We start from the raw sequence: 57671 nt of genomic DNA, 5'->3' as shown, positions 1-57671 counted from the left end.
TCTTGTAAATTTTGTATGTATGCGTAAAATTTATCTTTCAAAACCGTTAACTTTTAACTATTTCTTATACTCTTTTACAGCCTCAACAAAAGCCTTTGCATGATCAACAGGAATGTTTGGTAAAATTCCGTGACCTAGGTTTACTATGTAATTGTCTTTTCCAAATTCGTCAATCATTTCATGAACCATTTTCTTGATAACAGGAATTGGAGATAATAATCTTGAGGGATCAAAATTACCTTGTAATGTTTTCTTTCCACCAGTTAAATATCTTGCGTTTCTTGCTGTAATAGTCCAATCTACACCAATTGCTGATGCTTTTGATTTTGCCATTTCGTCTAAAGCAAACCAACATCCTTTTCCAAAAACGATAACTTTTGTTTCTGGTGCTAAAGCTTCTACAATTTGGTTCATGTAATTCCATGAAAATTCTTGATAATCTGCTGGAGAAAGCATTCCACCCCAAGAATCAAATATTTGAACAGCATTTACACCATGTTTTACTTTTTCTTTTAAATATAAAATGGTTGTATCTGTAATTTTTTGTAATAATAAATGAGCTGCAACTGGATTTGAAAAACAAAAGCCTTTGGCTTTATCAAAACTTTTTGAACCTTTTCCTTCAACTGCATAACAAAAGATTGTCCAAGGTGAACCAGCGAAACCAATTAATGGCACTTCATCATTTAATTTTTCACGAGTCATGTCAATAGCATCCATTACATAACCTAAAGTCTCATTGATATCTGGAATAAAAACGTTGTCTACATCAGAAGCTTTACGAATTGGATTTGGTAAAACTGGTCCGATTCCGTCTTCTAATTCGACATCAATTCCCATCGCTTGAGGAATTACTAAAATGTCTGAAAATAAAATAGCTGCATCAGGTTTGATAATTCTTATGGGTTGAACTGTAATTTCAGAAGCTAATTCTGGTGTTTTGCATCTAGTGAAAAAATCATATTTTTCTTTGATGGCCATAAATTCAGGTAAATATCTTCCAGCTTGACGCATCATCCAAACAGGAGGTCGTTCAACAGTTTCGTTATTTAAGGCTCTTAAAAAAAGGTCGTTTTTAATCATTTTTTTGTGCTTTTGGCTATAAGCGTTTATAATATTTTGTTACTTCTTTTATTACACTCTCAATTGTTTGTTCAGGTGCAATTTTGATATTATTTGTTTTATTTTCTAATGCTTTCGCAGTTGTTGTTCCAATACAAAAGCATATTTGATTTTCAATTGCGTTTTTCTGTGTAAAACTCTCAACTCCTGATGGACTAAAAAATAATATTCCATCGAAAAAATGAATTGTTTTTTTAGGAGATAGGACTGTTTCATAAGTTCTAATCTCATTGTATTTTATGTTGTTTTCTTTAAAAAAATCGGGTAAAGTATTTTTTCTTAAACTTCCAGAGAAAAAGGTAAAACTATTTGTTAAGTAGTTTGTTTTAATTTTTTCAGCAAGTTCATCAGCATAGTTTGTATATTCTATAACTTTAAATCCTTTTTTTTCTAATTTTTGTTTTGTTTTAATTCCAACACAAATACATTCTTTTGTTTTTATTAATTGAACGGAATTGTTTTTTAAGACACTTTTTACAGCATTTTTACTAGTAAAAATACATATATCGTTTAATGGGTCTAATTGAAATGCTATTTTTTTTATTTTAATAAAGTTTTTATCTACAAGATTCAACTCAGAATTTTCAAATTTTTTCTTTTGAGTTAATGTTAATTTTTTAGTAGATAAAATGGAAATCATTTTAAATGTTTTTATTTCTTAAATCATACTCTTCTTGACCCATACAGTACATTTCAATATCTTTATTATTACCATAAACAACTAAGATATCATCTTCTTGTACAATAGTTTCAGGAGTAGTACGACCTATAGTTTCTCTAATAATTGTTTTTTTACCTATTAGGTTTCGTTTTTCTTTTTTACGAATAATTGTAATTAATGTTAAACTATACTTATCAATAGAGTCTAGTTCTTCAAGTGTTTTACCAAAAAATTCTTTCTTAGCTTTTACTTCAGAAATGGTATAGTTATTATCTAATTGATAGTTTTCTAAAGTTGATTTAAAGTTAATTTGCTTTGTTAAACGATCAGCAGAATCTTGTTCAGGATGAATAATGCTATGAATTCCCATAGCTTCAAGAACAGTGTCATGAATAGGAGATAGAGCTCTACTGATTATTTTTACATCGCTTAATTTTTTAATGATAGCTGTGGTTATAATAGCAGCACCTTCATTTTCTCCAATAGCCACAACAACTTTGTCTGCATCTTTCAAAGGAACAGCATCGTAAGCTAATTCATTTGTTGAGTCCATACAAATAGCATGTGAAATTTTATCTTTTACAAGATTAATTTTATCCATTTGTTTGTCTATTCCTATTACTTCATTACCAGTTTCGGTAAGACTTAATGATAAAGACATTCCAAAATTTCCAAGCCCAAAAACAATTACTTTCATTTGAAACTTTTTTAGTTAATCAAAATATTTTCTTTCGGATATTCATAAAATTGATGATTCATTTGGCGTAATAAACCAATCATTAAATTGAGCATACCTATTCTTCCTATAAACATTACAGCAATAATTACATATTTGCTAGGTTCTGATAAAGTAGGTGTAAAGTTTAAACTTAACCCAACTGTACTATATGCTGAAAAACACTCAAAAACCACAGTTAGTAATGGTGTGTTTTTTGGTTCTAAAATTAATAATGCCATTATGGCAATTCCAATTATAATTAGAGAAATACATAGAATAGCAAATGCTCTAGAAGTTGATTCACTTGATATTCTTCTGCCAAATACTTGTATTCTATTTTTCCCTTTTGCAACTGAAAAAATATTTAATGTTGCTAATGCAAAAGTACTTGTTTTTACTCCACCACCAGTAGAAGCAGGAGAAGCACCTATCCACATTAAAAAGATAATAAATAATAAAGAAGGAATTTTCATATCTGAATAATCCACAACATTAAAACCTGCTGTTCTTGGTGTTACGGAGTTGAAAGCTGCAGTGGTAATCTTACCAAAAAAAGTTTGATGAGCTTGCAATGTATTGTTGTATTCAGAGATAAATAAAAACACCCATCCACCAAGAAGTAAAATAATCGTGGTATAAATTACAATTTTTGTATTAACTGTGATTATTGGAATTTGTTTGTGAATTAATTTTTTATCAAATAACTCTAAAACATACGTTTTTATATATTGATAGAAATTAAATATAATATTGTGTCCAAGTCCTCCAAAAACAATAAGAACCATGATTATCCATTGGAAAAAATAATGAAAACGGATGCTTTCATCGTATAATCCAGATGAGAATATGGAAAAGCCTGCATTACAGAATGCTGAAATAGAATGAAATACCGAAAAGAAAAATTTATTTTCTATAGAATAATTATTAGCTATAGATGTATAAATGAAAAAAGCACCTACTATTTCAACACCAACAGTAAATATAACTACATTTAATGCGGCTCTAAAGACATCCTTTAGTCCTTCAGTTGCAATAAAATCTTTAGTGTTTAAGCCTTCTTTAAAAGATGAACTTCCTCTAAAGAAAAAAGCAAAAAAGGAAGTAAATGTTAAGATACCAATTCCTCCTAATTGTATTAAAACAAGAATAATAGATTGCCCAATAATTGTAAAATCTTTGCCTGTATCAACAACAGCTAGTCCTGTAACACAAACAGCACTTGTTGCCGTAAATAAAGCATTAGTAAAACTAATCCCATTAGTTGTTGCACTTGGTAGCATCAATAGAAATGCTCCGGATAGTGCAAGAATTAAAAAACTTCCTACAAAGACAATAGCTGGATTAAAATAGATGTCATAAATATGTCTAACAAGAACTAATAATCTTAAAAGAAAATATACAATTAAGCCTCCTTCCAAAAAGGGTTTTATTTTTTGAAGGATATAATGATGACTGAAATCTGTATTAGACAGTGCAATTATACTAGAAACCATCAGTATAACAGATATGATAATCATGTTTACTAATGCTACTTTTTTATTGCTTTTATATTTATAGATAAAAAATTTAAAAGTATTAAAAAACAATAATAAAAAAGTAAGTATTATCAAGCCAATTACATGAGGAGTATTGAAGTTTTCTGTGAAATCATAACCAAAGTCAAAAACAATAAAAAGAAGGACAATGATATCAAAAAAACGATAAATATAATTGAGTAAAGATTCTCTTTCCATTATTAGAGTGATTTATTTCACTTTGAGTGCTGTGCGAAGTTTTTCCATAAGAAAATGCCCTCCATTATTTAAAATTTCTTGTGCACAGTCTTTTCCAAAAGATTTATAATCTTCAAAATTACAACTTTTTTTGATTGTATAATTTTCTTTTCCATCTAAAGAGTGTAAAACACCTTCAAAATGAATTGTTTCATCGTAAACTTTAGCTAAAGCACCAATAGGAGCAGTACAACCACCTTCTAAAGTTTTTAGAAATTGTCTTTCAATGTGAGTACAAATTTCTGTTTCTGTATGATTTAAATGTGAAAGTGCTTCTTGTGAGAAAATGTCACTTTCCATTGCCACAACAAGCATTGCTCCTTGTGCAGGTGCTGGAATCATCCAGTCTAAATTTATATATGTATCTGGTTTTAGATTGATACGTTCTAATCCTGCCGCAGCAAAAATAGCTCCATTCCAAGTATTATCTTTTAATTTTTGTAAGCGTGTGTTTACATTTCCTCTTAAATCTTCTACAGTATGTGTAGGGTATTTATGTAGCCATTGCGCTTTTCTACGTAAACTTCCTGAAGCAATTGTTCCTTTTGATTCTAAAAAATCAAGGTTGCCTTTGTGAACTAAAATGTCATATACATTTGCTCTTTCTAGAACAGCAGCTTGTATAATTCCATTAGGTAAAGTAGTTGGAACATCTTTCATAGAATGTACTGCAATATCAACTTGACCTTTTAGCATGGCTACATCTAAAGTCTTTGTAAAAATTCCAGTAATTCCAAGTTCGTAAAGAGGTTTGTCTAGTATTAAATCTCCAGTAGATTTTACTGCAATTATTTCGGTTTCATATCCTAGATCAGTTAGTTTTTTCTGAACAGTATGTGCTTGCCAAAGTGCTAATTCACTATCTCTTGTTCCTATACGTATTGTTTTTTTCAAAAGGAAAATTTTAATTATTTAAACGAAACACTTTCTCAATCCATTCAATACTTTCATCCACCATAGTGCCTTCATCTTTTAAGTGATTAGCAAAATGAGTAGTTATTTTTTGAATAATTCGGTTACTTATTATTTCTGCTTGTTCTTCATTAAAATTATCTAATTTTTTACGCTGATAATTTAATTCAGATTGTTTAATTAAAGCTAATTTCTCTTTTAAAGAATGAATTGTTGGTGCAAATTTTCTAGCTTTTGTCCAACTCATAAACTCTGTAATAATTTCATTAATTATAGCTTCAGCAGCAGGAATATGTAGCTTTCTTTTTTCAATAGTTTCATCAGTAACTTGAGATAAATAATCTAAATGAACTAATGAAACTCCATCAATAGAAGAAACATTTTCATTAACATTTTTAGGAATAGATAGATCTAAAATAAGTAAAGGTTTTTTTAGATTTAAAACACCAGCATCTATTGTAGGATTTTGTGCACCAGTTGCGACAATTAAAACATCTGCTTTTTGAATTTCTAATTGTAAATCGGCATACTCTTTTACAATTAGATTGAATTTACCAGCAATTTTTTCTGCTTTTTCTTTGGTTCTATTTATCAATACTATATGGTCATTCTTAGTATGTTTTACTAAATTTTCACAAGTATTTCGTCCTATTTTTCCAGTTCCAAATAATAAGATATTTTTAGATCCAATTTCTTCTACATTGTTCATAATATATTGAACCGAGGCAAAAGAAACTGATGTTGCTCCTGAACTAATTTCAGTTTCATTTTTAACTCTTTTACTAGCTTGAATTACAGCATTTACTAAACGCTCAATATAAGCATTTGCAAGCCCTAATTTTTTACTAGCAACAAAACTGTTTTTTATTTGTGAGATAATTTCAAAATCACCTAAAATTTGACTATCTAAACCAGTTCCTACTCTAAAGAGATGATTAATAGCTTCTTTGTTTTTATATACATGAGCTACTTTTTGAAAATCTTCAACGGTTCCTTGGCTGTTTTCACAAAGTAATTTTATGAGTTGAAAAGGGTGTTGCGCAAATCCATATATTTCAGTTCTATTACATGTCGATGTTAAGATTAGCGCTTCTATACCTTCGTTTTTTGCTTGAAAAAGTAAGTTTTCCTTACTCTTTTCGTCTAAACTAAATTTCCCCCTCATTTCAGCATCAGCCTTCTTATAACTTAGCCCTATGGCATAAAAAGTAGTGTGCTTCAATCCTGTATTATTATCCATAAATTTTACTTTCCTTAAAGTGAAACAAAATTACTATAGAGGATAGATTAAAAATAACGCTCAAAGTACTTTTTTTGTCGATTGCAGAATTTTTGTAAAAATTATGACTAGTTTCTATAATTTGCTCTATTTTTGCAGTAAAATTGCTTGTTTAGAATTTATTTATTTATAACCAATCTAAATAAATTCAAAAAAATATTCTGTAAACCTTTCTTAAAAAATAACGCTATGAGTTCATTTGAAGAGATAAAAATAGAACAAGACTTTACTTTACTTCGTTTTCAAAATGATACAAAAACGATGGAACGATTTGAAAAACAAGTAAAAACAGGTTTGATTCAATTTCATTTTAATGTAAAAGGGAAAGCAAAATTTATTTTTAATCAGGGTACTTATGCTTTGGATTTAAATGAAGAAAAATCATTATTATTATATAATCCACAAAAAGAATTGCCTTTGCATTTAGAAGTAAGTCCTAAAACTTGGATTATTTCAGTTTTAATTTCTATAAAAAAATTCCATGCATTGTTTTCAAATGAAGCAGAATTAATTCCTTTTTTAAGTCAAGAGAATTTAGATAAAAAATATTATGGAGAAGAAGATATAAGCCCTTCTATGGCAATTGTATTAAATCAGATATTTCATTATAATCAAAATTCGTCTATTAAAAATTTATATTTAAAAGGAAAAGGATATGAATTAATGAGTTTGTATTTTAATCAAAATGAAGATCCAAATGCAGAACATTGTCCGTTTTTGATTGATGAGGAAAACGTTTTAAAAATAAAAAAGGCGAAGGAAGTTATTATTGAAAATATGGCAGAACCACCTAGTTTACAAGAATTGGCAGACAAAGTTGGATTAACTTTAAAGAAATTGAAAGTAGGTTTTAAACAAATTTATGGAGATAGTGTATATAGTTTCTTGTTTGATTATAAAATGGAATATGCAAGAAAAATGCTTGATTCAGGTTCTTACAATGTAAATGAAGTAGGATTAAAAGTAGGCTATAGTACTTCAAGTCATTTTATAGCTGCTTTTAAAAAGAAATTTGGAACAACGCCAAAAAAATATTTAATGAACTTAAATTTGAATGTTTGATAATTATGAAAATGTTTAGTATCAATTTATCGAATATAAGAATAAATAAAAAAGTTGTTTTTCAAATCTATTAAAAATTAAGTTTAATTACTTTTATTGAAAATTTATAAATAAAATTATTAAAGAATAAAATATAATGAAGGGAGTATTATTAGTAAATTTAGGTTCACCGGAAAGTCCAACTCCAAAAGATGTAAAACCCTATTTGGATGAATTTTTAATGGATAAATATGTCATAGATGTTCCGTTTTTATTACGTGCTTTATTAGTAAGAGGTATTATTTTAAGAAAACGACCAGAAAAGTCAGCAGAAGCTTATAAAAAAATATGGTGGGAAGAAGGTTCTCCACTTATTGTTCTTTCAAAAAGGATGAAAGCTAAGGTAGAACAAGATGTGAGCGTTCCAGTATCTTTAGCCATGCGATATGGGAACCCAAGCATTGAGTCTGGGCTACAAGAGTTAAGTGATAAAGGGGTAACAGAAGTTTTATTGTTTCCGTTATATCCACAGCATGCAATGGCTTCAACAGTAACTATTTTGGTATTAGCAGAAGAATTGCGTAAGAAGAAATTTCCTCACATGAACTTCACTATAGTTCCAGCGTTTTATAATCAAAAAGATTATATTAGAGACTTATCAAATTCTATTAAAAAACATTTAGAAGGGTTTGAGTATGATCATTTATTATTTTCTTATCATGGAATTCCTGAACGTCATGTTCGTAAAACAGATGTTACAAAGAGTCATTGTAAAATAGACGGAAGTTGTTGTAATACACCTTCTCCAGCTCATGAGTTTTGCTATCGTCATCAATGTTTTGAAACCACAAAACAAGTTGTTGCGTTTTTAGGAATAGAAGAAGGTAAATATAGTCAAACATTTCAATCTCGTTTAGCAGGTGATAAATGGTTAGAACCTTATACAGATGTAGAGATTAATAAAATGCCAGAAAAAGGTATTAAAAAATTAGCAGTTGTAACTCCAGCCTTTGTATCAGATTGTTTGGAAACATTAGAAGAAATAGCAATGGAAGCAAATCATCAGTTTAAAGAACACGGTGGTGAAGAATTTAAAGCTGTTCCTTGTTTAAATGATGATGATGATTGGTGTAAAACATTAAGCCGTTGGATAGATCAATGGGCTTTTCAAACAGAAGAACAAATAGTATAATGGCAGTTTCTTCAACAGAATTAGGAACATTAGACATAAAAAAATTATTGATAAAACAATCTGTTCCAGCATCTATTGGAATTTTGTTTATGTCAATAAATATTTTAATAGATACAATCTTCGTAGGACAGTGGATAGGAGCATTGGCAATAGCAGCAGTTTCTGTTGTATTGCCAATTACTTTTTTAATTTCTTCTTTAGGAATGGCACTTGGAATAGGAGGGAGTTCAATAATTTCAAGAGCACTAGGAGCAAATAATAAAGAAAAAGCATTACATACATTTGGAAATCAAATTATGTTAACACTTTCGCTTGCCCTAGTATCCGTCATAGTCGGACTGTTTTTTTCAGATGAAGTATTATTGCTTTTTGGGGCTAATGGCGCGATAATGTTGCCAGCAAGAGAGTTTTTTATTCCTGTTTTATATGGAGTTCCTTTTTTAGCGCTTAGTATGATGGGAAATACTGTAATTAGAGCAGAAGGTAAACCTAAATTTGCTATGATTGCTATGATTATTCCTGCTTTCAGTAACATTATTTTAGATGTTATTTTTATTAAATTTTTCAATTTAGGAATGTTTGGAGCAGCATTAGCAACGTCTATTTCATATTTTATGTGTTTTGTTTTTATACTATGGTTTTTTATTTATAAAAGTGAGTTACGATTTCAATTGAAGCATCTTATATTAAATAATAAAATTGTTTCTGAAATAGCATCTTTAGGTTTTGTAACCTTTTCTAGGCAAGGTGTTGTTGCTATTTTATCTATTATATTAAATCATACTCTTTTTGTTCATGGTGGTGAAGATTCTGTAGCTATTTATGGAATTATAAGTAGAATGTTAATGTTTGCATTGTTTCCAATATTAGGAGTTACACAAGGGTTTCTTCCTATTGCTGGATATAACTATGGAGCAAAACAATACTCAAGAGTAAATAAAACTATTACAACATCAATAAAATGGGCTGCATTCTTAGCAACAGTAATTTTTATAGTAATTTTAATTTTTTCAGAACCTATTGTTGCCGTTTTTACAAAAGACGCCAAAATAATCTCTGAAACACCAAATGCACTACGAATTGTATTTGCAGCATCGCCAATTATTGCCATACAACTAATTGGAGCCGCTTATTTTCAAGCAGCAGGAAAAGCAATTCCAGCATTATTATTAACGCTTACTAAACAAGGGTTTTTCTTAATCCCACTAGTACTTGTTTTACCAAATTATTATGGTATTTTTGGAGTATGGATTTCTTTTCCTATTGCTGATATTTTATCTACATTAGTAACTGCTTTTTTTTTAAGAAAGGAAATGAAACAGAAATTAACCTTAGCACAAGATGGAATATAATTATATCAAAGCCCTACATCTTATATTTGTTATAACTTGGTTTGCAGGATTATTTTATATTGTTCGTTTATTTGTATATCATGCAGAAGCAAAGCAAAAACCACAACCAGAACAAGATATTTTAATTAAACAATATCAATTAATGCAATATCGATTATGGTATATTATTACATGGCCGAGTGCTGTTTTGGCTAGTTTTTTTGCTTTTTATTTATTGTACTTAAATCCAGCTTGGTTAACACAATCTTGGATGCATGTAAAACTGGCATTTGTTTTGTTACTTTATATGTATCACGCTAAATGTCATCAAATATTTAATCAATTACAAAAAGGAGAAGTAAAACATACATCAAGTTTTTTTAGGATTTGGAATGAAGGAGCTACTATAATCTTGTTTGCAGTAGTTTTTTTAGTAATCTTGAAAAACGCAATTAATTGGATTTATGGTGTAATAGGTATTATTAGTTTCTCTATTTTAATAATGATTGGTTTTAAGTTTTATAAAAGAATAAGAGAGAAAAATAAAAAATAATATATAAGTGTTTGCTATTTTTAATATAAAACAAATTTCATTACAATTAAGAATATTTTTATCCATGATATTCTTAACACTTATAGCATCTATACTTATAGCATTAGTTTCATATTATCAATTTAAAAAAGAAGCGCGAGAATATCATCAAGATAGATTGGAACGGAAAGAAAATGCAATTGTAGAACACATTAATTATATATTAGAAAACACCACCTATCAGCTTACAACAGAAAATATTCAGTATATATTTAAAGAAAAAATACATGAATTGTCTGACATTCATAGCCTTGAAATCAATTTTTTCGATTTAGATGGTAATTTATTAATTTCATCAAAAGCCGTTTTTAAGTTAGATAGTATTAAACCCAAAATTAATCCATCTACATTAAAAATATTAAGAGGTACAATTGAAAAAAGATATGTTGAATTTACAACAATTGATAGTTTATCGTATAGATCTTCATATAGTTATATAAAAGATAATAAATTTAAGCCACTTGCTATATTAAATCTTCCTTACGAAGAAGATACTACTTTTTATGATAATGAAATTCGAAATTTTTTAATTCGATTTAGTCAGATTTATTTTTTAATGTTTCTAATTGCAATTTTTTTATCTTATTTTTTATCAAGTTATATCACCAAATCATTAAAATTAATTTCGGATAAAATTCAAGAGACAAATTTTAATCAGCAAAATCAAAAGATAGAATTAGAAGAAGGAAGTAAAGAAATAAATTTATTAATTCATTCTTATAATAGTATGGTTGATAAGCTTGAAGATAGTGCTATGAAATTAGCTCAGAGTGAAAGAGAACAAGCTTGGCGAGAAATGGCGAAACAAGTGGCGCATGAAATTAAAAATCCATTGACACCTATGCGACTTACTGTGCAAAGTTATCAAAGAAGGTTTGATATAAATGACCCTAAAGCGAAAGAAAAGTTAGATGATTTTGCTAAAACTTTGATTCAACAAATTGACACAATGAGTTCGGTAGCAGGTGCTTTTTCTAATTTTGCATCAATGCCTGCTCAACAAAACGAAACCTTAAATGTTGTTAAGATTGTACAATTAGCATTAGATATTTTTAACGAAAACTATATTCAATATTCTTATTTAGACAAAGAAATAATTGCTAATCTAGATAGAACACAATTAATTAGAGTTATAACTAATTTGGTTAAAAATGCTATTCAATCTATTCCAGAAGAACAAGAGGAAAAGTCAATTCTAGTTCGTGTTTATAAAGAAGATACTAATGTTAAAATTAAAGTTAAAGATAATGGTAAAGGAATTTCAGACAGCAATAAAGCAAGAATCTTTGAGCCAAAATTTACTACAAAATCTAGCGGAATGGGATTAGGGTTAGCTATTATTAAAAATATTATTGAGAATTATAACGGAACAATTACTTTTGAAAGTGAAGAGGGGAAAGGAACAGAATTCATCGTTTCTTTTCCAATTAAATCATAATAAAATAAATAAAAATGGAGAATATTTTAATTGAAAAACAAGAAAATATTGCAATTATCACAATTAATAGACCAGAAAAGTTAAACGCATTAAATAAAGTAACCATTCAAGAATTACATGAAGGTTTTAAATCGTTAAGCACGGATTCATCTGTAAAAGCAATTATCATAACAGGTAGTGGAGAAAAGGCTTTTGTAGCAGGAGCTGATATATCAGAATTTGCACATTTTTCTGAAGAAGAAGGTGGGAAGCTGGCAGCAAAAGGACAAGAATTATTGTTTGATTTTGTGGAAAATTTAAGTACACCTGTTATAGCGGCTGTAAATGGTTTCGCATTAGGAGGTGGTTTGGAATTGGCTATGGCTTGTCATTTTAGAGTAGCATCAGACAATGCTAAAATGGGATTACCAGAAGTAACACTTGGAGTAATTCCTGGTTATGGCGGAACACAACGTTTAGGCCAATTAGTTGGAAAAGGAAGAGCAATGGAAATGATTATGACTGCTGGAATGATAGATGCTGAAATGGCTAAAAATTATGGTCTTGTAAACCATGTTGTACCGCAAGGAGAATTACTAGATTTAGCGAAAGGAATTGCGTCTAAAATTGCTAGAAATTCAAGTACCGCTATTTCAAAAGCAATTCAAGCTGTGAATGCTAATTTTAAAGATGGTGTAAATGGTTATGCTGTAGAAATTGAGAATTTTGGAGCTTGTTTTGGAACTGAAGATTTTAAAGAAGGAACAACTGCTTTTTTAGAGAAAAGGAAAGCGAATTTTAAGTAAAATAATTTATGAAAAAAATTATATTTTTTTGTGCATTTTTAATAAGTGTTTCCGTTGTATCACAGAGTAAAATTAAAGTTTCAAAAAGTGAAATTTTCAAGGATAAAAACACATTGTCTGAATTAGTATATTCATCAAGTGATAACAAAGGAGGTATTATCCTACTGAGGCAGCTTTTTAGTATGATGGGGAAAAATTCTAAAGGATATGTTTTAGAATATTATGATGAAAATTTAAAGTTAAAAGAAATGAAAGATTTTGAAGATAAAGAACTTGTCTTCAAAGGAATGTATATTAAAGATAACAGTGTAAATCTAATTGAATTTAGAAAGAACAGTAAAAATGAATCACTAGATTATAATCTTTTGACCGCGAATCTTGACAATCTAAATTTTTCTTCAAAAAGTATTTTTTCAATTAATAAAGATGATGTAAATAATCCTTTTTTAGCAGGAATAGGCATCTTTTTTGTTTCTAATTTTTCTAAAATTGATCATGACCCAACAGGAGAAGTTCAAATTTCTAAAAACGAAAAGTACATCGCTTTTAATTTTGATATTAAGGATAAAAAGAGCGAAACACATCGGGTTTTAGTTTATGACACAAATCTTAATAAAGTCTATGAAAAGGAATTCAGTCAAAATATTAAAGACAAGTATTTTAGATACAATTCGTTTACAGTAAGTGATTTAGATGGTTCAGTATATTTTCTTGGTAAAGCGTATAAAAACGATAGTTTTAGAGATAGAAAAGATGGCGTTATAAATTATAATTTTAAACTTTATAAGTTAACTACTGATGATATCAAATCGGAATCATTTGACACAAATGATAGTTATATAAATTCATTAGCGCTTTTATCAAATGACAAAGGACTTTTTTGTATTGGGTCTTATTCGGATAACAATTCTAGTAGAGATAGAGGAATTGCATTCTTTAAAATAGATAGAGATAATTTAAAAGTTCAAAAATCAAGATTAAATCCTTTTACAGAACAATTTATGATTGATAAATATGGCGAGAAAAAAGGAAAGAAAAAATCTGATAAGGATGAAGAAATTTCTAATCTAGTATACAAAGAGTTTTTTATAACAGATGAAAATGAAATATACTTCAATGCTGAAGAACAATATGTAACGACATATACTTACACAACTACTAATGGAAATATGTCAACCAGAACAATATATCATTTTAATGATATTTATTCTTGTAAACTTAATTTTGAAGGTGACTTACAATGGATGCGAACTATAAATAAAGGACAAGGTTCATCGGGACTTATAGATTACTTATCTTTTTCATCAATTGTTAAAGAGGGTAAAATGTATATTTTTTTAAATGGAGATGAAGATGTAAAAAAATTAAAAGATAATAGAATAGCTTTTTCACAAACTAAAATTAAAAAAATGAATTTGTATGTTTTAGAAATAGATCAAACAGGAAATTTTACATATGACATTTTAATTGAAGATAAAGATTCTAAGGTTACCTATAAAACGCAATATGGTATTTTATCAAATGAATCTGGCGTTATTTTATTTGAAGGAAATAAAGCAAGAGATAAGCAAATTGTTAAAATTGAATTATAAAACAAGTTGGTCTAAAAACATTAGAATAATAAAAAAAGACTGTTTGAAATTTCAAACAGTCTTTTTTAGTATAAGATAAATTAAATAGAGTAAGATTCAACCCTTTCAGTATTTTCAGAGAAGTTCTCGTTAAAAACAGTATTTACAAAATTCCATTTAGATTCAACGGTATTTGATGTAAAGGAAACGGAAAGGTAGCCTCTATCTGAAGCATTTAGATAATTAAGGTCATCGATTAGAATTTGCATAGCATTTTCAAAACCAGTAATGCTTGCTTCATTAATACCTAAATATTCTTCCAATCCAGGAGAAGTTACAGATGAAGTAGCAAACTCTTTTCCTTTATCATTAGAGTTGCTATCTGTTAAGTTACTATACCATGCATTATGAGTGTCTCCTGCTAAACAAACTATTTTTTTACCAGCAAAGTTGCTATAGAGAATTTCTCTTTCTACAGGATAACCATCCCAAGCATCTAAATTATAAGGTAAAACAGTATTTATTCTGGCAATCTCAGAATTAGTAAGGGTTGGATCTCCATTTACATAGCGTAATTTTATTGTTACTAATTCTGTAATTTGTTGTTGAAAGAGCTGTAAAGTATTAGTAGAAGCCGAACCAGTTAGTTCTACTTCATATTGAATGGCTGCTAATGTTGATAATAATTCTGCTGGAATCATCATTTTACCCATTAATACTTGTTGCCCTAAAACCTGCCATTGTGCATTGCTTCCTGTAACTTGAGAAATTAACCAATTTCGTTGCGTAGTTCCAAGTAGTGTTCTATTAGGGTTTAACCAATCTGTTTGGAAATTGGCAACATTGAAATTTCCAGAAGTATCATAATAATCAGAATAATTTAATTGTTTATCTCTTCCAATAACTCTAGTATCTAACATTATTAAGTTTACCAAATTTCCAATATTGAAATTTCTATAAATTAAATTAATGTCATTTGTTTTCATAGGTAAAAACTCGCTATACGCTTTTATAGCATCAGCTTTTCTTGTCTCAAAGCTACCTTCATTTGCTTGATGATTTTCTGCTCCATTTTTATAAGTATCATTTGCAATTTCATGATCATCCCAAACACAAATAAAAGGTTTCTTTTGATGTGCTAATTGTAAATTTTTGTCTGAACGATATTGTTTGTAACGAGATCTATAGTCTTGTAAAGTTAGAATTTCATTTGCAGGAATATGTTTACGATCTAAAACACCAGTATATTCATTAGTTCCATATTGGTCTTCAGCATATTCATAAATATAGTCGCCTAGATGTATAATAATATCTGCATCAGAATTTGCCATTGCTTTATATACATTAAATAATCCAGCTGGATAATTAGCACAAGAGCAAACAGCTAATTTAATAGTATTTGTTGAAACAGGTAGTGTGATGGTTTCTCCAACAACAGAAACACTTCTATCTTCTTGATTAAAGAAACGATAATACAATTTTTTATTAGCGTCTAAATTTTGGAGTTCAATAGCTACAGTATAATCTCTAGTGTTATCAGTAATTACTTCTCCATTTCTAAAAACAGTTTCAAAATTACTATCATAAGCTACTTGCCAATATATTTTAACTTCCGGTTTACCAGTATTGTATCTTGTCCAAATTATTACCTGATTATGTGTTGGATCAAAACTAGCAACTCCATGAGAAAAAAGGTCAGATGAATAATCTTCAGGTATACCAAAAATAGTATCATCATCTGTGCAACTTATAAAATTTGGAGCTAAAAGGATTCCTCCAGTTGTTAAAATTGAATTGATTAAAAAGCGTCTTCTTGATAAATCCTTTTGACTCATTATTTCTATATTTAAATTTTAGCAAAAATCAAATATTAGATTTAAGAAGGTATTATTTAGACATTAATTTAATATTAAAAAATTATGTTAATCTTAAATAAATATTTTTTATATTTGAAATAAGCAAAATTTTATTAAATAAAGATGGCTGAAGATAAGCAAGTTAAAAATGTATATGATGAACTTGATTCATTTAATGATAATGATGCTAGTATAGGGATAAAACAAGATCAGACGTTAGATTTAAAAGCTGAATTAAATAAATTTAATCTTTGGTTAATAGATTATAAGGTTATTATAGATGTATTTGATATTGAAAACGTAAAAATAGAACCGTTTTCATCTGAAGATTGGATAATGAGGGTTAATAAATATGAAGGCGGAAAAAAAATCGTTTCATTTAATCCTAATATTATTAAGAAATGTAATTTTGAGTATTTAAAAATAGTTTTATTACACGAATATTTTCATTTAATTGTTCAGAAAGTTCCTAATAAAATAGATGCAGTTAAGATAAAAGATACTTTTGGCGGGGATTTTATGAATTTAATCGACATTGAAGCTGATTTTTATGTAGCTTTGTACTTAAGAAAGTCTAAAAATTATACTCTTGAAAAGTATTGGGAACTTTACTTTAATGGATCAAAAATATTTTCAGATGAGTGGATTAGAACAAAAAAATTTGAAAGATATATTGGGTCTTTATTATCAGTTAATAAAATGTTCTCTGAAGATTTAGAGAATATTTCTTTTGATTTGTTTTTACCTACAATTGCATCAATATACACTGAAGAAAGTATTATGATTCTTGTAGTCAAGCAAAAACATATTAGCTTTGAAGAAGTTGATGCAAATTATGAAGATTTCAAAAAAATAAAGGATATTTATAAAAATAATACTGATTTAGATTTCAAAAATTATTTTAAAGAAATAAAAGCTTTTACTACAAAAGCATTAAAATTAAATCATTATGGAAAGTTTAATTAAATCAAAAAGTTCTATTGTTGAAAAATGGTTAGATGAAAATGGTTTCTATAATATAAAAACTACAGACAATAACTATTTTGTTAAAGCAGATGGTAAAGACTCAAAAATGTTTATAGCAATTGCAGATAATTTTGAATTAGATACAGAAAGAATTAAACAATTTGCTTTAAATAATCTAAGGGAAGCATGGGTTGCAAGAATTAATGATGATGTTGAAAAAAAAGAGAACAACATTGAATGGGAAATGATTTAATTATTTTTTTCCTTCCCATTCTGCATAAAATTGCGACAAGAATTTTTCCATGAAAACATGTCTTTCTTTTGCGATTTTTTTCCCAGTTTCTGTATTCATTTTGTCTTTTAGAAGTAGTAATTTTTCATAGAAATGATTCAAACTTGGAGCATTATTGTTTTTATATTGCTCTTTATTCATGTCTAATTTTGGGGAAATATTAGGGTCATAAATAGTGTTATTTTTAAAACCACCATAGTTGAAAGTCCTAGCAATTCCTATTGCACCAAGGGCATCTAAGCGATCAGCATCTTGAACAATATCAAGTTCTTTGGATGTAAATTTTTTGTCAAAATTTCCACCTTTAAAGGAAATGTTTTCAATAATCGCAATAACATGGTTTATGGTATTTTTGTCTACATTTTGACTTTCTAAAAAAGTAGTTGCTATTTTAGGACCAATAGTTTCGTCTCCATCATGAAATTTACTATCGGCAATGTCATGTAACAGAGCGCCTAGTTTTACAATTTCAAGATTACATTCTTCATCTTTAGCAATTAAAAGAGCATTTTTATAAACACGTTCAATGTGAAACCAATCATGTCCTCCTTCTGCATTTTGAAGTTTCTCTTTTACGAAATGTATTGTAGTATCAATTAATTGCATTTTTTACAGTTATAAAAATCTCTACTAAAGTCTTTATGTTTTAAACTTTAGTAGAGATATGTTTTGTTTTTTTTATAATTATTTAATTAAAGCAGGTTGTACCCATTTAAAAATATGTCCTTCTTCTGGTATTACAAGTCTTTCGGAAATTCGTGCCATACGTGCTGGTAACTTCATTAGGAAATCTCTCGCTTTTTCAGCTTCATCTGTTAGATTCACAATTTTATCAATTTCCCATTTATCAATCAATTTTTGCATAATATCTACATAATCATTTGCAGTGTAGACACCAATTCTTTGTGCAGAATCAGAAAATTGTTCAAAAGCAGTACTAATTTTTTGACCTGATTCTCTTAGGAAATGAGCAGGCATTGTAATTTTATGTTTCATCATGTGTTGAAAAGCAAGCATCATTTCACTTGGATCAACTTCAAAAATTTTACTTACAAATGTACTATATGCTTGATGATGACGCATTTCATCTCCAGCAATTAATCGGCACATTTTTGATAATTTATTGTCTCCGAATTTTTTTGCCATTTGCGCTACTCTGTTATGAGAAATATAGGTTGCTAATTCTTGGAAACTAGTGTATACAAAGTTTTTATAAGGATCTCTACCTGTTCCAATATCAAAACCATCATTGATTAAATGTTGAGTTGTTTGCTCAATTTCCTTCATATTAACTCGTCCAGATAAATACAGGTATTTGTTTAATACATCACCATGACGGTTTTCTTCTCCGGTCCAGTTACGAACCCATTTACTCCAGCCATTTCTTCCTTCATTATCTACTCCTTCAACTTCCATTAACCAAGATTCATAAGTAGGTAAAGCTTCCTCAGTAATTGTATCACCGACTAAAACTACCCAAAAATCATAAGGTAAATCTTTTGCAATTTCTCTTAATTCTGTTACTTCATCAAAGAATTTTTCACTTTCAGAATTTGGTAACAAATCGGTTGGTTGCCAAATTTTTTCAACTGGAATTAAAAACTCTTCAACAAAGGAATCAATTTTTTTTTCCAAAAACTGCATTACTTCTAAGCGTACATTTTTTATTGACATTTTATTTCGTTTTTATATTTTGTGTAATTATATTTTCTGTTTTCTCAAAAATCTCATCAAAGGTATAATCTGAAATTTTTAAAGGCTCATGAACTTCAAATGTTATTTTATTTCCTAATCCAAGTGGGAATTGACCATATTTTGTCATTTTCCAAGAATTATTAATAGTTATAGGTGCAAAATAGGCATCTGGAGCAAATTTGTAAAGCATTTTTAATCCATTGACTGAAAAAGGTTTTGGAACTCCTGTTTTGCTTCTTGTTCCTTCTGGGAAAATAACTACAGAATAATTGTTTTTGTTTATAAATTCTCCACATTTTTTTATTTCTCCTAATGCCTGTTTCCCGTCTTTTCTATCAATAAGAGCAGATCCACCATGCCTTAAATTATAAGAAACACTAGGAATTCCTTTTCCTAATTCTTTTTTACTAATAAATTTTGGTTGCCAATCTCTCATAAACCATATTATAGGAGGAATATCATATAAGCTTTGATGATTTGCAACTATAATTAATGGAACGTTTTTAGGTAGTTTTTCTCTTCCTTTAAAAGAATATGTTGTTCCTAATATTAAAGTATTTCTAACTAAAAAGAAATTTAATATTGCTACGCTTAATCGATGTGCATTATATCCAAATAGATTAAAACAGATCCATTGTATAGGATGAAAAAGACATAACCAAAATAAAAATAAAAAGTAATACAGTATAGAAATAGGGTAAGATAAAATCTTTTGCATAACTTAAATAATGTTTGATACAAAGGTACTATTAAAAACAAAAAACCATTAGATTTACTAATGGTTTTTATATATGCTAGCATAGTATTTTAGCAATATTCGCTATAGGCATCTTTTAAGTTCTCTGCAATTAATTCCGCAGGTCTTCCTTCAATATGATGACGTTCTAACATGTGGACTAATTCTCCATCTTTAAATAAAGCCATACATGGAGATGATGGAGGAAAAGGAAACATATGTTCTCTAGCTTTATCAACGGCTTCTTTATCAACACCTGCAAAAACAGTTATTAAGTTTGAAGGTTTTTTAGAGTTATCTAAGCTCATTTTTGCACCTGGACGAGCATTTCTTGCTGCACAACCACAAACTGAATTTACTACAACAAGAGTTGTTCCATTTGATTTTATTGCTTTGTCAACATCTTCAGCACTATGTAATTCTTGAAAACCAGCATCTGAAAGTTCTGCTCTCATTGGTTTTACCATTTCTTCTGGATACATATTTTTTGTTTTAAATTTTTATTTATGTTGTTTAGATTTATTTTAAATCTTTTACAAAGATAATGAGAATTATAAACTTAAGAATTAAAGAAATCATAAAGATTTTTTATAATATGATAAAGAAGTGGTCAATTATAATAATCGATTAAATAGTGCTTTAATAAATGGAGCTTTTGGGCATTTCATAATCACTTTAAAATCTTCAAAATAAGTTGTCTCTTCATCTAAAAATTTAAAAATCAAAATTGGATTTCCTTTTTTAAATAAGGAAGAAAATAGAGTTGCACCAAGTTCATTTCTTATATATAGAATGTCAATAAATAATAGATCGTAGAACCAAAACTTATTTTTTTTATGAAATGTCCTAAAGTCATTTTCAGCTAAAATGAATTGTACTAACTGTTTAGATTTTTTGGTTACATTTTTAAAGGTAAAACCAGTACTTGCTTTTGTCCAACCACCAGCGGAGCCAATATGGATTATATTTTTAGAATTGTTTTTCCAAAATTCATAGCAGGTCATAGGAATATTTCCTTTTTCTTTTTCAATAATTTCAAATTCAGTAATCCCTATTTTTTTGATATATTCTTTTATTTCATTTTCATATTCTTCTCTATCAAGTAAGTCTTTTGAAAATAAAGTGTACTCAATTAAAGCCTCGTTTTTTGATGTAGGCAACACATACATAAAACGAGTATTTCCCTTTTGATTTACGGAAAAATCCATAAATGTTGCCATATTCTCATTAAAAACAGATTCTTCAGATTTAATGTGCCAACCTATAAAGTGTTGTTGCAATAAAGGGAACTTGGTTTGAGATTTAATAATTTTGGGATTAAAAATAGAGTTAAAAACTTTATCACAAGTAAAATTTTTATTTTCTGTTTTTACGATACATTGATTTCCATCATCTTTAAAATTAATTACTTTTTCATTTAGGAAATGGATGTTATTATGTGTATTAATTTTCTCGAAAATGAAATTGTAGAAATCAATCCCTTTTATCATTTTGTATTTATAAGGAGCAATTTTTAAGGTTTTTTTTGAAGTTGAATCTGAAAAACTAGCAGATTCCCATTCTTTATAAACGATACTTTCAAAGACGGAAGACTTATCCCAAAAACACCATGTTCTATCATTTGATTTTTTTAAGTCTTGATCAATTAATAAGATAGAAGTACTTTTAAAACTTTCAGATAATATCATTTCATAAACTGTCATTAAAGCAGATAATCCTGATCCTGTAAATATATAATGATAATGTTGCATGTTTTCAAAGATATTGAATAAGAAGAAATTAAAAAAAGAAAAGTCACTCTGTCTTAGAGTGACTTTTACAATTCATTGAATATTTGTGATGTTAACTAAGTATTGCCTTGTTGTATAATAAAGGTTTCCAATGTTTATAGCTAACAAATATTAAATATTAATTTGCAATTAATAATGCAGCAACTAATATAAGTTCTCCAATTTCATGAGGTTCTAGAAATAAATGAAAGAGAAAAATATTAAGAGTAATAGGAAGCGTTATGAAAGCTCCAATTTTTGCAAAAACCTGACTAATTAATAGAATTCCAGCTAATAATTCCATAACTCCAAGAAATGGCCAAAAATAACCAGTTTGCTTCATTCCAAAAATATAGTTTTTGATTACTAGAATTTCTTCATTTGGAGCTATTTCTTCACCTTTTTGAACTTGCTCAATTACTTTATACGGACTAGGTTTTTCTCCAGTAAACTTTTTTATTCCTCCATTAATCATAAAGCCACCTATGAATAAATTTAAGACTATTATGAATATTTTTAATAGTTTCATCTTAGTTTAATTTAGAATATTCAAATGTAGTTGTGCCTCTTTCACTTGCATTATTCAACATAGAAGTGAATTTTATTTTATAAATGTTTCCAGCAGTATCTTTTAAAACATAGAAAAGATTTGTTTTTACCGATGGAGCAGGATATGTCGATCTCCAATTTGAACCTATCGCTCTTCTGTCTTTTGCTTCATTTGTGCTAAAATTAGTAGAGTTTACATTGTTTATATTAAAGTCAGTATATGAAAAATCGGTAGTTGAAACACTATAAACAGCAGTTCCTGCTAATGCATTTGTTATAACAACATCACTGAAGAAATAAGATACATTTTCACCATTATATTGTGTGTAATTCATAAAAGGAGTTATGTTTAAGTCCCATTTGTCTTTTTCTGGTTCAGCATTTACTATATTGTTTGTGATTAAACTATAAAAAGTATGATTAAATGCTGCATTTTTTGAAATAATTACTTCATTATGTGTCGTCGCATCAATATTAGCATATTGTAATTTATAATTATTACCACTTCTAAGAATTCTGATTTTTTTCCAACCTCTATCATCTCCTGTTAAAGCTGTTCCTGTTCCACTTGCGGTAGTAGTTGAAACATCTTGACCAAGATTTACTAAATACACTTTATTTTCACTGTCTACAGATGATATTTCAGCAATAGAAGTTCCTGATAAGTTTCCATAAGGGTTGTCAATGTATATTGAACCACTAGGTATATAATTTCCTGTTGTAACATTTGGATCTTCGGCTTGTACTTCATCAATATTAGTAGTAGCCAGTTGTTTTACTGCAAGCTTGTTTATTGCAGGATTTAGAACTACTCTAAATTCATTTCCAGAATGAAAACCTAATTCCCAAGAAGTTCTAGAAATAGCGGTTTCTGTTCCCGAACTTAGATCTATATATACTTGATTGGGTAAATTATTTCCTCCATTTTCAGCTATTGTAGTATTTTCAGTAATGGCAGTTTCATTGAAGTTTAATTGAGTATAATTTGTAGTAGATGGAATTTCAATATTAGAAAGAGAAGTAGATGCAATTGTGAATTTTACATTTTTAGTTTCTCCTTCAATAGCTTCAATTATTTTTGTAAAAGTAAAAGAAGTATTAGTCGCACCCGAATTAAAAGGAACGGTAATAGTTGTTCCTGTAATAGCAGGGTTTGTGCTAAAATCTATTCCATTACTAACATTTGTAGGTGTTACATTTAATGTAATAGCTCCTGCTGATGTTGCGGCACTTGAGAAAGCAATGTTTACCGTTGTTTCAGTTGATGATAAGTTAACTTCTGGATTCATAAACGCTGCTTGAATTGTAGATAGTGTTTCAGCGTCATCGTCTTTGCTACATCCAAGAATTGAAAGAGCAATTATAGATAAAAATAAAAAGACATTTTTTTTCATGGTAATATATATATAGTTAATAATTTAATTTATAAGACAATTTCATAAAATAGGAGCGACCGTAGCCAAGTAAAATATCTGAAGAACTTGTATGAGTTCCTGTGGTTATTCCTTGATTAATTCTTGTTACATTGAGTATGTTTCTAGCACCTATATTTAATTCTAATTGTTTTTTAAAGAATAGTTTCCTTATCGAAGCATCTAAAAAGGAGTAACTTTCTATTTCAGATAGTTTATAAATAGTTTCATTGTTTTCAATAGAACTAACAAATTGTTGTTGCTTTCCATTGAATTTATAGTACAATGAAAATTGGGTATTTATTTTTGGTATTTCATAAGAAAGATTAGAGTTGAATTGTAAATTATATAAGAATTTATCGTCTGAAACAGCTTCTCCATTATCGATGACTTGTGAAATGCCAACATATATTAATCCTGCGGAAGCATTCCATTTTTTATAATTAATTTGATGAGTGGTTGAAATGTTCCACATTTTATAGGAATTAATGTTTATGTATTGATAAACGGGACTTGTGGAGTTAGGTTCAAAACCAACAAAAGCCATATCTATTCTGTTATCTACATTTAGAAAAGAGGTTGAAATTTGATTAGCAAGTTTTAAGTCAGATTTAAAAGAGGTTGTTTTTTTTAAGTTTACATCTAAAGAGGTACTTTGTTCTGGAATTAAATTTTCATTTCCATAGAATTGATGTCCTGAAAATTTTATTTTAGAATAAAGTTCTTCAAACGTAGGAACTCTAAAAGATTTTCCCATTGAAGATCTCAATTCGAAGTCATTATTAAAAAGATAACGTAATCCTAGTGAAGAGGCTGTTTGATTATCAAACTTAGATTGTGCTGAAGCTCTTATTCCTGCGCGAATTAAGAAATTTGAAGCTGCTTTTATTTCTGAAGCTATAAAGAAATCATAGTTTTCAAATCGTTTTCTTATTGGGTTTAGTGTTTGGTTTTCTCCATCGACTAATGCAAATCCGTGATTATTTACAAATTCGTATCCTAATTGTAAGTCAACAATTTCATTTTTAAAGAAATTACTTAATGTTCCAGTAGAATAAAGAACTTCAGCAGATTGATTTTTTGTTGAAATAGTATTCTCTTCGTTGTTGTTTTGAAAATTATAAATAAAATTTTCAGTATTTCTACTTTGTTTTTGATGTGAAACAGAGATATTATATTTTAAAGAATAGAGAGAGCCTACTGCATTAAAGTGGTGATAAAATCGTGTGGTTTTATATCGTTTATCTTTCGCAAATTTATTTTCTCCAAAAGGAGGATTGGCAACAACTAATATGGTAGGATTAAAATAATCGATGTTCTCATTTAAGTAATCAAATTTGTAAAATGCTCTAAAACTATTTTTCTTATAAGAGATCATTCCATTTGTGAAATATTGAAGTTTTGGTAACCAAGTATATCCTCTTTTATTATCAGATTCTGAATAATTTTCACCTTTTCTATTGTCTAGGTAGCCTTTAAAATCATTTCTATTAATGCCTAATGAAGCGAACCAATTATCATTAATTTTATTGGATATTTTAATAGATTGTATATGTTTTCCTTTGTCAAAAGCAGAATATTCATTTCCAACGGTTTCTTCTTGGAGTGTTGTATTTATTTCCCATCGATGTAAGGATGATTTTTTCGTTATAATATTTAAAATACCAGTGACAGCTCCAGCACCATGAGTTACCCCCATTGAGCCTTCTATTATTTCAATTTTTTCAATATCATCCAGATTAATTTGGGTTAAGTCAATATTATTTCCTAAACTATTATCACTTACAATTGGAATATTATCAACTAATATTTTAAAATATGTTGCATCTAAACCAAACATTGAAACTGTAGATCTGCCTGTTCCAGAACTAGGTGTTATTGTAATATTTAAATATTGATTTAAAACATCGGAAAGGTTATTTGCAGCTAATTTCTCCATGTCTTCTTTTGTAATCACACGAACATTGTGAACTGCTTTTTTTAATGATTGCGGTTCAAATTGAGCAGTTACAACAACTTCCTTTAATTCATTTATTGTAGTACTATCTTTTTTTATTTCTTGTGAAAATCCTTTGATAATCAGTAATAAAGAAGTGATTTGGAATATTCTGTTTTTCATTATTTAGAATTGTTCTTGATAATTTTTGTCAAAAGTATACCTTATTTTTATTTATTCCAAATAAATATAATATCTTTGTCGAAAGAAATTAAACTTAAAAAAAAATGGATATAATGAAAATCAAACCAACATGTATGATAGCATCAATTATGCTAGTTAGCTCTGTATTAGTAGGGCAGGAATCTAATAAGAAAGAAGATATTAAAGTAATAAAAGCGATGTGCGGCTGTTATGAAGTAAAATTTAATTTTACTGAAACTTTTCAAACAGAAAAAGATTCAACATATAAACCATCTCCTACAAAAATTGATTATGGATTAGAATGGGTAGAATTAGTTGAAGACAAATCAAATAAGTTAGTATTACAACATTTATTAATAGTTGGAGATGATGCAATTGTAAAACATTGGAGACAAGATTGGCTATATGAAAACACTGATTTTTATCAATTTTTTAAAGATAAAACATGGAAGTTTGAGAAATTAAATCCAAAAGAAGTAAAAGGACAATGGACACAAAAAGTATATCAGGTAGATGATAGTCCAAGATATGAAGGAACTGCATCATGGATACATGCAGATGGAAAACATTATTGGATGAATACAACCGATGCACCTTTACCAAGAAGAGAACATACAATACGTAAAGATTATAATGTTTTAGAAAGAAGAAATATTCATGAAATTACAGATTATGGGTGGTTACATGAGCAAGATAATAGAAAAATTGTTCGTAATGATGATGGAAAAGATGTAGAACTGGCTCAAGAAAAAGGGTTAGATTTGTATGTAAAAGTTGAAGATTCTAAGTGTGTTGCAGCTCAAAAATACTGGAAAGAAAATAAAGTAATGTGGAAAAATGTAAGAGATAAATGGGAAACGATTTTTAATAAAAACAAAGATTTAACACTTGAAAAAAGTGTAGATAAAAAACCTCTTTTTATGCATTTGTTTGATTTAAAAGGTAGTACTCCAAAAGCTGAAACGGATAAGATAATTGATTCATTTATAAAAGAATAGTCATGTGTCGATTAAAAATAATAAAAAGAACGACAAATGGACTTTTATTATTTTGTCCAAATGCAAAGATATTTCAATTATCTTTCAATAACTTGTTATTAAACTTAACAAGTTATGAGCTAGATGTTTTTATTGATTATATAAAAAATGTTGATGAAGATTATTGGGAAAAAGAATATGAAAATTCTATCTATGAGAAAAGAATTCCAATACCTACAACTCAAAAAAATTTAATGATAATGCTTGACGTATTTGAAATTAAAGAATTGAGAATATTAATGGGTGTAAAAAATAAAAATAGATTTTTAACACTTAATGAAATAGATTACAAATTAGTATTGAATTAATTTGGATTACTTGTAGTTGGTTAATTTTAAAAGAGTTTCATTTTTTAATGGAACTCTTTGTTTTTTTAATAACGAAAGGATATAAAAGTTAAATCTATAGTTAGAATAGAGTTTATTAAAGTTAATAGGTTAAATTTGAATAGAATTGAATTATAAAAGTATGTTTGAAGAATATGAAAAAGCACTAGAAAAGCATCAAAAAAGCTTAAAAGTAACATCTTTGCCATTAATAAGTTGGGATTTTTATGGTTTGCAAATGCATGAAATAAAAGAGTTTAATACATTACAAAATAACTGGAAAGATAAGATTGTCTATGTTGACATTATAGAAAGTAAGAAAGTGATTATTGTCACAGACCATAATTTTAAAATTATATTCTCTTCTAGAAATGTAACTGAAATGAATGGGTATAATTATAGAGAAATAATTGGAAAATCGCCAAGAATATTTCAAGGAAAAGAAACTTCAGAAGAAACAAAAAATAATATTAGATTAGCAATAAAAGAAAGAAAGCCATTTAAAGAGGTTATTTTAAATTATAAAAAAAATGGAGAGACCTATTTATGTGAAATCGATGCTTTGCCAAAATTTGACAGAAAAGGTAATTTCTTAAATTATATTGCATTTGAAAAAACAGCATAAAAAAACCTGAGATTTCTCAGGTTTTATATTTAATCAACAATAATTTTTACGGCTGTTTTGTTTTCATCAATAGCTACAAAAGTAAATTCTCCTGTTACGGCTTTTTCACGAGTATCATTGTACATTTTTTCAATAAAAATATCAACTCTAACTTTTATACTAGTATTTCCTAAATAAGTTACTTTTCCTATAAGTTCAATAATTGTTCCATGAGGAATAGGTTTTTTAAAATCAATTTTATCACTGCTTACAGTTACCATTTTTTGTCTGCTAAAACGAGTAGCAGTTATAAAAGCCACTTCATCCATAAGCTGCATTGCTGTTCCTCCAAAAAGAGTGTCATAATGATTGGTTGTATTAGGAAAAACAGCCTTGAATACTCTAGTAATTGAACTTTCTATTCTTTTTTCTAAACTCATAATTTTAAATTTTCTAAGCGTTTTTGTTTTAAAAAAATGTACACTTATTAGTCTGTCAAAAATAGAACTTATATCAAAAATAACAGCAATATTTTATATTTAATTGAAGATATATCTCAACCCTAAAAAACCTCTTATTCCTTGGTTTGGTGCATAGACATAACTAGGGTCAAAAGTAAGTGCATAAGGATTATTTTCAGTTGGAACAGCATTTCCATTAGCATCAAATACTACATCATTATCAAAAGGATCATTTGCCCTTGCAATTAAGAAAGGATTGTTTTTATTTGGCGTCCAATTTAATAGATTTTTAATACCCCCATATAATTCAAAATATTTTAATTTTTTATATGTGAATTGAATATTTTGAATACTCCAAACAGGAGAATATTCACTTCTTGGATCTAAATCGCCAAGTAAAGGTAAACGCATAGGTCCATATAGATTACCAGTATAATCAATAGAAAGATTCCATTTTGAAATATCATAAGTAATGCCCCAAGTTGCACTAAATTTTTCAGTTAATATTGGGGTAGATAATATACCGTTTCTTTTATTTTTAGATTCTAAAGCCGTAAAGCCTACCATTGTTTTTAATCCAAAAGGGAAAATCAATTCAATATTTCCTGTTAATCCATAAGTTTTAGAATATCCATTTAAATTTGAATAAATAATTTGATTAGGATTTGTGTCATAGTCTGGAATAATTTGATTTTTAAAATGGGTGTACCAACTAGAAAATTCAATAACAGAATGAATTCCGTTTTCAAATTCGAATTTTTTTAAATAATTCAAATTAATATTATATGATTTTTCAGGATTCAGATTTTCAGTTATTATAACATCTCTAGACCCAGTTAAAGCGGCATGCTCTTCTGTAAATAAATTCACAATTCTAAATCCAGTTCCTGCATTTATTCTAAATATATCACTTTTTGATGGTTTCCATTTATAAGCGATTCTTGGTGTAAAGATGGCACCGTGAATAGAATTATAATCATATCTAGAACCAAGTAAAATGCTATGTTTTTCCGCTAACTTAATTTCATCTTGAACAAAAAAACTACTTATTTTACTTTTTTCAGATTCTATTGTAGCAGTTGTGTTATCATTATAGTATTGATAACGAAAGGCTGCTCCAAATAGTAAATCATGATTTTTTATTTTTTTATCCCACGTAAGTTGACCGTAAGTAATTTCTTGTTGAGCTAAAAACAAAATATTTCCATAAACTGAATTTTGATTATGATTAGTATAAGAAAATGAGGCATAAACATTTTCAGAAATAGGTAATTGATATTTCCCTATTAATTCATAACGCTTTGTATAAATGCTTTCTCCATAAATATCACTTCCACCACGATAATTTTTATTCCATTGCATTTCTCCGCCCCAACGATCTTCGTAAAAGAATCTTGAAGCTAAACTGAATTCTTTCTCACTTGTTCTATTAAAAGTAAATTTATTAAAAACAGAAATTCTATCTTGTAAAGTAACATCCGTAAAATTATCATGATTATTATCTATAGGGTTGCTATAATTGAAATAATTAACACCTAGTAAAGACTGAACGCTTTTTCCAATGTTATATTTTCCTCCTAAATCAATATTATTTTCAAACCAAGAAGTTGAGAAAATATCAGCATAAAACAAAGGAGCTGTTTCAGAGCTTTTGGTTATAATGTTAATTAATCCACCAACAGCTTCGCTGCCATAAAGAGAGGATGCAGGCCCTTTTACAATTTCTATCCTGTCTATTAATGAATTTGGAATTCCAGACAATCCATAAACAGTAGACAATCCACTTACTATTGGCATTCCGTCAATAGTTACCATAGTATATGGTCCTTCTAAACCATTAATATGTATATCTCCAGTATTACAAATATTACAATTAAGTTGAGGACGAACACCATTTACATTTTGTAAAGCTTCAAAAATATTTGGCGTTGGATTTTTTTTAAGAAAAGTAGCAGTATATACTTCTACAGGAACAGGAGTTTCTAATCGAGAAACTGCTTTTAATGTTCCAGTAACTACAACTTCATTAAGATTTTGACTCTCATCAAGATTAATATTTATAGTGAGTTGTGTTTCATTATATAGTATTATATTCTTTTTTTGAGTTTTAAAACCAATAAAAGAAAAATGAATAATATACTCTCCTTGAGGTATATTTTTAAGAATATAATTCCCATTCTCATCTGTATTACTACCAATATTAAGTTTTGGAATATATACAGATGCAAACGCTAAAGGTTCTTTTTTTGAAGTAATTACACCTTTTATTGTAGTTTGAGAAAAACAAAATGTAGAAAGGAGTATTGTTAATAGAAATATATTTTTCAATGTTATTTAAATAAAAATTTAGACAAAACTAAAAATATTATTTCATTAAGCAAAAATATTTTATATATATTTGCTAAAACTTTGTGTATGACGGTTTCAGAAGAAAATTATTTAAAAGTTATTTATCACCTTTCATTAGTGTCTCCAAAAGGCGTGAATACTAATGCAATTGCAGGAATGCTAGATACTAAAGCATCATCAGTAACTGACATGATTAAAAAATTAGCTGAAAAAGATTTAGTTAGCTATATAAAATATCAAGGTGTTTCTTTAACAGAAAAAGGATTGTATTCTGCCAAAATGATTGTTAGAAAACATCGTTTATGGGAAGTGTTTTTAGTTGAAAAACTAGCATTTTCTTGGGATGAGGTTCATGAAATAGCGGAAGAATTGGAACATATTAAATCTGAAAAATTGATTAATAAATTAGATGATTTTCTTGGTTTTCCTGCTTTTGATCCACATGGAGATCCAATTCCAAATTCAAACGGAGAGATAAAAAAGCTACAAAAGAAATTGTTATCAGAAGTAAGTTTAAATACTAAGTTTCAATGTGTAGGCGTAAAAGATACTTCTGTTGAATTTTTGCAATTTTTGGATAAAAAAAATATTGCATTAGGAACATGTATAATAATTCTTGAAAAAGAAGCTTTTGATGAAACATTAAAGATAGAGGTTAATAATAAAACGATTACTATATCAAATAAAATTGCAAATAATTTATACGTTCAATAAGTATGTATCAAAATTTAATAGAATATTTAGAAAATATCGATCCTATATTGGCGGCATTCTATGCTACTATGTTTACATGGTTTGTAACAGCAGCAGGTGCTTCATTTGTTTTCTTTTTTAAAAGTATGAATAGAGTAGTTCTAGATGGAATGCTTGGATTTACAGGAGGAGTAATGGTAGCAGCTAGTTATTGGAGTTTATTAGCTCCAGCAATTGAAATGAGTGAAGGTGAGGGTTTTGTAAAAGTAATGCCAGCAGCAGTAGGGTTTTTAATGGGAGCTTTGTTTCTTTTTGCTTTAGATAAAACATTGCCTCATTTGCATATTAATTTTAAAGAAAGTGAAGGAATAAAATCACCTTGGCAACGTACAACGTTATTAGTATTAGCTATAACATTACATAATATCCCAGAAGGATTAGCTGTAGGAGTTTTATTTGGTGGAGTAGCTGCTGGAATTCCTGAAGCGTCTATTGCAGGAGCAGTAACCTTAGCTATTGGTATAGGAATTCAAAATTTTCCCGAAGGAATTGCCGTTTCAATGCCGTTGAGAAGGATGGGAATGAGTAGAAGAAAAAGCTTTATGTATGGTCAGGCTTCTGCAATTGTAGAACCTATTGCTGGAGTTATTGGAGCTTTAGCAGTAACTTTTTTCACACCTATTCTACCTTATGCATTAGCTTTTGCTGCTGGTGCAATGATATTTGTTGTTGTTGAAGAAGTAATTCCTGAAACACAACAAGATAAAAATACAGATATAGCAACTATGGGTTTTATAGGTGGTTTTATTGTGATGATGAGTTTAGATGTTGCATTAGGATAAAATGTTTATCTTAGTATTATAAATGTATTCACATGAAAGTATTGATTATAATTTTATCCGTTTTTTTAACACAATGTTCTTCAAAAAACAATATTTCTCAAGGAGAGTTGTTGTTAAACTCAACATCTAAAACAAATGTTGGAAGCGGTTATGAAATGAAGATTAGCAAGTTTGTTTCTGATTCTCGTTGTCCTGAAGGAGTTAATTGTATTTGGATAGGACAAGTAGAAATGAAAATTGCAGTTTATAAAGGAGAAACTTTAGTAGAAGAAAAATTAATTATAGTTACCTCAAATACTTTTGAAGAAAATAGGACGTGGTTCTCTAAATATATAAAATTACCAGATATGTCTATTACATCAATTGTAATAACACCTAATAGAGTGAAAGATATTGAGATAAAAGAGGATGAATATAAATTAAGTATTTATTTTGAGTAGGTGTTTATTAATGACATCCACAATCATCACCACAAGAGCCTGATTTTTTAGATTTCTTTTTCCAAAAGAATTTTTTTAATAAAAAGCCAATTGCAAATGCAAGTGTTATATAGACTAATATTTGTTGAAGGTTCATGATTTTAATTTTTTAAAGTAAATTCTAAACGTATATAAGTTGTAAATTAGATAGATTCTATTTTATTTTAAAATTTGATACGCCAGTAATGCTGTTAAATAAGCAAATCCACTCATAAAGACAAATTGAATTATAGGCCATTTCCATGAATTTGTTTCTTTTTTTACAATTGCAACTGTAGAAATACATTGCATTGCAAAAGCATAAAAAAGCAATAATGAAAAGCCAGATGCAAAATTAAATATTTTCTCTCCAGTAACAGGGTGAACTTCTGCCGCCATTCTATTTTTAATTGTTATTTCTTCATCGCTATGGCTGCCCACATTATATATAGTAGCTAAAGTACCAACAAATACTTCTCTTGCTGCAAAAGAACTAACAACAGCAATGCTGATTTTCCAATCATATCCTAAAGGCATTAGTACAGGTTCAATTACTTTACCCATTATACCAATATATGAATTCTCTAGTTTATAACTATTAATTTTATTTTCAACTAAATCAGGATCTAATTCTATATTGTTTTCAGTAAGGTTTTTTACAATAATACTTTCAGCATTTTCAAAATTCTTACTTGGACCATGAGATCCTAGAAACCAAAGTATTACTGATAAAGCTAAGATAATTTTACCAGCTCCAGTTACAAATGATTTTGTTTTTTCAATAACGTTTAAAGCTACATTTTTAAGCATAGGAACCTTATAAGAAGGCATTTCAATAACGAAATAAGATTTACAGTTAAGTTTTAAAAAGTAATTTAAAATTACTGCTGAAAGAACAGCCATTCCAAAACCTAAAAGATATAAAAGCATTAGAGTTAATCCTTGTAAACTTAAAAACCCAAGAACTCTTTTTTCAGGAATTATTAATGAAATTAGAATAGCATAAACAGGTAATCTTGCAGAACAAGTTGTAAAAGGAGTAACCAATATTGTTATTAAGCGTTCTTTCCAGTTTTCAATATTTCTAGCTCCCATAATTGCTGGAATTGCACATGCTGTTCCAGAAATTAATGGTACGACACTCTTTCCAGATAATCCAAATTTTCGCATAATTTTATCCATAAGAAAAACAACACGACTCATATAACCACTTTCTTCTAAAACGGAAATAAATAAAAATAAAAAAGCAATTTGAGGGATGAAAATTACAATTCCACTTATTCCAGGAATAATTCCTTCACTTAAAAGATTCGTAAATTCTCCTGCTGGAAGATTGTTTTTTGTATAAGCACTTAATGATGTAAAACTCTCATCTATAAAATCCATTGGAATAGTACTCCAATCAAAAATAGATTGGAAAATTAAAAGTAGAATTCCAAAAAAGATAAGATAACCATATACTTTATGAGTAAGTATTCGATCTAATTTAGCTCTTAAATCAGTAGCTTTTGAAGCGTCTATTTTTTGCCCAATTTTTAAAGTGTCATTAATAAATTGGTATCTTTTTATAGTTTCTTTTTGCTGTAATCTTTTTAAATCACTGTGCGATTTTGTAAATGAACTTTTAATTTCATTTCTATCTAGATTTAAAAAATTTACATCTTGGGTAATCACTAACCAAAGTTTGTATAATAATTGGTTAGGAAATGCTCTTCTTAAATTATTAAAATATTCAGGATCAATACTTGATGCATTTAAACAAGGCTCTTTGGATAAAGAACTATAGTTTAAAATTAACGATTTTAGTTCATTAATTCCAGTTTTTTTTCTAGAACTTACTAATGCAATTTTAGTTTTTAATTCTTTTTCTAATATAGGAATATCAAGCTCAATTCCTTTCAACTGCATTCTATCAGCCATGTTTATAACAAGGATAGTAGGAATTTCTAAGTCTTTAATTTGGGTAAATAAGAGTAAATTTCGTTTTAAATTCTCTACTTCAGTAACTACTATTGCAACATCTGGAAAGTCTTCGTCTTTCTTGTTTAATAATAATTCAATAACAACGTTTTCATCAATTGAGCTAGCATTTAAACTATATGTTCCTGGTAAATCAATTATTTTTGCTTTTACAGAATCAGACAGTTTACATGTTCCTTGCTTTTTTTCAACAGTAATTCCTGGATAGTTTCCAACTTGTTGATTTAAACCAGTTAATTGATTAAAAACAGATGTTTTTCCTACATTAGGATTTCCTATTAAAGCAACTTTTATAGTAGAATTTGACATTAATTAGATGGTATTTTCAGTAGTTACGAATATTTCATTTGCTGTTTCTTTTCGAATAGCAACGTGAGAATCGTTTATATTAAAATAATATGGATCGCCAAAAGGAGCGATTTGAATCAATTGAATAGAATTACCAGGTAAGCAACCCATTTCTAAAAGCTTCAAAGGAATTTCATCAATATTAATTTCATCAATTAATCCTTTTTCTCCTATTTTTAAATTAGATAATATTTTTCTCAAACCTTATTTAGATTGAATTAAAATACAAATGTAGCTAATAATTTAGAAAAAGAATGATAAATAAATTATAAAATATTGAAGTTAATTATTGCAAAGGAAAAGAATATCTTCATAAAGTTTTTTTACTTCTTCTAGATTAGTTCCATCATAAAAACCTCTGATTCTTCTTTTTTGATCTACAAGGATAAAGTTTTCAGTATGTACCATATCATACATTTCATCTATATTTCCAGTTTTAACTGCTAAGTATGATTTTCTGGCAATGTAATAAATGTCTTTTTTATTTCCAGTAACCAAATTCCATTTTTCATCTATTACTCCTTTTTCTTGAGCATATTTTTTTAAAACAGGAACACTATCAATATCAGGAGTTACAGAATGAGATAATAGCATTACTTTCGGATTGTCTTTAATCTTTTCTTGTAACCAAACCATATTATCAGTCATTTTTGGACAAATTGAAGGACAAGTTGTGAAAAAGAAATCAGCCACATATATTTTATCCTTATAATCTTCCTGAGTAACTATTTTTCCATTTTGATTAGTAAAAGAAAAATCAGCTATGAAGTGTTTATATCCAATGTGTTGAATTGTAGTATCTACAAGCTCTGGATTTACATCTCTTGGAGTATAGATTCGTAATTTTTTTTGCGGTTTTGTAAGAGTATATATCCCAATGAATATTCCAATTAGAATGAATATGAATACAACTATAAACCAAATATGTGCTTTCTTGTTTAATCTCATAATTAATGCAAAATTAATTTTTTTTAAAAGATAAATAGCAAAAAGGGTGTTAATGTTAGATGAGTTACATTAGTTTTGGTAGGATTAAGATTTATTTGTAGTCTATTAATTAAGGGTGTAAGAATCATAAAAAAATCATAAATTCTGATTGTTTTTCTTAGTCTACTTTTGTGATTTTAATAATAATAAAAATGATCTTAAAATAGTTAAATATCAAGTTTAGTCAAATAAAGTATATTTTAAACTTATAAAACATGTTGACTATTAATATAGAAATTAATTTAACAACTACTATAAAAAGATATAGTTTGTTAAAATTAATTATAAAAAAGACATTATTTCTAAAAGAATTGTTAAAGAATAAAAGGGAGTTTTCCGAACCAATTGAAATAAAGTATATTTGTTTTCGCTACTATAACTTTAAAAAATTAACCAGAATGAAGAATTATATTTTTAAAGGGAGCATTTGCATCCTTTTATTAGCTACAACATTAAACTCTTGTAAAACAGGGAAAACAGCAAAAAAAGAAATTGTCGGTATAAATACAAATTATATGGACAAATCAGTTCGACCAGCTGACGACTTTTTTCGTTATGTAAATGGAAAATGGTTAGACAATACAGAAATACCTTCAGATAGAACAAGATGGGGAAGTTTTGATGAACTAAGAAAGAAAACAGACGAAGATGTAATGTTTATCTTAAAAAAAGCATTAGTAGATAGAACAATTGAACCAAATTCTGATCAAGGTAAAGCGATAAGTCTTTATAAAACAATACTAGATACTGTAACTAGAAACAAACAAGGAGTAGAACCTTTAAAGCCTTATCTAGATAAAATTGAAGCAATAAAGAATTCAAAAGATTTAGTAGCTTTTATTACAGAAATGGAAAAAGAAGGTGGTTTAGGATTTTTTGGAACGTATGTAGGAACAGATGCTAAGAATAGTACTAGAAATGTAGTTTATTTAGGAACAGGAAGCCTTGGATTACCAGATAGAGACTATTATGTATCTGATTCACCAGATAACAAAGAAAAAAGAGAAAAATATGTTGATCATGTTGCTAAAATGCTACTTTTTTTAGGAGAAAATGAAGGAGATGCAAAAGAAAACGCATCTAAAATATTAGCATTAGAAACATCAATGTCTGAGTCAACATTAGATAGAGTAGAAAGACGAGATAGAAGAAAAACATATAACCCAATGACAATTGCAGAGCTTGGAAAATTAGTTCCTGCTGTAAAATGGGATACTTATTTTCAAGAAATTGGGATAGGGAAGATAGACACAATTATCGTATCTCAGCCTAAATATATGACAGTTTTACAAGGCATAATAAAGAAAAATGATGTAAATGCATGGAAAGAATACATGAAATGGACATTATTGCGTCAAACATCTGGATTGTTAAGTACAGAAATAGGTGATACGAATTGGGATTTTTATGGAAAAACTTTAACCGGAGCTGTAAGACAACGTCCTGCTGAAGAAAGAGCTTTACAAGCTGTTAATGGAACACTAGGAGAAGCTTTAGGAAAATTATATGTAGCTGAAAAATTCCCAGCGGAAGCAAAAGAAAAAGCGCAAGCTATGATTGCTAATGTATTCAAAGCATTTGAAAATAGAATTGATAATTTGCCTTGGATGACAAAAGCAACAAAAGAAAACGCGAAATTGAAATTGAGAAAATCTAGAGTAAAAATTGGTTATCCTGATAAATGGAAAGATTATTCAGAATTAATAATTATGAACCCTGAAGAAGGAGGTACTTATTTTCAAAATATGAAGAATGCATCAATTTGGGGAACTAATGAAAATTTAAAAAAATTAGGAAAACCAGTTGATAAAGAAGAATGGGGAATGTCTCCACAAACAGTGAATGCATACTTTAATCCATCATATAATGAAATTGTATTTCCTGCTGCAATTTTACAACCACCTTTCTACGATTATAAGGCAGATGAAGCAGTAAATTATGGCGGAATAGGAGCCGTAATTGGTCATGAAATTTCGCATGGTTTTGATGATTCAGGATCTCGTTATGATTCAGATGGAAACTTAGTTAATTGGTGGAGTGATAAGGACTTAACGGAATTTACAACATTAGGAGCAGCTCTTGCTGATCAATATTCATCATTACAACCATTACCTGGAATATTTGTAGATGGAAAATTTACACTTGGAGAGAATATTGGTGATTTAGGAGGAGTAAATGCTGCTTATGATGGATTACAGATTTATTTAAAAGAAAATGGTAATCCTGGATTAATAGACGGTTTTACACCAGAACAACGTTTCTTTATTTCTTGGTCAACAATTTGGAGAAGTAAAATGCGTGATGAGGCTATTAAAAATCAAGTAAAAACAGATCCACATTCACCAGGAATGTATCGTGCTTACGTACCTTTACAAAATGTAGATGCCTTCTATAAAGCATTTAGTATTAAAGAAGGAGACGGAATGTATATTGCTCCTGAAAATAGAGTGAAAATTTGGTAATCAAATTTTAAATATTAAGAAAAGGCCAAGTTAACTTGGCCTTTTTTATTTTGTTTTTATTGCTTTATTTACTAAGTATAAACCTGTAATTGTAATAAATCCACCTATTGCAATGGAAACAGTAAATGGTTCATTAAATAAGAAATAACCAAAAAATAAAGCGACCATTGGATTAATATAAGCATATAAACTGCTTACTTCTTTAGGTAAATTTTCAAGAGCATAAATGAATGCGATAAAAGTTAATACCGAACCAAAAACTATTAAATAAGCAATAGACCACCATGAAATAGTTGGAATTTCTGCCAAAGGTATTGCGGTCCCGTTTATATTAGTAACACTAAATATAACAATACTTGAAATTAGCATTTGCAATCCTAGACTAAAGTAAGGATTGAAATTAGTCTTATTTTCTCTAATATAAATTGAAGATAAAGCCCAAGTAAAAGTAGCAATTACAGAGAGTAATATTCCAAAACGAAATTCAGGATTTAGAAAATCATTTAAGTAATCGTAGAAAATAACACATATTCCAGAAAAGCAAATGAATAATCCTAGAGCAGCTTTCCAAGAAATTTTATCACCTCTAAAAAAACTAATAATAACAATCCATAAAGGGAAAATAGAACCAATAATAGCTCCTAAGCCACTTGAAATGTATTTCACGCCCCAAGTGCTTAACCCATTACTTAGCATGAAATTTAAAACGCTCAATATTAAAATATTTCGCCATTGTCTTTTATTTGGCCAAGGAGATTTTTTGATTAAAAAATAGATTAGATAAATGGCACCTCCAAATAATTGTCTTATAGCAACAAGTTGCATTGCGGGCATATGTTTTACACCTTCTTTTGAAGCAATCCATGTAGTTCCCCAAAAGAAACTAATCCAACAAAGCGCAATAAATGGTAATCCAACAGCACTTTTCTTTCTTTTTATATATTCGTGAAAGACACTAAAATAAGCCATTACTAAATTTCCTTTTTAAAAGTGTAAGATAAAAAGGTTTCTATTTTAGTACTTAAAATAATTTTCCCTTTTGATTTTGAATTTTTTGTAAAAATAGGCAAAGCTAAATTTAAATCGGAAGCTTTTTTTTGATAATATTTTTCACGAGTTGGATGTTCAGGTGAAACAGCATTAAAAACAAAATTGTCATGTTGCTTTGATGTTCCAGAATGTTTCAACATCACATCATTATTTTTTTTATCAAAGTCGAGAAGTTGTTGTGTAATTGCTGTAATTATTCCAATACAGTCTTCTTGATGGATAAAGTTTATAGGAGCATCTGGATTTTCTACATCCTTTTTTCCTGCTAGGTGTTTTATAGGATGTCTATCTTCTCCAATTAAACCACCAAAACGCAGAATTATGGTTTCAAAATTTGGGTTATTCAATAATAATTGTTCTACTTCAACTAATTGTCTACCGCTTTCAGTATCAGGATTCGTAGGTGTCTCTTCTGTTATTTCTTCAATTGGAAATACATCGCGATAAACAGAAGTCGAACTTACGAAAAGGACTTTTTTAATTTCAGATTTTTCTATTTGGGTAACCAAAGTTTTTATTTTAGCCACAAAAGAAATAGATGTGTCTTTTCTTAAACTAGGAGGAATATCGATAATTAAAACTTCTGAATCGTTTAAAAAATCATCTATATTGCCTTCAACTTTATTTTCAAATAATGAAAGTAAAAATGGCTCAATTTTATTGGATTCTAATAATGCAAGTTTATTTTCAGAAGTTGTAGAACCTTTAACTGAAAAACCGTTTTCAATTAATTTTTTGGCTAAAGGTAACCCTAACCAACCACAACCTAGTATGGAAATTTGTTTATTTACTGCCATTTATAATGTTCTATATAAGTATTAGTAGCAATATCGTGTTCGTAATATTTTATGCTTTTAAAACCCTGACTTATAAGTGTTAGAGAATCAGGTTGAATTTGTTTGTCTAAATGGATATAATTTTTTTCAAGGTTGTTTTTATCAAATGTTACAAGAAAATAATCATTTATAATGTCTGATCTATGTTCTTCTTCATCCTCTAAAGTTTGTTCACCATAATAAAGTTTGTTTTTATAGTAAAAATAAAACTTTATAGAATGTGAATCTTGACCACCTAATATTTTTTTAGTGTAAGCTATACTTTTACCATCATATTTCTTAATTTCTTCTTGTTTTTTCCTTTTGTTATAAAAACTTAGAGCAAAAAGAAGAACAATTAAAAATAATCCAAAAACATATGTTACTTTTTCACTTTTCATTTCTTTATAAGAATCTAACTATCCTTCTTCACCAACACAAAACTATCATTTTCAATTTGCATATAACCTTGATCGTATAAAAAATAATAGGTATTGCCAGTTTTGGTTTGATAAATAGAAGTGAAAAATTCAAAATCGAAACCTTTGCTAACGAGTTTGGTTCGTGTGGTTTTGGTTTTATCATCTGGATTTAATTCGCAAAGAATACGATAATTTTTACGCAATTTATTGTTCACATTACGCATCAAGTTATTTTGATCTTTGTTCATTTTATTGTTGTAAGCATTTCTACAACCATCTGAACAGAATTTTTTATCCTCTCTTCCAATAATTTTTTCGTTACATTCTAAACACAATTTTGTCATAATTAAAACTTATTTTCATGTAGTAAAGCATGTTTTATATGTGCTAAATGATGTCTGCAATGCCATGCGTAAAGTCCGACTACACTTTTTAAGGTAAAAGATTGTTTACTTTCAGGATGATAATATGTTTTTTCCCAATCTTTTTCATCCATATTTAGTAAAACCAAATGCCATCTGTGGTGTAAGCCTTTTAAAATTAATAGTGAATAAGAAATATCATCATCAGTACCGTCAATTAATTCAGCCCATAAATCTTCTGCGTACGGTTTTATCGTTGGGTTTTCTTCTGTGAGAGCCAACTTAAATCGAATAAAAGCATTCATGTGACTGTCTGCACAATGATGTACTACTTGTTTGATATTCCAACCATAAGGACGATATCTCCATTGTAATTTTTCTTTGGAAAGTTCATTGGTAACAGCTACAACATACTCTGGAAAATGTTGAATTTCTGAAATCCATGAATGCAAAATGTCGTCTGTTATTACTTCTGGACAGTTGAATTGTCCAACTGGGTATTTTAGTTGTTCTAGTTCCATGTTTAGTTATTACTTTTTTTTCGATTTATTTTTTTCTTTCCAATTACTACCATTTTAAATTCACCTAGGTTTAAATCATTGATTTTTTCAATGTTTTCAAAAACTATATAAACTTGATTTTCAAATGTTATGTTTATAAATCCAATTAAATCAATCTCTTTAGAATATTTCAAATCGAGTTTATCTAATTCTTTAATTGTTTCTTTTAAGTTTGGAATATATTTACCTTCTTTAAAAAGCCACCAATCTTGAATATGAATTTTTTTTCCACCATCTAATTTAGGGACATAATTGTTTAATATTTCTTTAAGTGATGAGTCATTATCAAAATGGAATTCAAAGTTTCCATATTTCCATATTTTTGAAGACTCTATAGTTTCATTATTGAGCCAATCATCAGGATGAAAGCCTTTCGCTAATAATTCATTTTTGTGAACTCCAAGAGAAATAAAATTAAATTTACCTGTCTTAATAAATTGGGTTAAATTTAATTGTAAACTATTTTCAGTCATATTTTAAATAGTTTTCACTTCTTAAAATTAAAAACCACTTCTTCTTTAGAATCTTCAAAATAAGCATACAAATTTACTTCGTTATCAGAAACTTTCTCAAAAGTAAAGTTGTCAAAATACATTCTATTATTTTCTTTTTTGATGAATCTAAAATCTTCTGATTTGTCTTTTTCTTCCCAACCTTTTAAATCGGCATCGAAATGTTTGATTTGGTATAACAGTGTTTTGTCTTTTTCTATAATATGACCAATTTCATAAAAAGCCACTTTCCCATCAACCACTAATTTAAAATTAAACAACATGGAACCACCTAATGGTTTGTTCCAGTTTTCTTGAAAAATACCACCAAAAGCATCACCAGTCCAATTACCTTCTAACCACTCGATGTCTTTAAGAGTGGCTTTTTCAGATCCTTTTTCATCATTATAATGTAAGGTGTTTTGTGTGTACCCAAAGGATATAACAAGGAGTAAAAGAAAAATTACTTTTTTCATTATTGCTTTTTTTATTATTATTTCAGAATGACAAGTGCTGATTATTACTTTAATTTTCTTAAACTATATAAGTCTTTTCTTCTGTCTTTCATGGTATTTACACTTCCATGTTCGTGCAATTCTTTCAGTAAATCCATATCTACGTCTACTATTAGTGTCATTTCTGTGTTAGGAGTTGCTTCTGCTTTAATTCCGTTACTTGGGAAAGCAAAATCGGATGGAGTAAATACGGCTGCTTGTGCATACTGAATGTCCATGTTATTCACTTTTGGTAAATTTCCAACACAGCCAGCAATTGCAACATAGCATTCATTTTCAATTGCTCGAGCTTGAGCACAGCTTTTTACACGAGTATAACCATTTTGTGTATCAGTTAAAAAAGGAACAAATAAAATATTCATGCCTTCATCTGCCATTAAACGAGATAATTCTGGGAATTCTACATCATAACAAATCATAATTCCTATTTTGCCACAATCGGTATCAAAAGTTTGTATGGTATCACCACCAGTAATTCCCCAATGAAAAACTTCGTTTGGTGTAATGTGTATTTTACGATACATTTCGTTCGTTCCATCACGTTTACAAAGGAAACCCACATTATAAACATGTTCGTCTTCAATGTAAGGCATGCTTCCTGTGATGATATTAATATTATAAGAAATGGCGAATTCTTGAAACTTTAATCGTACAGCTTCGGTGTGTCGAGCTAGTTCTCGAATAGCTTCGGCTTCAGATAAATGATTATAATCTGCCATTAATGGTGCTGTGAAAAACTCTGGAAATAAAGCAAAATCACTTCCATAACCAGAAACAGCATCTATGAAAAATTCGGCTTGTTCAAACAAAGCATCTAAGTTTCCTAAAGAACGCATTTGCCATTGAATTAGTCCTAAACGAACGACACTTTTTTCTGTATTGATTAATTTTGGACTATCGTCATAATAGATGTTATTCCACTCTAATAAAACAGCATATTCTTGTGATTCTACATCTCCTTCTAAATAATTTTTAAGTACACGAACTTCATGAAAATCATTACTTAACTGAAAAGATAAGACAGAATCATAAATTTCTTTTTTCTTTACTTTTTCAATATAAATTTTTGGTGTTATTTCATCTTTATATTTGCCATAATTTGGAATTCTTCCAGCAAATATTATCGATTTTAGATTTAGTTGTTCACATAATTCTTTCCTAACATCATATAAACGTCTACCTAGTCGAAGACCGCGATATTGAGGATTAATAAATACATCTATTCCATATAAAACTTCTCCATCAGGATTGTGAGTTGAGAAGGTGAAATTTCCAGTAATAGATTTGTAGGTTCTGGTTTTAAAGGCAAAATCTTCTGTGACTAATAGAGATAATGCAGAACCTACTACAATGCCATCAACAACAATAACTAATTGGCCTTCAGGAAATTTTTTTAATAGAAGTTCTATTTGATCTTCTTTCCAAAATGAATCTGCCATTTCTGGATAAGATTCAATCATTGATTTTTTTAATTCTTTGTAATCTTCAATTTGTAAATTACGTAACTCAATTGATTTAATGTTTGCTGGCATATATATATGATTTTCAACAAAAATAATGAAAAATATTTCCGTTTACAAACGTTTACAATTATTTACAACCGAAAGTAAATGGATAGTTACCGAATAATGTTTGAAAGTTATTTAATCTTTGCACTATCGAAATGAAAAGAATATAGTTGCAACTATGGAGTTTTGAAATAAACATCAAGATTAAAATTTTCATTAGAATACAAAATAATATATAAACCATTTAATTTTTTTACACGCCATGAATACATTAAGAAACAAAGTACAATTAATTGGACACGTAGGACAAGAACCAGAAATTAAAAATCTTGAAGGAGGAAAAAAATTAGCTAACATTTCTATTGCAACTAACGAAGTTTATTACAAGGATAATGGTGATAAAGTTGAAAAAACGGAGTGGCACAGAGTTGCTGCTTGGGGAAAAACAGCAGAAATCATTGAGAAGTATGTAATCAAAGGAAAAGAAGTTGCCATTGAAGGAAAACTTACTACTCGTAGTTATGATGACAAAGACGGAAATAAACGTTACATCACAGAAGTAGTTGCTAATGAAGTGTTACTTTTAGGAAAATAGATAACTAAAAAATCTTATATTTGTTATTATAATAAAAAGACTTTGAGTACATATATTATTTCAGATATACATGGATGTAATTTAACCTTTAGAAAAGCATTAAAGACTATAAAGCTTAAAAAACAAGATACTTTAGTTATTCTTGGAGATTTAATAGATAGAGGCTTTGATAGTAAAGGAGTAATTGACACAATATTTTTATTGTTAGAGAATCAGTTTAATGTAATTTGTGTTAAAGGGAATCATGAACAAATGTTTATTGAATCGTTTACTGATATTACCTCTAAAGTAAATTGGATGAAAAATGGAGGAAAAGATACGTTAAAAAGTTTCCTTACTTCTGATATTGAAAGAATTCCTATGAAGTATGTGGATTTTATAAAATCTATGAAAACATATTATATATTAGATGGATATATTATGGTTCATGCGGGAATTGACATGACTGTTAAAGAACCATTAAAAGATGAAAAATCTTTATTATGGTTAAGGGATTGGGAAGAGAAATATGATGCTACTTGGCTTGGAGAAAGGAAAGTTATTCATGGACATACACCAACAACTAAAATGAATATAATAAATCAAGTTAAAGAGAATAAGAAAATAGTCTGTATAGATAATGGAGTTTTTGTTAACGATAAAGATGAATATGGTTCTCTTTGTATTTTAAAATTAGATGATTTAACTTTCTATTTTGAGAAAAGTATAGAAAATGGAAATAGTTAATGTTATTAGAGAAATACATCAAGGAGGTTTTGGTGTAATTCATGAAGTAGAATTGAAAGATGGCTCAAGAGTAGCTAGAAAAACATTTAATCCTATTATGAAGGAGAAGATGAATATTAAAACTTTATCAGAATTTAAAAGAAGATTCTCAAGAGAGGTAAAAATTCAGGAAAAATTGCCTTCAGATTTTTTTATTGAAATATTATATTCTTCTTTAGATTCTGAAGATCCTTGGTTCTTAATGCCTATTGCTGAAAAAGTTTTCACAGAAGAAATTTCTCAATCAAAGCTTAAAAGAAGATATCCTGAAGGTTTAGCGGATATTTTGAATTGTTTAGAGCATCTCCATGATAGAGGTTATATTCATAGAGATTTAAAACCAGGAAATATATTATTACATGATGGTAAATGGAAATTAGCTGATTTAGGTTTGATTACATCTGATGCTGAAATGACTTCATCTTTTGCAACAGCTGAAGGTTTTCACGCGGGATCACTATTATATATGGCTCCTGAACAACATACTCACTTTAATGGTGTAACACATCACGCTGACATTTATTCTTTTGGGGCAATTTTACATGATATTTTTAACGGAACGAGAAGAGTTCCTTATAAAAAGCTTAGTGCAAATGGAAGTATAGGCGTGATAATAGAAAAATGTACAGAAGAAGATATTCACAGAAGGTTTAATGATGTATCAACTTTAAGAAATGTTTTGTTGTCTTATTTGTCTAAAACTGAAATTACAAATAAAGATATAACAGAAGAAATATCAAAATGGATTGATGATTTAAAAGTAGTTGAAACTTGGGATTCAAATAAATTAGACTCTTTTGTTATTTATTTAGATCATATTGAAGGTTCAAAAGAAATAATTTTTTATGAAATCTCATCTTATATTATTGAATTATTATTTAAAATAGATTTTTATTTATGGAAAAGATTTGTTTTAATGTATTTAGAATGGATATACAGTTCTAGATTTAATTTCGATTACTGTGATGTATTGATTGGTCACGTATCTAAAATTTTTGTATTAACAGATGATTTAGAGATAAAATCAAATGCTGCACTAACAGCAGCAGAATTAGGTAGAAGTCATAATAGATGGTATGTAATGAATTTTGTTTTAAAAATGTGTTCTTCAATTTCTGATAATCTAGCAGATAGAATTGCAATTGAAATCCATGTAGGTGGTGATAGTGTTAAAAACAATTTTATAGCATGTGCTGAGAGAATTAACACGAATATTGACAAGTATCATAAAAAAATATATGAAGTTTTAAATTAAAAAATATTTTTTGCTACTCTGTAAGTATTTGCATGCGCTTCAATAATGGTTTTAATTTCTGGAGAATAACCACCACCCATAGAAACTTGAACTGGAATTTGAAATTTATTACAAAGTTCAAATACTATTTCATCTCGTTTTTTGCATCCTTCAATAGTACAGGAAAGTTTACCTAATTTGTCGCTTTTTAAAATATCAACACCAGCTAAATAAAAGATAAAATCGGGTTTTTGTTGTTCGATTAATTTTGGGACAATCTCTGAAATTGTTTTTAAAAACTCTTCGTCAGTGGTTCCATCAGGTAAGGCAATATCTAAATCCGATTTTTCTTTTCTAAAAGGATAATTGGTTTTACCATGAGTAGAGAAAGTAAATACTTTTGTATTGTTTTGAAAAATTTCTGCTGTACCGTTACCTTGATGAACATCTAAATCTATTATTAGAACTTTTTTAGCTAATTTTTTATTTAAGAGATATTGAGCAGCAATAGCTTGGTCATTTAATAAGCAAAAAGCTTCACCATGAGTTGAATAAGCGTGATGTGTTCCTCCTGCGATATTAAAAGAAATTTTGGATTCAAAGGACTTCTGACAACCTAAAATTGTTCCTTGAGTAATTCTAAATTCACGTTCGACAAGTTCTTTTGAAAGTGGAAAACCAATCCTTCTCGCAGCTCTAGCTTCTAAAGTTAAATTCAATAAATCAGCAACATATTCTTTATTATGAACTGCTAAAACAATATCTAAATCACACATTTCAGGTTCAAAAAAATCATTTTTTAGTGCAGTTCCTTCATGTAATAATTGTTGAGGTAGCAACTCATATTTTAACATTGGAAACCGATGGCCTTCTGGTAAAGGGTGTCTGTATAGAGAATGAAAAGCTATTGGAAACATGTTTTATTTATTCAAGAATGTTTAAAACTTCTATAATGTTTGAAAGCGCTAAAAAATTATTATGTTTAATTTCAAAGTCAATTTTTTCATATTCCCAAGTTGTATGATATGGAACGTGAATACCAAAACCTCCAATATTTAAAATAGGCAAAACATCTGACTTTAGTGAGTTTCCAATCATTAAAAAATCATTCGATTTGCAATCTAAACGATGTAACATTTTTTCATAATCTAGTTCTGTTTTATCACTTAATACTTCAATATGATGAAAATAGTGCCCTAATCCAGAATCATGTAATTTTCTGTGCTGGTCTTTTAAATCTCCTTTAGTTGCTACAACTAATTTGTATTTTCCTTGTAATGTTTTTAATACTTCTTCAATATTTGGGAGTAATTCAACAGGTTTTTGTAATAAGTCTTTACCAATAGTTATAATCTGTTCAATTCCTTTGCTAGAAATTTGATGTTTCGTTAATTCTAAAGCAGATTCAATCATTGACAAAGTAAAAGCTTTAATACCAAAGCCATATAGTGGTAAGTTTTTAACCTGATGATTTAAAATTAGTCCTAAAATTTCCTGACTGGAAGCATAATCTTGAAATAACCTACAAAAACGCTCTTGAGCTTCATCAAAGTAAGGTTCATTGTGCCAAAGTGTGTCATCTGCATCAAAAGCGATTATTTTTGGATTTAATTTCATACTGCTTTATATCTAATAATGTAAATTAATAACAAAAATAAGGTATTTGAAATTAACTAAGAAAATGATTAATTGGCTCCTTATAGTATTATGAATTCTTATTTTCATAAAAAGTAATTCCAATTCCTGAAAGTAGAATAACACCACCTATTATCATCTGTAGTGTTATTTTTTCATCTATAAATAACCAGGCTAAAAACGTAGCAATTACACCTTGACTTAATAAACTGAGAGATACTCTTGTAGCGCGCATATTTTGAGTAGCATAACTAATTAGTAACCATGCAGCTAATTGGCAAATAGCTCCTTGTATGAAAAGAACAAGCCAAGCATTAGAAGAAAAACCCAAAAATGGCTCATCTGCAATTAAACAAATAGCTCCTAAAAATAGAGTGGATGCAAATAAACTTATGGTCATAAATGAATAAATATCTACCTTAGATAAGACATTTTTACTAACAAGAATATATATAGCATACAAAACACCTGATAGGATAGCCAATGAAAAGGCTAAATCAAAGTTCATTTTGATAAAAAAATCAAACCCAACTAGTGTTATCATTCCAAAAATAGCAACGACAGTTCCAATCCAGAAATTAGTCGTGGGCTTGTTTTTTAAGAAAAAAAACGAAATAATTCCAACCCAAACAGGAGCTAAATTAGTTAAAAGTGTTGCTTGAGTAGCACTCGATTTTTGTATAGCAACATTCCAAACGGCTACATCAGAAGCAAATAGAATACCACAAAAAATAGAAATAAGTAATGGTTTGCTTTTAGGAATAATTATCTTTTTCGTTAATAAAACATAAGGTAGTAATAAACCTAGAGCAATTGCCATTCTATAAAAAGCAGAAATTAATCCTGATGTTAATTGTAGTTTAATTAATATAGGAAAAATAGAAATACAAATTATTCCTATTAATAGAGCTATTCTAGGTTTATTCATTATATTTTTAACTAATTAAAGTGCCATTTAAAACACCTTCAGCATCTGGATTAACGAATACTAGTTTTCCTTCAGCATTATTAGTCATTAGAATCATTCCAGCACTCTCAACACCACGTAAGGCTCTTGGCGCAAGATTTACTAAAACGGTTACTCTTTTACCAATTATTTCTTCAGGAGAAAAATGCTCTGCAATTCCAGAAACAATAGTTCTTACATCAATTCCAGTATCTACTTTTAAAACTAAAAGTTTATTTGCTTTTGGCATTTTTTCAGCTTCTAAAATAGTTCCTACACGAATATCTAATTTTGTAAAGTCATCAAAAGTTGCTGTCTCTTTTTGTGGCTCTGCTTTAGCATTTTCCATTTTGTTAGCTGTTTTTGTAGCTTCTAATTTATCAATTTGTTTTTGTATCTCTGCATCGTCAATTTGAGCAAATAAAATTTCAGCTTGACCAATTTGATGATTTGAAGGGATCAATTCTGTTTTCTTAGAAATGTCATTCCAGTTTAATTCTGAATCAGTTAGTTTTAAAATTGATTTTAACTTAGTTGATGTAAAAGGTAAAAATGGTTCACATAAAACACTTAAAGCCGTTGCAATTTGTAGCGCAACATACATTTGTGTTTTTACTCTTTCAGGACTTTCCTTTACCATTTTCCATGGTTCTTCATCTGCTAAATATTTATTACCTAAACGAGCAACATTCATAACTTCAGCTAGAGCTTCTCTGAATCGATAGCGTTCAATTGAAGAAGATATTACTGCAGGATACGCTTTTAATTCTGTTAATGTCTGTTCGTCAATTTCTGTAAACTCATTTGGAGTAGGAACAACACCATTGTAATATTTATTGGTTAATACTACAACTCTATTGATGAAGTTACCATAAATAGCGGCTAATTCATTATTGTTACGTGCTTGGAAATCTTTCCACGTAAAATCGTTGTCTTTTGTCTCTGGAGCATTTGCTGTTAAAGCGTAACGTAAGGCATCTTGTTTATCTGGGAAATCTTGTAGATATTCGTGTAACCAAACTGCCCAATTTTTAGAAGTAGATAATTTACTACCTTCTAAATTTAAGAATTCATTAGCAGGAACATTATCAGGTAAAATATAGCTACCTTCTGCTTTTAACATTGCAGGGAAAATAATACAATGGAAAACAATATTGTCTTTACCAATAAAATGAACTAATTTAGTATCTTGGTCTTTCCAATACAGCTCCCAGTCTTTTCCTTCTTTTGCAGCCCATTCTTTTGTAGCAGAGATATAGCCAATAGGAGCATCGAACCATACATATAGTTTTTTTCCTTCAGCTCCTTCAACAGGAACATCAATTCCCCAATCTAAATCACGTGTAACAGCTCTTGGCTCCAAACCACCATCAACCCACGATTTTACTTGTCCGTAAACATTAGGTTTCCAATCGTTTTTATGACCTTCCAAGATCCATTCACGAAGGAAAGCATCATATTCATTTAAAGGTAAAAACCAATGCTTTGTTTCTTTTAAAATAGGAGTTTCACCTGTAATTGTCGATTTTGGATTAATTAAATCTGTTGCATTTAAAGAAGAACCACATTTTTCACATTGATCTCCATAAGCTTCTTCATTTCCACATTTCGGACAAGTACCTGTCACAAAACGATCGGCTAAAAACTGATCTGCTTTAGCATCATATAATTGTTCAGTAGTTTCTTCTATGAATTTTCCATCATCATATAGTTTTCTAAAAAAATCAGAAGCAGTATCATGATGAATTTTTGCAGAAGTTCTAGAATAATTGTCAAATGAAATTCCAAAATCTAAAAAAGATTGACGAATAATTCCATCATATTTGTCAATTACTTCTTGAGGAGTAATCCCTTCTTTTTTTGCTTTCATTGAAATAGCAACACCATGTTCGTCACTTCCACACATAAAAGCAACATCTTTTCCTTGTAAACGCAAGTATCTTGCATAAATATCACTTGGAACATAAACACCTGCTAAGTGACCTATATGTATAGGGCCATTAGTATAAGGTAAGGCAGCAGTAATGGTGTATCTTTTTGGATTTTCTAACATGGTTTTTAATAAATTAGTTGCTGAATCATATTCAGAATAAGTGCAAAAATAAATCATTGATTCAGAATAAGCGAATTTTAAATTGAATTTGTTTATTTTTGAAGTAAAGTATTAATTTTATTACTAATTAAATGATTCGTTTATTGTTTTTACTTTTATTTATTTCTAATTTTAATTACTCTCAAACAAAAATGAAGATTCCACCATTTTTAAAAAAGGGCGATACAGTTGCTATTGTATGTACTGCTCGAAAATTTATGCCTGAAGAAGCAAAACCAGCTATTCATTTATTAGAATCTTGGGGTTTAAAAACGAAACTTGGAAGAACAATAGGATTAGATAGTTGCCAATTAGGTGGAACAGATGCTGAAAGAGCTGCTGACTTACAACAAATGATGGATGATGATAATGTAAAAGCAATTTGGTGTGCACGTGGAGGATATGGAACAGTAAGAATAATTGATTTAGTAGACTTTACGAAGTTTCAGAATCAACCAAAATGGATTATGGGTTTTAGTGATGTAACGGTTTTACATAGTCATTTGAATACTTTAGGAATAGCTTCTTTACATTCAATTATGCCTTTTACAGTTCCCAATGCTCCAGAGGATGTGAAGAAAACATTTAAAGATGCCTTGTTTGGTAATGAGTTGTCATATACTATTCCTTCAAAACCTTATGATGTTAAGGGAAAAGTAAAGGGAGAACTAGTTGGGGGAAATATTTCAATTTTATATAGTTTGTTAGGGTCAAAATCATCTATTAATACTAAAGATAAAATTCTATTTATTGAAGACTTAGACGAATACTTATATCATATTGATAGAATGTTATATAATATTAAAAGGAATGGGTATTTTGAAAATGTAAGAGGAATTATTGTAGGAAGTATGCGCGATATGCATGATAATGAAATTCCTTTTGGACAAAATGAAGTTCAAATTATAACGGCTATAATGAAAGAGTATAATATCCCTATTGCTTTTGAGTTTTGTGCAGGTCATCAAAAAGATAATCGTACATTAATTTTAGGAAGCCAAGTAGAATTTGAAGTAAATGAAAGAGATGTTAAATTAAAATTTAATTAAAATATCTTGTAAATTTATAAAGGTATGGCAGAACATAATGAATTAGGTAAAATAGGAGAGGAAAAAGCGGCCGAATATCTTCAAGGGAAAGGATACGAAATTCTAGAAACTAATTGGGTTTTTGATAAAGCAGAAATTGATATTATTGCTCAAAAAGAAAATACACTAGCAGTTGTTGAAGTAAAAACAAGATCTAGTTTGGATTTTGGTTTACCACAAGATTTTGTTAAGCCAAAAAAAGTTCAGTTACTCGTAAAAGCAATAAATGAGTATATTATTTCAAATGATTTAGACGTTGAAGTTAGGTTTGATATAATAGCAGTATATAAAGAAAAACAGAAATATAACATAGAGCATATAGAAGAAGCTTTTTATTATTTTTAGTTATAAATATAACATTTTGTGTTTTTTATTATATTTGTAAAAACTTTTTAAAAATGAAAACAATTTCCTCAGTTGTAGAACAGTACATTAAGTCAAAACCTTTCTTATTAAATTCCTTATCTCAAGGAATCATAAACTTAACTTCTTTAGCCAGAGTAATGATGCCTTATTTGGAAAAAGAATTAGGAAAAGATATTAAACAAGGAGCCGTTGTAATGTCTTTGAAAAGACTTTCTGAAGAATTAGATTTCAAAATCAATCATAAAATTTCAAGAGTATTAAAAAATACAGGTGAAATAACGGTTCGATCTTCATTAACAGACTATGCTTTCAATATTTCAGATACTTTGTTAGATAATCAGGCTAAGTTGTTATCTGAAATTAATAAAGAATCAGATGTTTTTTATACATCATCGAGAGGTGTAAATGAAACAAATATCATTATAAGTACATCTGTGTCTTATTTGGTAGCAGATCTACTAAAAATGGAAAAAATAACGCATAAAATTGAAAACTTATCATCAATTACGGTAAAACTTCCTCAAGAAAATATTTCTGTTCCAGGAGTTTATTATTATATTTTTCAGCGCTTGGCATGGGAAGGAATTATTATTCACGAAGTGATTTCAACCACAAATGAGTTTACAATAATTGTGAGTGATAGTCAAATAGATATTGCATTTAAAGTAATAAAAGACTTGAAAAGTATTCAAGATTAGTAAAAAAGCGTTTGTTTCTTTTTACATCAAAAAAAGAAATGTATTTTTACCATTCTTTATACTAAAAAGAGAAAATTGAAGTTAAAGAAATAAAGCGTTTTATCTTGAAGAACAATATATTAAAATACTCATATATTTTTGGCTTACTACTTTTTATAATAGGTTGTTCTGTTAAAAAAGATAAGTTTGTCAATAGAAATTTCCATGCAGTTACAACAGAATATAATGTGTTATACAATGGAAACTTAGCCTTAGATGCGGGTCAGGCAGAATTAGTCTTAACATATAAAGACAATTTTTGGGAAATATTACCAATTGAAAGGATGCCTAATGTTGAAGAAGAAATATTACCAGGTCAAACAAAAAATCCAAATTTTGAACGAGCGGAAGAAAAAGCAGTAAAAGCAATTCAAAAGCATTCCATGAACATACAAGGTTCTGAGAGAAACCCTCAAATGGATGAAGCCTATTTGTTATTAGCAAAAGCAAGATATTTTGATAATCGTTTCATTCCTGCTTTAGAAGCATTAAATTATATTTTATATAAATACCCAAAAAGCGACAAAATCTATCATGCAAAAGTATGGAGAGAAAAAGTCAATATTCGTTTAGATAACGAGGAAACAGCAATAAAGAATCTTAAAAAACTATTAGAAAGTGATAAAATAGAAGGACAAGATTTAGCTGATGCAAACGCAATGTTGTCACAAGCATATCTCAATGTAGGATCAAAAGATAGCGCGATCACAACTATAAAAATTGCAAAAGAAAATACAAAAACGAAAGAAGAACGAGCAAGGTATTCTTTTATATTAGGTCAACTATATGAATCATTAGAATATAATGATAGTGCTTATGCAGCTTTTCAAGAAGTAATAGACATGAATAGAAAATCTCCTAGAAGATATGTAATTCAAGCACATGCAAAGCAAGCAGCTCAGTTCGATTATAAAAATGGAGATACTTTAATTTTTACTGAAAAATTCAATAAATTAATTGAAGATAGAGAAAACAGACCTTATTTGGATATTTTACATCATCAAATGGGGCTTTTTTATGATAAACAAGAAATTGATAGTACAGCTAAAAAGTATTATAACAAATCACTTAGAACAGTATCACAAGACAAATATTTAGTTGCCTCAAATTATAGAAATATTGGAGAAATATATTTTAAAAATGCAGAATATAAAATTGCAGGCAAATATTATGATAGTACATTAAATAGTTTAAGTGATAAAACTAGAGAATATAGAAAATTTAAAAAGAAAAGGGATAATCTAGATGATGTTATTAAATATGAAGAAATAGCAAAAGTAAATGATAGTATTCTTGCCTTGGTTGCGATGTCTGAAATTGAAAGAAATAATTATTTTGAAAAGTATATAGAAAAACTAAAGAAAGAAGATGAGTTAAAAGCTAAAATTGCAGCAGAAAAAGCTGAATTAGAAGCAAATAAAGCCGCTAACTTAGCAAATGCTAATAATAGTTTTTCTAAATTAAGTCAACAAAGTAAAATAAATTCTCTTCCTGCTAAAAACTTGTCAGGAGGAAAAGAAGAACAAAGTACGTTTTATTTTTATAATCCTGTAACAGTAGCTTTTGGAAAAAAAGAATTTAAAAACAAATGGGGAGACAGACAATATAAAGAAGATTGGAGAATGTCTTCGGGAAATAATTCATCAAAAGAATTAGATGATGATGAAGAGAATCAAGATAATATTGTTGAAAATGATTCTTTAAATCACATTGAAAATAAACCAGAATATAAAGTTTCTTTTTATACATCACAACTACCAAAAGAGCAAACCATTATTGATAGTATTCATAAAGACAGAAATTATGCCTATTATCAACTGGGTGTTATCTATAAAGAAAAATTTAAAGAATATGAATTAGCTGCTAATAGATTAGAAAAATTGCTTAAAAATAATCCTGAAGAGAGGTTGATTTTACCAGCTAAGTATAACTTATATAAGATTTATGAAATTATAAACCCTCAGAAAGCAGAGGATTATAAACGTCAAATTACTTTAGAATATCCTAATAGTAGATATACGCAAATTATAGAAAACCCTTCAGAAGCAATGGAAGACGATTCAAATCCGGAAGTGGTCTATAATAAATTATTTAAAAAATACGAAAAAAATCAACTGAGAGAAGTTTATAAAGAAGTAGAAGAAAGAATTGAGCAATATTTTGGAGAAGAATCATTGCCTAAGTTTGAAATGCTTAAAGCAAATGTAATTGGAAGATTAAAAGGTGTAGATGAATATAAGAAAGCTTTAAACTTTGTATCATTAACATATCCTGATATTGAAGAAGGAAAACAAGCAGAACAATTATTGCAAAATGATATTCCAAGATTAGAAACAATAAATTTTGGAAATGCAGAAGGAACATCATGGAAATTAGTCTTTCCAAAAAAAGAAACAGATCAAGAGAATACTAAAAAATTAATAGATAAGGTTGAGAAATATCTAAAAGCACGTAATAATGAAGATTTGAAATTATCAACAGATATCTATACATTAGATGATAACTTCGTTGTTATACATGGTTTTATTACTGAAGAAGTTGCAAAAGCAACCTTAAGTATTTTACAAGAATATAAAGATTATAAGATTAAAGATGAAGTTCATATTGTTTCTACTGAAGATTATAAAGTAATTCAAGTAAAAAAGAAATTTGAAGAATGGATTAAATAAACGAATAACTCAACCCCCAAATTATTTATAAAACATGTTCGATAAAACAACAAAACAAAAAGAAACGCCATTAGGAAAAACAAACCGAATTGTACAAGGAACCATTATTACTGGAAATATTGAATCGAAAGATGATTTTAGATTAGACGGAATATTAATTGGAAATTATACTTCAGGAGGAAAATTGGTTATCGGAACATCAGGTGAAGTTCAAGGAGATATTAAATGTAAGAATGTTGATATTGAAGGAAGCTATGTAGGAAAACTAGAGGTAGAAGAATTATTAACAATAAAATCAACAGCAAAAATAAAAGGAGATGTACTTGTTGGAAAGCTTTCTGTTGAACCAGGAGCAGTTTTTGAAGCTACTTGTGGAATGAAATCACAATCTAAAACAGTAAAAACGGATGCTAAATCATAAAAATAACTAGTTAAATAGTCTTAGAAATCTCATTTTTAATGAGATTTTTTTATTTAACAAACTTCATTTGTTAAAGATAAACTTGAAATTCAAAACATTTTGTTTTTATAAGAATAAATTTTTGTAAAAAAATCACTTTTAAAGATTTCTTAACAAAAACTTAATAAAACTTAATTATCTATTTTTTTTAATTTTTATTAAGAAATACTTTTGGTTTTTTTTAACATAAAAAATAGAAGATTAATCATTGAAAAAACCAAAATAATGCAAAAGTGTTATTTTACATAGAAAGTCAAATTGTTTTATAATTTTTTTTTCAAAAATATTTGTGCTTTAAATACAAAGTACAATTTTATGAGAAAGAATTTTTATTATTTATTAATGACTCTTTGCATTATGAGTGTGTTTCAATCTAATGCACAAAGTAAATTTAAAGGAGTTGTTAAGGATAACAAAGAAAGACTAAGTCTTTTTGGAGCAACGGTAAGCGTATTGTCACCCAGTAGTAATGTTGAGGAAAAAACAACAGTAGATTTTGATGGGACATTTAAAATCAGTTCAGTAAAAGCATTTGGAACAATTGAAATTTCAATGCATGGATATGTTACAAAAGTAATTTCATTTTACAAAAATCAAGATGATACTATAGACTTAGGTACAATATATTTAGAAGATAATTTAGTTGTAGAAAAAGATGTAATAGTAACAACCTCAAGTATCGACGTTATTAAAGATAGAAAAACACCTATCTCTTCGTCTACAATGAGAAACTATGAAATGCGTGAAAAAGTTTCAAATAAAGATTTTATCGAATTAACTAGCCAAATGCCAGGAGTTTATACTTCTAGAGTAGGAGGTGGTTTTGGAGATTCAAGAATTAATGTGAGAGGTTTTGAGCAAAACAATTTGTCTCCTATGATTGATGGTATTCCATTATATGACTTAGAAGCAGGAATTGTAGATTGGGCAAATATTTCTTCAATGAATGATGTTGCGACATCAATCCAGTTACAAAGAGGATTAG

The 57671-nt window shown here is 28.5% G+C and carries 59 protein-coding genes (2 of these 59 cut by a window edge); 25 read left to right on the top strand and 34 right to left on the bottom strand.

From position 1 onward, the window contains the following. The 7 genes in view from hemF to hemA are tightly spaced (at most 16 nt apart) and all read right to left on the bottom strand, a layout consistent with a single transcriptional unit that may run on beyond the window. Positions 1 to 41: the beginning of an oxygen-dependent coproporphyrinogen oxidase gene (gene hemF, locus SY27_RS11055; RefSeq protein WP_045970172.1), read on the bottom strand. Its footprint begins 862 nt before the window's first position; 41 of the gene's 903 nt are visible here — the first part of the coding sequence; its start codon is at positions 39 to 41; the stop codon falls past the left edge of the window. 16 nt (positions 42 to 57) lie between these two features. Next, a complete protein-coding gene (hemE, locus tag SY27_RS11050; protein WP_045970170.1) occupies positions 58 to 1083 on the bottom strand; it encodes a uroporphyrinogen decarboxylase in 1026 nt (341 codons plus the stop codon). 16 nt (positions 1084 to 1099) lie between these two features. Then, on the bottom strand, positions 1100 to 1762 hold the full coding sequence (locus SY27_RS11045) for a uroporphyrinogen-III synthase (protein ID WP_045970168.1): 663 nt from the start codon (positions 1760 to 1762) through the stop codon (positions 1100 to 1102). Position 1763: 1 nt separating this feature from the next. Then, positions 1764 to 2480 carry a TrkA family potassium uptake protein gene (locus tag SY27_RS11040; protein WP_045970166.1) on the bottom strand — a complete coding sequence of 239 codons (717 nt, stop codon included), beginning with the start codon at positions 2478 to 2480 and terminating at the stop codon, positions 1764 to 1766. An 11-nt stretch (positions 2481 to 2491) separates the two neighbouring features. After that, entirely contained in the window at positions 2492 to 4234 is a 1743-nt protein-coding gene (locus SY27_RS11035) for a TrkH family potassium uptake protein (RefSeq protein WP_045970164.1), read from the bottom strand. A gap of 12 nt (positions 4235 to 4246) precedes the next feature. Further along, entirely contained in the window at positions 4247 to 5167 is a 921-nt protein-coding gene (gene hemC, locus SY27_RS11030) for a hydroxymethylbilane synthase (protein ID WP_082084345.1), read from the bottom strand. Positions 5168 to 5177: 10 nt separating this feature from the next. Beyond that, positions 5178 to 6425 (bottom strand): glutamyl-tRNA reductase, encoded by a 1248-nt coding sequence (gene hemA, locus SY27_RS11025; protein ID WP_045970160.1) that lies wholly within the window; start codon positions 6423 to 6425, stop codon positions 5178 to 5180. Positions 6426 to 6653: 228 nt separating this feature from the next. Between hemA and SY27_RS11020 the strand changes: the two genes are divergently transcribed. The 7 genes from SY27_RS11020 (at position 6654) to SY27_RS10990 (ending at position 14435) form a co-directional block, all read left to right on the top strand. Then, the gene (locus SY27_RS11020) at positions 6654 to 7526 is read left to right on the top strand and encodes a helix-turn-helix transcriptional regulator (protein WP_045970275.1); all 873 of its coding nucleotides are present in this window, start codon (positions 6654 to 6656) and stop codon (positions 7524 to 7526) included. A gap of 136 nt (positions 7527 to 7662) precedes the next feature. Next, a complete protein-coding gene (gene hemH / locus SY27_RS11015) occupies positions 7663 to 8697 on the top strand; it encodes a ferrochelatase (RefSeq protein WP_045970158.1) in 1035 nt (344 codons plus the stop codon). Next, positions 8697 to 10049: an MATE family efflux transporter gene (locus tag SY27_RS11010; protein WP_045970156.1), complete on the top strand. Its 1353-nt coding sequence runs from the start codon at positions 8697 to 8699 to the stop codon at positions 10047 to 10049. The genes hemH and SY27_RS11010 overlap by 1 nt, the downstream gene beginning before the upstream one ends. Then, a complete protein-coding gene (locus SY27_RS11005; protein ID WP_045970154.1) occupies positions 10039 to 10581 on the top strand; it encodes a CopD family protein in 543 nt (180 codons plus the stop codon). The genes SY27_RS11010 and SY27_RS11005 overlap by 11 nt, the downstream gene beginning before the upstream one ends. 64 nt (positions 10582 to 10645) lie before the next feature. Continuing rightward, entirely contained in the window at positions 10646 to 12058 is a 1413-nt protein-coding gene (locus tag SY27_RS11000; RefSeq protein ID WP_045970152.1) for a PAS domain-containing sensor histidine kinase, read from the top strand. A gap of 8 nt (positions 12059 to 12066) precedes the next feature. Further along, positions 12067 to 12843, top strand: coding sequence for an enoyl-CoA hydratase/isomerase family protein (locus tag SY27_RS10995; protein ID WP_152640750.1), 777 nt, complete (start codon positions 12067 to 12069; stop codon positions 12841 to 12843). 8 nt (positions 12844 to 12851) lie between these two features. After that, on the top strand, positions 12852 to 14435 hold the full coding sequence (locus tag SY27_RS10990) for a hypothetical protein (protein ID WP_045970147.1): 1584 nt from the start codon (positions 12852 to 12854) through the stop codon (positions 14433 to 14435). An 80-nt stretch (positions 14436 to 14515) separates the two neighbouring features. Here the strand turns inward: SY27_RS10990 and SY27_RS10985 are convergent, their stop codons facing one another. Then, positions 14516 to 16249, bottom strand: coding sequence for an alkaline phosphatase (locus tag SY27_RS10985; RefSeq protein ID WP_045970144.1), 1734 nt, complete (start codon positions 16247 to 16249; stop codon positions 14516 to 14518). 144 nt (positions 16250 to 16393) lie between these two features. Here SY27_RS10985 and SY27_RS10980 point away from each other — a divergent pair, with 144 nt between their 5' ends. Both SY27_RS10980 and SY27_RS10975 read left to right on the top strand, forming a co-directional pair. Continuing rightward, a complete protein-coding gene (locus SY27_RS10980) occupies positions 16394 to 17236 on the top strand; it encodes a hypothetical protein (RefSeq protein WP_045970142.1) in 843 nt (280 codons plus the stop codon). Next, a complete protein-coding gene (locus SY27_RS10975) occupies positions 17220 to 17489 on the top strand; it encodes a hypothetical protein (RefSeq protein ID WP_045970140.1) in 270 nt (89 codons plus the stop codon). The genes SY27_RS10980 and SY27_RS10975 overlap by 17 nt, the downstream gene beginning before the upstream one ends. Here SY27_RS10975 and SY27_RS10970 read toward each other — a convergent pair whose 3' ends face one another. The 8 genes from SY27_RS10970 to SY27_RS10935 all read right to left on the bottom strand — a co-directional run bounded on the left by SY27_RS10970 (position 17490) and on the right by SY27_RS10935 (position 25808). Beyond that, positions 17490 to 18134 (bottom strand): HD domain-containing protein, encoded by a 645-nt coding sequence (locus SY27_RS10970; protein ID WP_045970138.1) that lies wholly within the window; start codon positions 18132 to 18134, stop codon positions 17490 to 17492. It lies immediately after the preceding gene. 78 nt (positions 18135 to 18212) lie between these two features. Next, positions 18213 to 19202 carry an acyl-ACP desaturase gene (locus SY27_RS10965; protein WP_045970136.1) on the bottom strand — a complete coding sequence of 330 codons (990 nt, stop codon included), beginning with the start codon at positions 19200 to 19202 and terminating at the stop codon, positions 18213 to 18215. A 1-nt stretch (position 19203) separates the two neighbouring features. Beyond that, on the bottom strand, positions 19204 to 19941 hold the full coding sequence (locus tag SY27_RS10960) for a 1-acyl-sn-glycerol-3-phosphate acyltransferase (protein ID WP_045970134.1): 738 nt from the start codon (positions 19939 to 19941) through the stop codon (positions 19204 to 19206). A gap of 89 nt (positions 19942 to 20030) precedes the next feature. Further along, a complete protein-coding gene (locus SY27_RS10955; RefSeq protein WP_045970132.1) occupies positions 20031 to 20441 on the bottom strand; it encodes a BrxA/BrxB family bacilliredoxin in 411 nt (136 codons plus the stop codon). Between the two features lie 132 nt (positions 20442 to 20573). Then, a complete protein-coding gene (locus SY27_RS10950; protein ID WP_045970130.1) occupies positions 20574 to 21710 on the bottom strand; it encodes a lycopene cyclase family protein in 1137 nt (378 codons plus the stop codon). Between the two features lie 157 nt (positions 21711 to 21867). Continuing rightward, positions 21868 to 22257: a DoxX family membrane protein gene (locus SY27_RS10945; protein ID WP_045970128.1), complete on the bottom strand. Its 390-nt coding sequence runs from the start codon at positions 22255 to 22257 to the stop codon at positions 21868 to 21870. Position 22258: 1 nt separating this feature from the next. Then, positions 22259 to 23671 (bottom strand): HmuY family protein, encoded by a 1413-nt coding sequence (locus SY27_RS10940; RefSeq protein ID WP_052705288.1) that lies wholly within the window; start codon positions 23669 to 23671, stop codon positions 22259 to 22261. Positions 23672 to 23687: 16 nt separating this feature from the next. Further along, positions 23688 to 25808 carry a TonB-dependent siderophore receptor gene (locus SY27_RS10935; RefSeq protein ID WP_045970126.1) on the bottom strand — a complete coding sequence of 707 codons (2121 nt, stop codon included), beginning with the start codon at positions 25806 to 25808 and terminating at the stop codon, positions 23688 to 23690. A 134-nt stretch (positions 25809 to 25942) separates the two neighbouring features. Here SY27_RS10935 and SY27_RS10930 point away from each other — a divergent pair, with 134 nt between their 5' ends. The 3 genes from SY27_RS10930 (at position 25943) to SY27_RS10920 (ending at position 27817) form a co-directional block, all read left to right on the top strand. Then, on the top strand, positions 25943 to 26827 hold the full coding sequence (locus SY27_RS10930; RefSeq protein WP_369793061.1) for a DUF6607 family protein: 885 nt from the start codon (positions 25943 to 25945) through the stop codon (positions 26825 to 26827). Positions 26828 to 26829: 2 nt separating this feature from the next. Beyond that, complete coding sequence (locus SY27_RS10925) at positions 26830 to 27174, top strand: DUF6686 family protein (protein ID WP_045970124.1); 345 nt, start codon at positions 26830 to 26832, stop codon at positions 27172 to 27174. Between the two features lie 160 nt (positions 27175 to 27334). Then, a complete protein-coding gene (locus SY27_RS10920) occupies positions 27335 to 27817 on the top strand; it encodes a PAS domain-containing protein (RefSeq protein ID WP_045970122.1) in 483 nt (160 codons plus the stop codon). Positions 27818 to 27846: 29 nt separating this feature from the next. Here SY27_RS10920 and SY27_RS10915 read toward each other — a convergent pair whose 3' ends face one another. Next, positions 27847 to 28236: an acyl-CoA thioesterase gene (locus SY27_RS10915; RefSeq protein ID WP_045970120.1), complete on the bottom strand. Its 390-nt coding sequence runs from the start codon at positions 28234 to 28236 to the stop codon at positions 27847 to 27849. A 99-nt stretch (positions 28237 to 28335) separates the two neighbouring features. After that, on the bottom strand, positions 28336 to 30585 hold the full coding sequence (locus SY27_RS10910; RefSeq protein WP_045970118.1) for a TonB-dependent receptor: 2250 nt from the start codon (positions 30583 to 30585) through the stop codon (positions 28336 to 28338). Positions 30586 to 30672: 87 nt separating this feature from the next. Between SY27_RS10910 and SY27_RS10905 the strand changes: the two genes are divergently transcribed. The 3 genes from SY27_RS10905 to SY27_RS10895 are packed head-to-tail and all read left to right on the top strand — an operon-like array spanning position 30673 to position 32581. Beyond that, positions 30673 to 31320: a metal-dependent transcriptional regulator gene (locus tag SY27_RS10905; protein WP_045970116.1), complete on the top strand. Its 648-nt coding sequence runs from the start codon at positions 30673 to 30675 to the stop codon at positions 31318 to 31320. Positions 31321 to 31322: 2 nt separating this feature from the next. Then, entirely contained in the window at positions 31323 to 32141 is an 819-nt protein-coding gene (locus SY27_RS10900; RefSeq protein WP_045970114.1) for a ZIP family metal transporter, read from the top strand. A gap of 32 nt (positions 32142 to 32173) precedes the next feature. Beyond that, on the top strand, positions 32174 to 32581 hold the full coding sequence (locus SY27_RS10895) for a hypothetical protein (protein WP_045970112.1): 408 nt from the start codon (positions 32174 to 32176) through the stop codon (positions 32579 to 32581). Between the two features lie 7 nt (positions 32582 to 32588). Here SY27_RS10895 and SY27_RS18530 read toward each other — a convergent pair whose 3' ends face one another. The 4 genes from SY27_RS18530 to SY27_RS10880 form a co-directional block, all read right to left on the bottom strand. Beyond that, positions 32589 to 32717 carry a FeoB-associated Cys-rich membrane protein gene (locus SY27_RS18530; protein ID WP_082084344.1) on the bottom strand — a complete coding sequence of 43 codons (129 nt, stop codon included), beginning with the start codon at positions 32715 to 32717 and terminating at the stop codon, positions 32589 to 32591. Between the two features lie 62 nt (positions 32718 to 32779). Beyond that, a complete protein-coding gene (gene feoB / locus SY27_RS10890) occupies positions 32780 to 34888 on the bottom strand; it encodes a ferrous iron transport protein B (RefSeq protein ID WP_045970110.1) in 2109 nt (702 codons plus the stop codon). A gap of 3 nt (positions 34889 to 34891) precedes the next feature. Next, on the bottom strand, positions 34892 to 35128 hold the full coding sequence (locus tag SY27_RS10885) for a FeoA family protein (RefSeq protein ID WP_045970108.1): 237 nt from the start codon (positions 35126 to 35128) through the stop codon (positions 34892 to 34894). Between the two features lie 81 nt (positions 35129 to 35209). After that, a complete protein-coding gene (locus tag SY27_RS10880; protein ID WP_045970106.1) occupies positions 35210 to 35875 on the bottom strand; it encodes an SCO family protein in 666 nt (221 codons plus the stop codon). Between the two features lie 437 nt (positions 35876 to 36312). Between SY27_RS10880 and SY27_RS10875 the strand changes: the two genes are divergently transcribed. Beyond that, complete coding sequence (locus SY27_RS10875) at positions 36313 to 38376, top strand: M13 family metallopeptidase (protein ID WP_045970269.1); 2064 nt, start codon at positions 36313 to 36315, stop codon at positions 38374 to 38376. Positions 38377 to 38421: 45 nt separating this feature from the next. On the opposite strand, the gene SY27_RS10870 is transcribed toward SY27_RS10875, so the two are convergent. Genes SY27_RS10870 through SY27_RS10835 form a run of 8 tightly spaced genes read right to left on the bottom strand, consistent with a single transcriptional unit; the run spans position 38422 to position 44123 of the window. Continuing rightward, positions 38422 to 39345, bottom strand: coding sequence for a DMT family transporter (locus SY27_RS10870; protein ID WP_045970104.1), 924 nt, complete (start codon positions 39343 to 39345; stop codon positions 38422 to 38424). Positions 39346 to 39347: 2 nt separating this feature from the next. After that, positions 39348 to 40223: an epimerase gene (locus tag SY27_RS10865; RefSeq protein WP_045970102.1), complete on the bottom strand. Its 876-nt coding sequence runs from the start codon at positions 40221 to 40223 to the stop codon at positions 39348 to 39350. Continuing rightward, positions 40214 to 40642, bottom strand: coding sequence for a hypothetical protein (locus SY27_RS10860; RefSeq protein WP_045970100.1), 429 nt, complete (start codon positions 40640 to 40642; stop codon positions 40214 to 40216). Before SY27_RS10860 ends, SY27_RS10865 begins: the two co-directional genes overlap by 10 nt. Before the next feature lie 14 nt (positions 40643 to 40656). After that, a complete protein-coding gene (locus SY27_RS10855; protein ID WP_045970098.1) occupies positions 40657 to 41007 on the bottom strand; it encodes a hypothetical protein in 351 nt (116 codons plus the stop codon). A 2-nt stretch (positions 41008 to 41009) separates the two neighbouring features. Continuing rightward, complete coding sequence (locus SY27_RS10850; RefSeq protein WP_045970096.1) at positions 41010 to 41546, bottom strand: YfiT family bacillithiol transferase; 537 nt, start codon at positions 41544 to 41546, stop codon at positions 41010 to 41012. 2 nt (positions 41547 to 41548) lie between these two features. Beyond that, entirely contained in the window at positions 41549 to 42058 is a 510-nt protein-coding gene (locus SY27_RS10845; RefSeq protein WP_045970094.1) for a hypothetical protein, read from the bottom strand. 14 nt (positions 42059 to 42072) lie between these two features. Then, entirely contained in the window at positions 42073 to 42552 is a 480-nt protein-coding gene (locus tag SY27_RS10840; RefSeq protein ID WP_045970092.1) for a DUF6265 family protein, read from the bottom strand. A gap of 44 nt (positions 42553 to 42596) precedes the next feature. After that, entirely contained in the window at positions 42597 to 44123 is a 1527-nt protein-coding gene (locus tag SY27_RS10835; RefSeq protein WP_045970089.1) for a carbon-nitrogen hydrolase family protein, read from the bottom strand. 238 nt (positions 44124 to 44361) lie between these two features. Here SY27_RS10835 and SY27_RS10830 point away from each other — a divergent pair, with 238 nt between their 5' ends. Genes SY27_RS10830 through SY27_RS18250 form a run of 3 tightly spaced genes read left to right on the top strand, consistent with a single transcriptional unit; the run spans position 44362 to position 46714 of the window. Next, positions 44362 to 44694 carry a single-stranded DNA-binding protein gene (locus SY27_RS10830; protein WP_045970086.1) on the top strand — a complete coding sequence of 111 codons (333 nt, stop codon included), beginning with the start codon at positions 44362 to 44364 and terminating at the stop codon, positions 44692 to 44694. A gap of 42 nt (positions 44695 to 44736) precedes the next feature. Continuing rightward, on the top strand, positions 44737 to 45420 hold the full coding sequence (locus SY27_RS10825; protein ID WP_045970084.1) for a metallophosphoesterase family protein: 684 nt from the start codon (positions 44737 to 44739) through the stop codon (positions 45418 to 45420). Then, a complete protein-coding gene (locus tag SY27_RS18250; RefSeq protein WP_052705286.1) occupies positions 45407 to 46714 on the top strand; it encodes a protein kinase in 1308 nt (435 codons plus the stop codon). Before SY27_RS10825 ends, SY27_RS18250 begins: the two co-directional genes overlap by 14 nt. Here SY27_RS18250 and SY27_RS10815 read toward each other — a convergent pair. From SY27_RS10815 to metG, 4 genes are all read right to left on the bottom strand, one after another. Beyond that, positions 46711 to 47610, bottom strand: coding sequence for a histone deacetylase (locus SY27_RS10815; RefSeq protein ID WP_045970082.1), 900 nt, complete (start codon positions 47608 to 47610; stop codon positions 46711 to 46713). The genes SY27_RS18250 and SY27_RS10815 overlap by 4 nt on opposite strands. A 7-nt stretch (positions 47611 to 47617) precedes the next feature. Continuing rightward, entirely contained in the window at positions 47618 to 48310 is a 693-nt protein-coding gene (locus SY27_RS10810; protein ID WP_045970080.1) for an HAD family hydrolase, read from the bottom strand. Between the two features lie 88 nt (positions 48311 to 48398). After that, positions 48399 to 49256, bottom strand: coding sequence for a DMT family transporter (locus SY27_RS10805; RefSeq protein WP_045970078.1), 858 nt, complete (start codon positions 49254 to 49256; stop codon positions 48399 to 48401). Between the two features lie 7 nt (positions 49257 to 49263). Then, positions 49264 to 51327, bottom strand: coding sequence for a methionine--tRNA ligase (gene metG, locus SY27_RS10800; RefSeq protein WP_045970266.1), 2064 nt, complete (start codon positions 51325 to 51327; stop codon positions 49264 to 49266). Positions 51328 to 51518: 191 nt separating this feature from the next. On the opposite strand from metG, the gene SY27_RS10795 reads away from it, so the two are divergent. The 6 genes from SY27_RS10795 to SY27_RS10770 form a co-directional block, all read left to right on the top strand. After that, positions 51519 to 52415: an LD-carboxypeptidase gene (locus tag SY27_RS10795; protein ID WP_045970264.1), complete on the top strand. Its 897-nt coding sequence runs from the start codon at positions 51519 to 51521 to the stop codon at positions 52413 to 52415. Between the two features lie 24 nt (positions 52416 to 52439). Then, entirely contained in the window at positions 52440 to 52799 is a 360-nt protein-coding gene (locus tag SY27_RS10790) for a YraN family protein (protein ID WP_045970076.1), read from the top strand. A 53-nt stretch (positions 52800 to 52852) separates the two neighbouring features. Further along, on the top strand, positions 52853 to 53518 hold the full coding sequence (locus SY27_RS10785) for an aspartate kinase (RefSeq protein ID WP_045970074.1): 666 nt from the start codon (positions 52853 to 52855) through the stop codon (positions 53516 to 53518). A gap of 104 nt (positions 53519 to 53622) precedes the next feature. Next, positions 53623 to 56226, top strand: a complete 2604-nt coding sequence (locus SY27_RS10780; RefSeq protein ID WP_045970072.1) for a hypothetical protein — start codon at positions 53623 to 53625, stop codon at positions 56224 to 56226. Positions 56227 to 56260: 34 nt separating this feature from the next. Beyond that, on the top strand, positions 56261 to 56647 hold the full coding sequence (locus tag SY27_RS10775) for a polymer-forming cytoskeletal protein (protein WP_045970070.1): 387 nt from the start codon (positions 56261 to 56263) through the stop codon (positions 56645 to 56647). Positions 56648 to 57001: 354 nt separating this feature from the next. After that, positions 57002 to 57671: the 5' portion of a TonB-dependent receptor plug domain-containing protein gene (locus tag SY27_RS10770; protein ID WP_082084341.1), read on the top strand. The gene runs 2177 nt beyond the window's last position; 670 of the gene's 2847 nt are visible here — the first part of the coding sequence; its start codon is at positions 57002 to 57004; its stop codon lies off the right edge, out of view.

The sequence above is a fragment of the Flavobacterium sp. 316 genome, assembly GCF_000967805.1.
Taxonomy (GTDB): Bacteria; Bacteroidota; Bacteroidia; order Flavobacteriales; family Flavobacteriaceae; genus Flavobacterium; species Flavobacterium sediminilitoris.
Note: the sequence above shows the minus strand (reverse complement) of the source record. Positions and strands in the feature narration are given on the sequence as shown.

What these genes read in the sequence shown, in the direction of transcription:
- feoB (WP_045970110.1), bottom strand. Translation starts at nt 34,888, where the DNA reads ATGTCAAATTCTACTATAAAAGTTGCTTTAATAGGAAATCCTAATGTA.
- hemH (WP_045970158.1), top strand. Translation starts at nt 7,663, where the DNA reads ATGAAGGGAGTATTATTAGTAAATTTAGGTTCACCGGAAAGTCCAACT.
- SY27_RS10980 (WP_045970142.1), top strand. Translation starts at nt 16,394, where the DNA reads ATGGCTGAAGATAAGCAAGTTAAAAATGTATATGATGAACTTGATTCA.
- SY27_RS10915 (WP_045970120.1), bottom strand. Translation starts at nt 28,236, where the DNA reads ATGAGTTTAGAAAAAAGAATAGAAAGTTCAATTACTAGAGTATTCAAG.
- SY27_RS10805 (WP_045970078.1), bottom strand. Translation starts at nt 49,256, where the DNA reads ATGAATAAACCTAGAATAGCTCTATTAATAGGAATAATTTGTATTTCT.
- hemA (WP_045970160.1), bottom strand. Translation starts at nt 6,425, where the DNA reads ATGGATAATAATACAGGATTGAAGCACACTACTTTTTATGCCATAGGG.
- SY27_RS11000 (WP_045970152.1), top strand. Translation starts at nt 10,646, where the DNA reads ATGATATTCTTAACACTTATAGCATCTATACTTATAGCATTAGTTTCA.
- SY27_RS10945 (WP_045970128.1), bottom strand. Translation starts at nt 22,257, where the DNA reads ATGAAACTATTAAAAATATTCATAATAGTCTTAAATTTATTCATAGGT.
- SY27_RS18250 (WP_052705286.1), top strand. Translation starts at nt 45,407, where the DNA reads ATGGAAATAGTTAATGTTATTAGAGAAATACATCAAGGAGGTTTTGGT.
- SY27_RS11010 (WP_045970156.1), top strand. Translation starts at nt 8,697, where the DNA reads ATGGCAGTTTCTTCAACAGAATTAGGAACATTAGACATAAAAAAATTA.
- SY27_RS10870 (WP_045970104.1), bottom strand. Translation starts at nt 39,345, where the DNA reads ATGGCTTATTTTAGTGTCTTTCACGAATATATAAAAAGAAAGAAAAGT.
- SY27_RS10835 (WP_045970089.1), bottom strand. Translation starts at nt 44,123, where the DNA reads ATGCCAGCAAACATTAAATCAATTGAGTTACGTAATTTACAAATTGAA.
- SY27_RS10940 (WP_052705288.1), bottom strand. Translation starts at nt 23,671, where the DNA reads ATGAAAAAAAATGTCTTTTTATTTTTATCTATAATTGCTCTTTCAATT.
- SY27_RS10850 (WP_045970096.1), bottom strand. Translation starts at nt 41,546, where the DNA reads ATGGAACTAGAACAACTAAAATACCCAGTTGGACAATTCAACTGTCCA.
- SY27_RS10925 (WP_045970124.1), top strand. Translation starts at nt 26,830, where the DNA reads ATGTGTCGATTAAAAATAATAAAAAGAACGACAAATGGACTTTTATTA.
- metG (WP_045970266.1), bottom strand. Translation starts at nt 51,327, where the DNA reads ATGTTAGAAAATCCAAAAAGATACACCATTACTGCTGCCTTACCTTAT.
- SY27_RS11005 (WP_045970154.1), top strand. Translation starts at nt 10,039, where the DNA reads ATGGAATATAATTATATCAAAGCCCTACATCTTATATTTGTTATAACT.
- SY27_RS11045 (WP_045970168.1), bottom strand. Translation starts at nt 1,762, where the DNA reads ATGATTTCCATTTTATCTACTAAAAAATTAACATTAACTCAAAAGAAA.
- SY27_RS18530 (WP_082084344.1), bottom strand. Translation starts at nt 32,717, where the DNA reads ATGAACCTTCAACAAATATTAGTCTATATAACACTTGCATTTGCAATT.
- SY27_RS10955 (WP_045970132.1), bottom strand. Translation starts at nt 20,441, where the DNA reads ATGTATCCAGAAGAAATGGTAAAACCAATGAGAGCAGAACTTTCAGAT.
- SY27_RS10895 (WP_045970112.1), top strand. Translation starts at nt 32,174, where the DNA reads ATGAAAGTATTGATTATAATTTTATCCGTTTTTTTAACACAATGTTCT.
- SY27_RS10860 (WP_045970100.1), bottom strand. Translation starts at nt 40,642, where the DNA reads ATGAAAAGTGAAAAAGTAACATATGTTTTTGGATTATTTTTAATTGTT.
- SY27_RS11020 (WP_045970275.1), top strand. Translation starts at nt 6,654, where the DNA reads ATGAGTTCATTTGAAGAGATAAAAATAGAACAAGACTTTACTTTACTT.
- SY27_RS10840 (WP_045970092.1), bottom strand. Translation starts at nt 42,552, where the DNA reads ATGAAAAAAGTAATTTTTCTTTTACTCCTTGTTATATCCTTTGGGTAC.
- SY27_RS10880 (WP_045970106.1), bottom strand. Translation starts at nt 35,875, where the DNA reads ATGAGATTAAACAAGAAAGCACATATTTGGTTTATAGTTGTATTCATA.
- SY27_RS10905 (WP_045970116.1), top strand. Translation starts at nt 30,673, where the DNA reads ATGACGGTTTCAGAAGAAAATTATTTAAAAGTTATTTATCACCTTTCA.
- SY27_RS10875 (WP_045970269.1), top strand. Translation starts at nt 36,313, where the DNA reads ATGAAGAATTATATTTTTAAAGGGAGCATTTGCATCCTTTTATTAGCT.
- SY27_RS11035 (WP_045970164.1), bottom strand. Translation starts at nt 4,234, where the DNA reads ATGGAAAGAGAATCTTTACTCAATTATATTTATCGTTTTTTTGATATC.
- SY27_RS10790 (WP_045970076.1), top strand. Translation starts at nt 52,440, where the DNA reads ATGGCAGAACATAATGAATTAGGTAAAATAGGAGAGGAAAAAGCGGCC.
- SY27_RS10990 (WP_045970147.1), top strand. Translation starts at nt 12,852, where the DNA reads ATGAAAAAAATTATATTTTTTTGTGCATTTTTAATAAGTGTTTCCGTT.
- SY27_RS10815 (WP_045970082.1), bottom strand. Translation starts at nt 47,610, where the DNA reads ATGTTTCCAATAGCTTTTCATTCTCTATACAGACACCCTTTACCAGAA.
- SY27_RS10965 (WP_045970136.1), bottom strand. Translation starts at nt 19,202, where the DNA reads ATGTCAATAAAAAATGTACGCTTAGAAGTAATGCAGTTTTTGGAAAAA.
- SY27_RS10775 (WP_045970070.1), top strand. Translation starts at nt 56,261, where the DNA reads ATGTTCGATAAAACAACAAAACAAAAAGAAACGCCATTAGGAAAAACA.
- SY27_RS10975 (WP_045970140.1), top strand. Translation starts at nt 17,220, where the DNA reads ATGGAAAGTTTAATTAAATCAAAAAGTTCTATTGTTGAAAAATGGTTA.
- SY27_RS10795 (WP_045970264.1), top strand. Translation starts at nt 51,519, where the DNA reads ATGAAGATTCCACCATTTTTAAAAAAGGGCGATACAGTTGCTATTGTA.
- SY27_RS10785 (WP_045970074.1), top strand. Translation starts at nt 52,853, where the DNA reads ATGAAAACAATTTCCTCAGTTGTAGAACAGTACATTAAGTCAAAACCT.
- SY27_RS10920 (WP_045970122.1), top strand. Translation starts at nt 27,335, where the DNA reads ATGTTTGAAGAATATGAAAAAGCACTAGAAAAGCATCAAAAAAGCTTA.
- SY27_RS10900 (WP_045970114.1), top strand. Translation starts at nt 31,323, where the DNA reads ATGTATCAAAATTTAATAGAATATTTAGAAAATATCGATCCTATATTG.
- SY27_RS10935 (WP_045970126.1), bottom strand. Translation starts at nt 25,808, where the DNA reads ATGAAAAACAGAATATTCCAAATCACTTCTTTATTACTGATTATCAAA.
- SY27_RS10960 (WP_045970134.1), bottom strand. Translation starts at nt 19,941, where the DNA reads ATGCAAAAGATTTTATCTTACCCTATTTCTATACTGTATTACTTTTTA.
- SY27_RS10950 (WP_045970130.1), bottom strand. Translation starts at nt 21,710, where the DNA reads ATGCAACATTATCATTATATATTTACAGGATCAGGATTATCTGCTTTA.
- SY27_RS10985 (WP_045970144.1), bottom strand. Translation starts at nt 16,249, where the DNA reads ATGAGTCAAAAGGATTTATCAAGAAGACGCTTTTTAATCAATTCAATT.
- SY27_RS10830 (WP_045970086.1), top strand. Translation starts at nt 44,362, where the DNA reads ATGAATACATTAAGAAACAAAGTACAATTAATTGGACACGTAGGACAA.
- SY27_RS11040 (WP_045970166.1), bottom strand. Translation starts at nt 2,480, where the DNA reads ATGAAAGTAATTGTTTTTGGGCTTGGAAATTTTGGAATGTCTTTATCA.
- SY27_RS10865 (WP_045970102.1), bottom strand. Translation starts at nt 40,223, where the DNA reads ATGGCAGTAAATAAACAAATTTCCATACTAGGTTGTGGTTGGTTAGGG.
- SY27_RS10810 (WP_045970080.1), bottom strand. Translation starts at nt 48,310, where the DNA reads ATGAAATTAAATCCAAAAATAATCGCTTTTGATGCAGATGACACACTT.
- SY27_RS10970 (WP_045970138.1), bottom strand. Translation starts at nt 18,134, where the DNA reads ATGCAATTAATTGATACTACAATACATTTCGTAAAAGAGAAACTTCAA.
- SY27_RS10930 (WP_369793061.1), top strand. Translation starts at nt 25,943, where the DNA reads ATGATAGCATCAATTATGCTAGTTAGCTCTGTATTAGTAGGGCAGGAA.
- hemE (WP_045970170.1), bottom strand. Translation starts at nt 1,083, where the DNA reads ATGATTAAAAACGACCTTTTTTTAAGAGCCTTAAATAACGAAACTGTT.
- SY27_RS10845 (WP_045970094.1), bottom strand. Translation starts at nt 42,058, where the DNA reads ATGACTGAAAATAGTTTACAATTAAATTTAACCCAATTTATTAAGACA.
- SY27_RS10855 (WP_045970098.1), bottom strand. Translation starts at nt 41,007, where the DNA reads ATGACAAAATTGTGTTTAGAATGTAACGAAAAAATTATTGGAAGAGAG.